39 protein-coding genes and 1 pseudogene are annotated in these 52,312 nt (G+C 45.0%); 20 read left to right on the forward strand and 20 right to left on the reverse strand.

Annotated elements, in window-relative coordinates; translation table 11 throughout:
* The 7 genes from H6F44_RS09930 to H6F44_RS09960 all read left to right on the forward strand — a co-directional run.
* Positions 1-482: transposase (locus tag H6F44_RS09930; RefSeq protein ID WP_407681869.1), on the forward strand; the 482-nt coding region annotated here is incomplete at its 5' end.
* Between the two features lie 238 nt (positions 483-720).
* Entirely contained in the window at positions 721-1,341 is a 621-nt protein-coding gene (locus H6F44_RS09935; RefSeq protein ID WP_190350802.1) for an RNA polymerase sigma factor, read from the forward strand.
* Positions 1,342-1,351: 10 nt separating this feature from the next.
* Positions 1,352-2,932: an SPOR domain-containing protein gene (locus tag H6F44_RS09940; RefSeq protein WP_190350803.1), complete on the forward strand. Its 1,581-nt coding sequence runs from the start codon at positions 1,352-1,354 to the stop codon at positions 2,930-2,932.
* A gap of 37 nt (positions 2,933-2,969) precedes the next feature.
* Positions 2,970-3,320 (forward strand): hypothetical protein, encoded by a 351-nt coding sequence (locus tag H6F44_RS09945; RefSeq protein ID WP_190350804.1) that lies wholly within the window; start codon positions 2,970-2,972, stop codon positions 3,318-3,320.
* Positions 3,245-4,570: an Era-like GTP-binding protein gene (locus H6F44_RS09950; RefSeq protein ID WP_190350805.1), complete on the forward strand. Its 1,326-nt coding sequence runs from the start codon at positions 3,245-3,247 to the stop codon at positions 4,568-4,570. Before H6F44_RS09945 ends, H6F44_RS09950 begins: the two co-directional genes overlap by 76 nt.
* Positions 4,571-4,757: 187 nt before the next feature.
* Positions 4,758-6,143 carry an efflux RND transporter periplasmic adaptor subunit gene (locus tag H6F44_RS09955; protein ID WP_190350806.1) on the forward strand — a complete coding sequence of 462 codons (1,386 nt, stop codon included), beginning with the start codon at positions 4,758-4,760 and terminating at the stop codon, positions 6,141-6,143.
* A 36-nt stretch (positions 6,144-6,179) separates the two neighbouring features.
* Positions 6,180-9,422, forward strand: a complete 3,243-nt coding sequence (locus H6F44_RS09960; protein ID WP_190350807.1) for an efflux RND transporter permease subunit — start codon at positions 6,180-6,182, stop codon at positions 9,420-9,422.
* On the opposite strand, the gene H6F44_RS09965 is transcribed toward H6F44_RS09960, so the two are convergent.
* Entirely contained in the window at positions 9,393-9,962 is a 570-nt protein-coding gene (locus H6F44_RS09965) for a hypothetical protein (RefSeq protein ID WP_190350808.1), read from the reverse strand. The genes H6F44_RS09960 and H6F44_RS09965 overlap by 30 nt on opposite strands.
* A 171-nt stretch (positions 9,963-10,133) precedes the next feature.
* On the opposite strand from H6F44_RS09965, the gene H6F44_RS09970 reads away from it, so the two are divergent.
* The 8 genes and pseudogenes from H6F44_RS09970 to H6F44_RS10005 all read left to right on the forward strand — a co-directional run bounded on the left by H6F44_RS09970 (position 10,134) and on the right by H6F44_RS10005 (position 20,192).
* Positions 10,134-11,054 carry a 4-hydroxybenzoate solanesyltransferase gene (locus H6F44_RS09970; protein WP_242016519.1) on the forward strand — a complete coding sequence of 307 codons (921 nt, stop codon included), beginning with the start codon at positions 10,134-10,136 and terminating at the stop codon, positions 11,052-11,054.
* Positions 11,055-11,143: 89 nt separating this feature from the next.
* Complete coding sequence (locus H6F44_RS09975; protein WP_190350809.1) at positions 11,144-11,368, forward strand: Calvin cycle protein CP12; 225 nt, start codon at positions 11,144-11,146, stop codon at positions 11,366-11,368.
* Positions 11,369-11,812: 444 nt separating this feature from the next.
* Positions 11,813-13,594, forward strand: a complete 1,782-nt coding sequence (locus H6F44_RS09980) for a hypothetical protein (RefSeq protein WP_190350810.1) — start codon at positions 11,813-11,815, stop codon at positions 13,592-13,594.
* A gap of 108 nt (positions 13,595-13,702) precedes the next feature.
* Positions 13,703-16,654: a peptidase domain-containing ABC transporter gene (locus tag H6F44_RS09985; protein WP_190350811.1), complete on the forward strand. Its 2,952-nt coding sequence runs from the start codon at positions 13,703-13,705 to the stop codon at positions 16,652-16,654.
* A gap of 57 nt (positions 16,655-16,711) precedes the next feature.
* Positions 16,712-18,283, forward strand: coding sequence for an HlyD family efflux transporter periplasmic adaptor subunit (locus H6F44_RS09990; RefSeq protein ID WP_190350812.1), 1,572 nt, complete (start codon positions 16,712-16,714; stop codon positions 18,281-18,283).
* A 233-nt stretch (positions 18,284-18,516) separates the two neighbouring features.
* Complete coding sequence (locus H6F44_RS09995) at positions 18,517-19,095, forward strand: Uma2 family endonuclease (protein ID WP_190350813.1); 579 nt, start codon at positions 18,517-18,519, stop codon at positions 19,093-19,095.
* A 135-nt stretch (positions 19,096-19,230) separates the two neighbouring features.
* Positions 19,231-19,650: pseudogene (locus H6F44_RS10000) on the forward strand (Uma2 family endonuclease); the annotation flags it as partial.
* 110 nt (positions 19,651-19,760) lie between these two features.
* Positions 19,761-20,192 (forward strand): DUF3782 domain-containing protein, encoded by a 432-nt coding sequence (locus tag H6F44_RS10005; protein ID WP_242016520.1) that lies wholly within the window; start codon positions 19,761-19,763, stop codon positions 20,190-20,192.
* 15 nt (positions 20,193-20,207) lie between these two features.
* Here the strand turns inward: H6F44_RS10005 and gcvP are convergent, their stop codons facing one another.
* Both gcvP and H6F44_RS10015 read right to left on the reverse strand, forming a co-directional pair.
* On the reverse strand, positions 20,208-23,129 hold the full coding sequence (gcvP, locus tag H6F44_RS10010; protein ID WP_190350815.1) for an aminomethyl-transferring glycine dehydrogenase: 2,922 nt from the start codon (positions 23,127-23,129) through the stop codon (positions 20,208-20,210).
* Between the two features lie 156 nt (positions 23,130-23,285).
* The gene (locus H6F44_RS10015) at positions 23,286-23,819 is read right to left on the reverse strand and encodes an ankyrin repeat domain-containing protein (protein WP_190350816.1); all 534 of its coding nucleotides are present in this window, start codon (positions 23,817-23,819) and stop codon (positions 23,286-23,288) included.
* A gap of 178 nt (positions 23,820-23,997) precedes the next feature.
* On the opposite strand from H6F44_RS10015, the gene H6F44_RS10020 reads away from it, so the two are divergent.
* Together H6F44_RS10020 and menB are read left to right on the forward strand one after the other, a co-directional pair.
* On the forward strand, positions 23,998-25,467 hold the full coding sequence (locus H6F44_RS10020) for a BCD family MFS transporter (RefSeq protein WP_190350817.1): 1,470 nt from the start codon (positions 23,998-24,000) through the stop codon (positions 25,465-25,467).
* Positions 25,468-25,623: 156 nt separating this feature from the next.
* The gene (gene menB, locus H6F44_RS10025; RefSeq protein WP_190350818.1) at positions 25,624-26,454 is read left to right on the forward strand and encodes a 1,4-dihydroxy-2-naphthoyl-CoA synthase; all 831 of its coding nucleotides are present in this window, start codon (positions 25,624-25,626) and stop codon (positions 26,452-26,454) included.
* Between the two features lie 52 nt (positions 26,455-26,506).
* On the opposite strand, the gene H6F44_RS10030 is transcribed toward menB, so the two are convergent.
* Together H6F44_RS10030 and H6F44_RS10035 are read right to left on the reverse strand one after the other, a co-directional pair.
* Positions 26,507-27,151 (reverse strand): hypothetical protein, encoded by a 645-nt coding sequence (locus tag H6F44_RS10030; protein WP_190350819.1) that lies wholly within the window; start codon positions 27,149-27,151, stop codon positions 26,507-26,509.
* 99 nt (positions 27,152-27,250) lie between these two features.
* Entirely contained in the window at positions 27,251-28,006 is a 756-nt protein-coding gene (locus tag H6F44_RS10035; protein ID WP_190350820.1) for a DUF1350 family protein, read from the reverse strand.
* A gap of 336 nt (positions 28,007-28,342) precedes the next feature.
* On the opposite strand from H6F44_RS10035, the gene H6F44_RS10040 reads away from it, so the two are divergent.
* The 3 genes from H6F44_RS10040 to H6F44_RS10050 all read left to right on the forward strand — a co-directional run bounded on the left by H6F44_RS10040 (position 28,343) and on the right by H6F44_RS10050 (position 32,791).
* The gene (locus tag H6F44_RS10040; protein ID WP_190350821.1) at positions 28,343-29,200 is read left to right on the forward strand and encodes a hypothetical protein; all 858 of its coding nucleotides are present in this window, start codon (positions 28,343-28,345) and stop codon (positions 29,198-29,200) included.
* Positions 29,201-29,234: 34 nt separating this feature from the next.
* Complete coding sequence (locus tag H6F44_RS10045) at positions 29,235-30,680, forward strand: glycosyltransferase (RefSeq protein WP_190350822.1); 1,446 nt, start codon at positions 29,235-29,237, stop codon at positions 30,678-30,680.
* 83 nt (positions 30,681-30,763) lie between these two features.
* A complete protein-coding gene (locus tag H6F44_RS10050) occupies positions 30,764-32,791 on the forward strand; it encodes an HAD family hydrolase (RefSeq protein ID WP_190350823.1) in 2,028 nt (675 codons plus the stop codon).
* Positions 32,792-32,850: 59 nt separating this feature from the next.
* On the opposite strand, the gene carB is transcribed toward H6F44_RS10050, so the two are convergent.
* The 15 genes from carB to H6F44_RS10120 form a co-directional block, all read right to left on the reverse strand.
* Positions 32,851-36,102, reverse strand: a complete 3,252-nt coding sequence (carB, locus tag H6F44_RS10055) for a carbamoyl-phosphate synthase large subunit (protein ID WP_190350838.1) — start codon at positions 36,100-36,102, stop codon at positions 32,851-32,853.
* Between the two features lie 104 nt (positions 36,103-36,206).
* Positions 36,207-37,793 (reverse strand): InlB B-repeat-containing protein, encoded by a 1,587-nt coding sequence (locus H6F44_RS10060; RefSeq protein WP_190350824.1) that lies wholly within the window; start codon positions 37,791-37,793, stop codon positions 36,207-36,209.
* 72 nt (positions 37,794-37,865) lie between these two features.
* Positions 37,866-38,387, reverse strand: a complete 522-nt coding sequence (locus tag H6F44_RS10065) for a DUF29 domain-containing protein (protein WP_242016521.1) — start codon at positions 38,385-38,387, stop codon at positions 37,866-37,868.
* A 41-nt stretch (positions 38,388-38,428) separates the two neighbouring features.
* The gene (locus H6F44_RS10070; RefSeq protein WP_190350825.1) at positions 38,429-39,328 is read right to left on the reverse strand and encodes an InlB B-repeat-containing protein; all 900 of its coding nucleotides are present in this window, start codon (positions 39,326-39,328) and stop codon (positions 38,429-38,431) included.
* A gap of 50 nt (positions 39,329-39,378) precedes the next feature.
* Positions 39,379-39,552 carry a hypothetical protein gene (locus tag H6F44_RS22970; RefSeq protein WP_206754454.1) on the reverse strand — a complete coding sequence of 58 codons (174 nt, stop codon included), beginning with the start codon at positions 39,550-39,552 and terminating at the stop codon, positions 39,379-39,381.
* A gap of 19 nt (positions 39,553-39,571) precedes the next feature.
* The gene (locus H6F44_RS10075; protein WP_190350826.1) at positions 39,572-40,210 is read right to left on the reverse strand and encodes an InlB B-repeat-containing protein; all 639 of its coding nucleotides are present in this window, start codon (positions 40,208-40,210) and stop codon (positions 39,572-39,574) included.
* 43 nt (positions 40,211-40,253) lie between these two features.
* A complete protein-coding gene (locus tag H6F44_RS10080; protein WP_190350827.1) occupies positions 40,254-41,747 on the reverse strand; it encodes an Hsp70 family protein in 1,494 nt (497 codons plus the stop codon).
* A 33-nt stretch (positions 41,748-41,780) separates the two neighbouring features.
* Complete coding sequence (gene grpE / locus H6F44_RS10085) at positions 41,781-43,190, reverse strand: nucleotide exchange factor GrpE (protein WP_190350828.1); 1,410 nt, start codon at positions 43,188-43,190, stop codon at positions 41,781-41,783.
* A gap of 30 nt (positions 43,191-43,220) precedes the next feature.
* Positions 43,221-44,789 (reverse strand): Hsp70 family protein, encoded by a 1,569-nt coding sequence (locus tag H6F44_RS10090; protein ID WP_190350829.1) that lies wholly within the window; start codon positions 44,787-44,789, stop codon positions 43,221-43,223.
* A 109-nt stretch (positions 44,790-44,898) separates the two neighbouring features.
* The gene (locus tag H6F44_RS10095) at positions 44,899-47,208 is read right to left on the reverse strand and encodes an Hsp70 family protein (protein ID WP_190350830.1); all 2,310 of its coding nucleotides are present in this window, start codon (positions 47,206-47,208) and stop codon (positions 44,899-44,901) included.
* A 31-nt stretch (positions 47,209-47,239) separates the two neighbouring features.
* Positions 47,240-48,781 (reverse strand): Hsp70 family protein, encoded by a 1,542-nt coding sequence (locus H6F44_RS10100; RefSeq protein ID WP_190350831.1) that lies wholly within the window; start codon positions 48,779-48,781, stop codon positions 47,240-47,242.
* Positions 48,782-48,835: 54 nt separating this feature from the next.
* Positions 48,836-49,417: a S1C family serine protease gene (locus H6F44_RS10105; RefSeq protein WP_190350832.1), complete on the reverse strand. Its 582-nt coding sequence runs from the start codon at positions 49,415-49,417 to the stop codon at positions 48,836-48,838.
* A complete protein-coding gene (locus tag H6F44_RS10110; protein ID WP_190350833.1) occupies positions 49,414-50,340 on the reverse strand; it encodes a vWA domain-containing protein in 927 nt (308 codons plus the stop codon). The genes H6F44_RS10105 and H6F44_RS10110 overlap by 4 nt, the downstream gene beginning before the upstream one ends.
* A gap of 7 nt (positions 50,341-50,347) precedes the next feature.
* On the reverse strand, positions 50,348-51,235 hold the full coding sequence (locus tag H6F44_RS10115; protein ID WP_190350834.1) for a hypothetical protein: 888 nt from the start codon (positions 51,233-51,235) through the stop codon (positions 50,348-50,350).
* Between the two features lie 60 nt (positions 51,236-51,295).
* On the reverse strand, positions 51,296-52,177 hold the full coding sequence (locus H6F44_RS10120; RefSeq protein WP_190350835.1) for a hypothetical protein: 882 nt from the start codon (positions 52,175-52,177) through the stop codon (positions 51,296-51,298).
* Between the last annotated feature and the right edge of the window lie 135 nt (positions 52,178-52,312).

A 52,312-nucleotide genomic window follows, 5' to 3' on the forward strand; every position in this document is an offset into this window, starting at 1 on the left:
CTCGCTTTGGACATTATCCTGAAGCGGTCTATGTTGACCAGATTTATCGCACTCGTAGCAATCGCGCCTATTGTCGAAATCGGGGTATAAGGATTACGGCTACGCCTTTGGGCAGACCTGTACCTGATGATTTGGCGGCTATTCGCAAGCAAACTCTCGCCGATGCAAAGGTTCGCAATCAAATTGAAGGTAAGTTTGGGCAGGCGAAACGACGGTTTAGTTTAAATCGGGTCATGACCAAGTTAGCCAATACTTCGGAAACGGCGATCGCTATCACCTTTTTGGTCATGAATCTAGAAGCGCTGCTCAAGCAGCTTGCTTTTTTATTTTTTGCTTGGTTTATGCTTTGCCGACAGTACTTTATTTTTCAATTTGGGAAGTCGTTTTTTATCTTTTCTGCTATCTCTTCCCGATTTCGGCGATTTCCTGTCTTGCCTGTCCTGTGGTCTCCTTTTTCTACTTGCATTCTTCCTGCCTCCTAATTACTTTTTCAGCAAGCCCTACTTATAGTGCCTTGTGCTGTGAGCGCAACAGGCTGTCAGAGGCTGTTACATTACATAATACCGCTTAACATTTGGGTAACATTGTCGATATGGGGTTGCAGACAAAATTTTTGTTTACAATATAGTACGAACTACGGGTTGCATTATCATACTTTGCTGCTAGTATGTGTGCATTCAAATTGCAAACCTCAAAAGTGAGCTGAACATAGCCGTGACCGTGCAGCTTCCTCCCTTACCCGAAATTCATCATCCCAAGATTCAAGCGCTTTTCCAGAAAAGCGATCGCGAACTTGTCACCCTATTTCAGCGACATCCTGATGAGGGACAGTATTTTGCGGCAATTTTCTGTCGTTATGGACAGGTGCTATATACCCTCATTGGCACTGCCACGCGATCGCCAGTGCAGTCTGACTATTTATTTGTCAAAACTTGGGAATATATCTATCACGAGATGCGCGTACTTGATTTGCGAGCAAATACACCCAGCCTATCTTTGCAAAGTTGGTTAATTAATATCGCCGCAATGATGATCAACCGCGCCGAAGTGCCGCCCGTTGAAGAAATTCAATATTCACTCAAGGATACGCCGCCAGTATTTTGGTGCTATCTTAATCAGGCTCTAAATCAGATTGCAGGCAATTTACGTCTGATCTTATTGCTGTCACAAACTTTTCAGTGGAGTCCCACGCGCATCGCCGCTTATCTGCACGCCGAAGGGGAAAATATCTCTGCTAATGACGTGAAAAATCTCCTCAACAAAGCCTATAGCGCTTTAGAGGAGGCTATCCCCGAAGATATCCGAGACATTTACCTAGCTCAAACCGCCGCTATTGCTTGAGGTAAAGAATATGCAAACATTAAGTCCGATTTCCCCCACCAAAACCAGTCACCGAGTTGCCTATGCTGAGGCTGAGCTAACGCCTGCGATCGCCCATTCGTCAATTTTACAAACCGCGTTGAATGGTCTAGATGCCAACCTCAATGATGAGTTGGATCGCTATCGCCATTGGCAAGAAAATGGGCAAACTATTTCCTATCTCAACCCCTTTAGACCAAGAGTCGTATCTGTGGATTCAGTCTGGACTGCGGCAAGCTTGGCAGAATTAACGCCGCCATCCTCTACGGGTGATCTCAAAGGCGATTCAAGGCTTACGAGTTCAGGCAATACGCTGAAAATGCCAATGATGCCGACTCTCAACACAATGCCTCCTCTCGATAATCAAGTTGTTGAATTCAATAACTTGAGCTATGAAAATTTGGCTAACCTAGAAGCCTATGTCGAGCAGCAGGTTCATCGCCAATCAAACGCAAAGTCAACTGTATCGACAAATGTATCGTTAAATTCAAGTAATGCTGCCGAACCTCGGACCGCTTCGGCTCCCGAAGTCATCAAACCGATGGCTCAAGCTTCAACCCTTGATGATGATGCCATTTTGCAAAACTTCGCCAATGACTATGCAGAATATTACAGCGACAATGAGCAGAATTTAGCTGGATCAGCAGTTCAACAAATAACTAACCCTTCCCAAAGCGCTTTGCACAGCTTGCTAAATCCAGTGGGCATTATTTCTTTGTTGCTGTTGCTGTTTTCTAGTGCGGCGATCGGTTACTTGCTGGTTGATCCTTCTAGTGTCATGAAGTTATTTAAGCCAGATCATAATTCTAATTCTTCTCAGTCCCTTGCTGATCCTAATGTGGTGAATAATGCCGCTAGTAAAGTCGATCAGGCTTTGATTTCCCCTGTGCCATTTACGAGCGGCGATCGCCCCTTAACTAGTTTGAGTGATCTCAATCAACAAAATTTAAAAATTGATCCTAAAGCAGATCTGAAAACCGACACAATTAATAAAACCAATGCTTTAGGTAGTAATTCGAGCGTCAAGCCATCGGGACTATTTGTGCCGAATGGGAATCCAAGTTCTTTGCGAACAGTGCCATCCACAAACTTTTTCCGTTCAGCCCCGACTGCTGCTGCCCCTTTCTCTCCAGTTTTAGCGCCGATCCAGCGCGAACCCGAACCAAGTGATCGCGACAATCCTCCCGCGAGGGAACCCTACAGAGAGCCTGCACCCCAACCAGTTAGGCGCGTTAGCCCTAGCGGTAATTCTAGTGCTAGCACTCCCAGCCGTTCTGCCCCAGCCGCGCCAACAGCCGCCGCCGCTCCCAAATCTGCCGCCCCTGCAAGAACTGCTGTCAAATATGCAGCCCCCTTGTCTGCTAATCCTCAGACCGTCCCCCCATCGGCTCCTAGTGCTAGCTATCGAGTAGTGGTAGAAAATGGCTATGCTGCTAGCGCTCAGCAGGTGGAAAAGAACGCTTTTGTACGCCCTGATGGACAGGTACAGGTCGGCTCCTATCGTGATCCTAATGCCGCTCAGCAAAGCCTAGAACAACTTCGCCGTCAAGGGATTCCCGCTAGAATTGAGTAGCTCTAAAATGGCTAAATGAATAGCAATAGGATAATTTATGCAGTTTATTTTTGATGCGATCGCCTGTGGATTGCTAGCATCTTTGACATGGCTAGGGCTGGTCTGGATTTCAACCGATCGCCCCATTAGTTCGGGGCGGGCATGGGTGCAGGGGGTAGGTATTGTGGCGATCACCAATATATTTACTTGGATCGCTCTGGTGGGGCTAAATCTGCGTTTGATCCCTGTTTGGGTTATTAGTTTCCTATTGATGAATGCGGCGATCGCCCGTTTAGCTTTTCCCCTCTGCGAGGGTATCCAAATCCCCTTAATTTGGGCGATCGTCATTCATCCAATATTGATCTCGGCTATGGGCATACTGCTAGGCGGCGCAGTGGGATTTCTGTAAGCTCATCTCACCAGTCGGCTAGAGATGATTTGTTGTGTGAATATTTCATGAATATCGAATTGGTGCGCGATCGCCTAATTGGCTATCAAAAGCTATTTAGGCAGGAGCTTGAGGAATCTGAGACCCAAAGAATTGAGAACTTAATATCTAAAATTGATCGCTGTACCATGGCGATCGCCGTATTTGGGAAAGTATCAACGGGTAAAACTTCCCTAGTTAATGCGTTGTTGGGCGATCGCTTGGGGGCAACAGGTGCAATCAATGGCGTGACCCAAGATGTGATCACCTATGATTGGCAACCCACATCTAAAAAAATCAACCTGCAATTGATCGATACCCAAGGCATTGATGAAATTGATGGTGCAATAAGGGCAGCGATCGCGCTGGATGCTGCTAAGCAAGCGGATTTAATCTTGTTTGTGATTGCAGGGGCGATGACGCGCTTAGAACAGGAGGCGATCGCCCAATTGCAGAGCTGCGCTAAACCAATTCTGCTGGTTTTTAATAAGACCGACCTCTATACAGACCTAGATCGGCAAGTTATACATCAGTCCTTACAGAGTGCTGAATTACAAAAATTAATCTCGCCATCGGAAATTATTTTGACCGTTGCTGAGCCACAACCCTTGCGGGTAAGGGTGCAATATGCCGATCGCCAAGATCGTCAAGAAATTTGGGAAAAGCCAAAACCCGATGTGCAGACTCTCAAATCGCGCATCTTAGATCTGCTGAACCTAGAGGGGAAATCATTAATATCAGTGAATGTATTGCGATCGCTGTTAGAAATTCAAAGGGCTGTCATCGCTAGGTATATGCAGAAAATGGCATGGAGATCGATCGTTGCCCCATTGTTTTTGGTGCAGGCAATCGCCTTACTCTGCTCTCCTTGGCAATGGTTAGATGCCGCGATCGCTGGCAGCATCAGCAGCATTTTGGGTCTCAGTTTAGTTAATAAATATCCCATTCAAAAGGGCTATATTTGGCTCTTGCTGATTTTGGGGATTGCGGTTTTGTCAGGGCTAATGGGCAGCGATCGCGGCGCAGATTGGCTGATTACAGCTCAAAATCTTGCCGAAATCTTGATTACAGCGATCGGCTTGTCGATGCTTGCCCATGGCATTCTTCGCGATATCGCCGCTACTACGACATCTGGAAAATTCAGTGCCGAAAATTCAATTTCAGAAATAATTAATACCACCCCCACAAATTCAATTTTGCGCCGCCTTGATACAGCACGAAGCATTGACTAACAATCTAGAAATATTTTGAAATGCGGCACTGAGAGAGGTTTTTAAATTCTTTCGGGAGTCCCCCCAAGACCCAATGGGCTGTAACTCGATCGGGTGATTTCCAAGGGTTTATAGTTGTAAGCAAACCTTAATACTTTAGAATGTCTTTATAAATTTTAACATTTGCCCTCTTTCCCCTCATATTCCTATGAAAGCTATTTGGACGTTAGTGGCGATCGCTGGCTTATCAGTTGGCACAGTTGGCTGTAATGCTGCAAAAGATGCTACCCAAGCGCAACCACAAAACCAAAAACAAGCTATAGCTGTAGATGTTGCGGTTGCCAAGTTGGGTGTCCTTCAGGAAAATGCCGAATACACAGGTACAACTGCACCGATCCGTGAAGTGGCAGTGCGATCGCGCATCGAAGGACGATTGCTAGATTTGGCAGTGGATGTGGGCGATCGTGTGGAAGTGGGGCAGATCATCGGACAGCTAGATGATACGGTGCTGTCGGCAACAGTTTTGCAAGCAGATGCGGAAGTGGCAGCGCGGGAGGCGGAAGTATCACAGGCGAATGCTGCCGTTGGTAATGCCCGCGCCCAAGTGGAACGTGCCAGACTGGAATATCAACAGGCGGTGCTGGATGCCAACCGTTTTACTCAATTGGCGAAAGAGGGCGCAGTTTCCTCTCAAATTGCTGAAACAGCGATCACAAAGCGACAAACCCTAGAGCAGGCATTGCGATCGGCAGAACAACAGGTAAAGTTGCAAGAGCAGTCGGTGGGTTCTTCTTCGCAAAGGGTTTTAGTCCAAGAAGCAATCAGATTGAGGGAGCAGGAGCGCCAGTCTTATACCACCATCACAGCTCCCTTTGATGGCGTTGTCTTAGAGCGGGTCAGCGAGACTGGCAGCTTACTATTTGCGGGTAATGAGGTGGTGAAGTTGGGTGATTTTAGCGAAGTTAAAGTAATCGTGCAGGTGTCCGAACTGGAAATCGGCAATATTCGTCTCAATCAAGCCGTAAATGTCAAATTTGACACCTTTCCCAATCAAAAATTTACGGGTACGGTGCGGCGCATTTCCCCTGTGGCTGATGCGGTGGCAAGATTAATCCCTGTGGAGGTCGTAGTAACTAATCGCGATAGTCGATTGGGAAGTGGACAGCTTGCGAGGGTGCAGTTTGCCAATACTCAAGCTCAACAGATCGTCATCGCCGAGACTGCCTTAGAAGCGTCAGGTCGTTCTGGGCAGAGGGGCAAACCAAACCCATCGGCGAATCCTGCAACGCAAGCATCACCTGCTGCTGCCCCAACCCCTCAAGCTGACTCTAAGAATCCTAAAGGCTCTCGCAATAGTGCAACCCGTGGCAAGCCCAATCAGGCAGATGGTGGACAGCCAGCCACCCTATTTGTACTGACGGGCGATCCCCAAGCACCTAAGGTCGTGGCAAGAAAAGTCACTCTAGGCGATCGCCGTGATGGCAAAGTGGCAATCCGTTCGGGTCTGCAAGAGGGCGATCGCGTTGTGGTACGCAGTGGCGGCAAGCTCAAAGATGGCGATACGGTTAAGATTAGCGTGTTGTCAGACCTTTAATTTCCTTAATTTTCATAATTAGTCAAGAGGTAATCCATGAGCGATCTAGAATCTGCGCCGCCAAGTGTAGCCCCGCAACCTGTTGGCTTTAGTATCAGTGCCTTAGCCATTCGCCGTCACATCGGCACATTGATGTTAACGATCGCCATTTTGGTGATGGGTGCTTTTTATATCGGACGATTGCAAGTAGATCTCTTACCTGCAATCGTTTATCCGCGTATTGGTGTACAGGTTAGCATTCCTGGGATTACGCCAGAGGTGGCAATTACGGAAGTTACCAAACCCCTCGAAGAGGTTTTAGCAATTACGGAAGGGGTCAACCAACTCTTTTCCCGTACCCGTGAAGGTCAGGTCAGGGTTGATTTATTTTTTGAGGCAGGTAGTAATGTTGACCAAGCCCTCAATGATGCCGTAGCCAGTTTCAACCGAGGGCGCAGCCGCTTACCTGACGAGATCGAGGATGTTCGCATATTCAAGTTCGATCCTTCACAATTACCAATTTATGAATTTTCGCTCTCTTCCCCTTCCCTCTCTTTATCGCAGTTACGCATCTTCGCCGATGAAGAACTAGGGCGAGAACTGGCGATTGTCCCAGGGGTCGCTGGGGTTGATGTGGTGGGCGGGGTCAAAGAGGAGGTACAAATTAATCTCGACTTGCAAAGGCTGCAAGCTTTGGGGCTAAATGTTAACGATGTGGTTAATACCCTGCGCGATCGCAACATTGACGTTTCATCAGGCCGTTTACGCAATGGCGCGGTGGAGCCTTTAACCAGAGCGATCGGTAAGTTCCAAAATGTGCGCGAGATTGAGAATCTTTCATTTATTGTCCGCAATGCCACTCAGAATAGTAATGGCACGGTTAAACAGGTATATCTTAGGGACTTTGCCGAGATTATTGATGGTACTGAAGAACAAAGAGTTTTCTCGAACCTGAATGGGGTCGAAGCAATTAAATTGGTAGTCACCAAACAGGCTGATGCCAACACAATTGAAGTAATTGATCGCCTTAAACAGAAGATTAAATCATTACAAGATCGGGGGATAATTCCCGATGATGCCGAATTAACCGCCACCCTTGACGAGTCAAGATTAATAAGAGCTTCCGTTGCCAATGTCATCTCATCGGGCTTGATCGGGGCAGCCCTCGCCGCGATCGCCGTATTTTTATTCCTTGGTTCATTGCGTCAAACCCTGATTATCAGCCTTGCCATACCCCTCGCCACCCTCGCCGCCGTGATCTGCATGGGTATCTTTGGCTTCTCCCTCAATCTATTTAGCTTAGGAGGATTGGCTCTAGGCGTAGGTATTGTTGTCGATAATTCCATTGTCATGCTAGAAAACATCACAATTGGAATGGATCGTATGAAGCGCAAATTTCAAGCGGGAGAAGGTGACTTTGATGTAATTTATCAAGCCCAAGCCAGCAGTACAGAAGTTGAATCTGCCCTGATAGCCTCCACCAGCACTAACCTCGTGGTTATTTTGCCATTTCTCTTACTTGGTGGTTTTTTATCATTACTATTCAATCAATTAATTCTGACCATTAGCTTTGCCGTTGCCGCTTCCATTGCGATCTCCGTGACCGTTGTGCCAATGTTAGCCTCCCGCCTATTGGCGATTCCTTGGTCGAGCCGCCTCAACGAAACTTGGTTCATGCGTACATTTGAACATCGTTTCGCCGCCGCCACCCTTGGTTATGCAGGTTTTCTCGCCAAGATCGTGCATTATCGGCTATTGGTGATCGTTGCCATATTTGCAATCCTTGGTGGCGGCGGTTTGATCATGGGGTCGCAACTGCCCCAAGAAATTATCCCTCAAGTCAAAACTGGCGATGTCAGTGTTAGCGCTCAGTTTCCTCCTGGCACTACCCTTGCTCAAAATCGCACTGTTATGGGTATGATCGATGAAATATTGCTGCAACAGCCCGAAGTTGCCTATGCCTTTACCACCATTGGCGGCTCTTCCTTTGGTAGTAACGTTACCGCTAACCCCTTGCGTGGTGGCAGTACGATTACCCTCAAACCCCAAGCTGACCTCACGGGGATGATCCAGCGAGTGAATGCCGAAATTGCTAAATTAAATTTGGCAGGTGTGCGGGTGCGGGTAAATCCTGGACAGGTGCGCGGCATTATTGTGAATAATTCACCAGTCCCACGCACCGACATTGACGTGGTATTGCAGGGCAGTGATCCCGAATTATTGGCACAAGCGGGATCTGAGGTACTTACGCAACTGGAGAAGGTCACAGGCGCAAATTTCCGTCCTGATATTGACGCAAGACAGCCTGAATTGCAGATCCTGCCTGATTGGGAACGCATTCAATCCCTAGGACTATCCACGCAATCCATCGGTGCAACCTTGCAAGCTGCAATCACGGGTTCCGTCCCAACCCAAATTCAACGCGGCGATCGCCTTGTGGATGTGCGGTTACAACTTCCCCCCGCCTTGCGACAAAATGCTTCACAATTGCAACAACTGCCCCTATTTGTTAGCAATAATCGCCCTGTACGCCTGTCCGATGTGGCAACCATCCGCCAAGGTCGCGCCCCTGGTGAAATCCAACGCATTAACCAGCGCCAAGTTTATTTAATTTTGGGCAGCATCGAGCGTGGCGCAAGCCTAAGTCAGGCACTCCAGCAAACAGAAGATATACTTAAAAATGTCACTTTGCCAGAAGGGGTGACGGTTTTGCCTAGTAGCGCCAAAGTTGCCAATGCCAATCTTTCCCAAGCTTTTATTGTTTTAGGTGTACTAGCCGCCTTCCTTGTGTTTGTGGTTATGGCGGTGCAGTACAACTCCCTTATCGATCCCCTCGTAATTATGCTGACAATTCCCCTAGCTCTGGCAGGGGGCATCTTTGGGCTATATGTTACGGGTAGTTCTATTAATGTAATGGTGGTGATTGGCGTAATTCTACTGATTGGAATTGTCGTAAACAACGCGATCGTGCTAGTAGAACTCGCCAATCAAATCCGCGATCAACAAAAATGTAGTCGGATGCAAGCTATGCTGCAAGCGGCTCCCACAAGATTACGCCCAATTTTGATGACAACGATTACAACGGTAGTTGGGGCTTTTCCCCTAGCATTGGGGGGCGGTGATGGCGGCGAATTTCTACAACCCTTAGGCATTGTCATCTTCTCAGGGTTAGCCCTAGCGACTTTGCTAACCCTATTTTTGATTCCTTGCTCTTATGTATTGATGCACGAGTTGCACTTTTCTCTATTCAATCGGTTCCTAAGTAAAAGACTAAAAAACATTGAAAGTTTTGACTCTTAGGCGATTTGATTGAAGTGCCAAGTGCTGTAGCAATTCTTGACTTAACAAAAGGCGCGTAATTTTCTGCTCATAGCCATCTCCATCGGGAAACTCCACAACTAACAATGGTTGCTTAATCTGCGCTGATGGTAACTGGAGCATATATACATAGTCGCCATTGTAAAACTCGAAATAATTGCCTTGGTTAGGGTTATAGGTTCTGGCGGTTAGGCGCACCCCAGGCGAGCCATTTTTATTGACACTGCGATAATGCTTTGGCTGACGCGGATCGTTAATATCCGCGCAAATGTATAACCCATAGTCCTTAGTCTCAGCATAGGCAAGAATACCGCCAGTGTCTGCACAGGTCTGATCATTTCCCAATTGATCAATTAACCCCGTTTGCAGATCGTTCTTTAACTCATTGCTGTTATTGTCAGCGATCGCCCGTCCATCGCCACTTATTCCCATCGACAGAAATATGCCTAGCATGAAGCCTGTTATGGACTTGGGAATGGTAAAACTAGATCTATTAAGTTTATTAAGTTTCTTTAAGAGCATTTCAATAACCTGCAACGTTACTAAATATTTTTATGAAAGTTTTTATGAAAGTTTCTATGAAGTTTCTTGTGAAAATTTTTAGATAATAGATGCTGACATTGATGCTCGTAGCCCAATAAAATATTAACAATCCTGAAAACTTGTGTAATCCGCAACTTTGCTTAATTCGCCATGACCCCAAACATGACTCCCGATCTTAGCCACAATGCCCCACCACCAGAATCAACATGGCTAAAAGTGATCCGCCTTCTGCGATGGCATAAACCCGCAGGTCGCCTAATTTTGATGTTGCCCGCACTTTGGTCAGTGGTTGCCGCCTCTAAGTCCCAACAGCAATTACCACCCCTGCAAATGATTGTCGTGGTGATCCTTGGCAGTTTGGCAACTAGTGCCGCAGGTTGCGTGGTTAATGACCTATGGGATCGCGATATTGACCCTCTTGTGGCGCGTACAAAAAACCGCCCTCTTGCCGAGCGATCGCTATCCATACAGGTGGGCATCGGCGTATTGCTAGTGGCGACCATCTGCGCCTTTTTACTATCCACATATCTCACGCCCCTCAGTTTTGGGCTTTGCTTTGCCGCCGTGCCAGTGATTGCGATTTACCCCGCTTGCAAGCGTTTTTTCGCAGTGCCGCAGCTAGTTTTGTCGATCGCTTGGGGCTTTGCGGTACTCATCCCTTGGAGTGCGGTCACAGGGAATCTGGATAGTTATGCTTGGGAGCTATGGGCGGCAGTAATCGCTTGGACAATGGGCTTTGATACGGTCTATGCCATGAGCGATCGCGAGGATGATCTCAAGGTTGGGGTTAACTCTAGCGCCCTCTTTTTTGGCAAATATGTAACGTTTGCTATAGCAATATTTTTGGCGATCGCCCTTAGTTGCTTGGTTTGGCTAGGTCAAGATTTACAACTTGGTTACGCCTATTACCTTGCTTGCTTGACAGCGGCCTTAATATGGGCATGGCAATGCAAGCAACTGACTCAGATCGAAATCTCCACCGACTTTTACCAAAACGCTTTTGGGCAGAATGTTTGGATCGGATTTATCGTTCTTGCAGGTATGTTTGCCTCAAGCTTAGGAATTGCTTAACATAGTCCCATCGTTCCTACTCCCGATGTATGATGCCTATCAAGCATCATTCTGTTAGCATTTAAAGTTATAGACATCAGACAAAACACATGAGCAATATCACCACTGAAAAGATCAAAGAAGAATTGCAGCAGACTAGAGAGATCTGTGACATCACTGGCACTGGCTCTAAGGAGTGTTCTGAAGCATGGAACAATTTAGAGCAGTTGGCAGAAGAAGCCACACAACCCGATCCTGCCAAGCCCAAAAACTCCCTAGAAATATACTGCGATAACAATCCCGACGCTGATGAGTGTCGTTTATACGAAGACTAATGTTTTGCCAGAATTTTGCAAGAGATGTAATGGATTTACATTTAAGCTCCTGCATTCTGGGATATGCAATATAGCCTGTTGAGGTTTTAATTGCCAATTCAACAATCTATAAGAGGCTGAAAGTGCTGCAAAGCAAATACTTTCAGCCTTTTTATTGGCTTAAGTTTGAGAGTTTGTGATCTCCTTGAGGCTTTTTATACTTTTAATCACTGCTTTGCCCTGCAAGGCGCGACAGCCCATAATATTAAGTTTTGTTGAACAGTGCATAGTGCCATCGTTGTTTGATAGCAAACAAATCATAATAATTATGTGATTGTGAAAAACCCTCACTGGGTTTGGTTTTCAATTCGCAAAAGTGTTAGCACACCTTCGTGAATTGGGATAATATGTACAGGTGGGACATTTGCAGACGCTGAGAAAATTTGTAGTCAATTGGAATAGGGTATGACACAACTAAGCGTTATGGACTTGGCAAAGCAGGGTGATCCCCAAGCGATCGCCGCCTTGATCAATCGATCGTTAGCCTCTAAGGGGATTCATGCCACCGCCGAACTAGCTGGCAGTTGTTTGAGAATATCTTTGTATGCATCGCAAATTCCTAACCCCAAAGCGGTGATCACAATTATTCAGCGTGGAATGTTGATTTTGCAGGTGGAAAAGATCAAACGCCTGAAAATCTTGACCTACCGTTCCGATAATAATTACCTAGCATGGCAGCAGGAGATTGAGTTAGAGCGCCCCAATCAAAGCCGTAATGATTTTCAGGGGGAAACGTTACAGAGCATGGAAAATAATGCTGAGAACAGGACTAGTTCTGATGCTGATATTATAGCCTCAGAATTATCCGAACCAGCATTGCTGAGCCAGAAAATGCCGTCTTCTAACATCAACCTCGCTAATACATCTAAGGGAGTTATTCTGGTGCAGAGTTTGTCGCAAATTCAGCAAAATCTCCAAGAATATCAGGATGTAATTGTACGTTTCACCGATGAGCAGGTGGGGACAGTGCGCTGCTTAACTACGCTCACAGAATTAATTCAAGTGATCAGCAAGCCTAGTTTCCTATTTGCGGCGGTTGCTTCTAATCCTAATTTGCGAAGTTTGCTCGATGCGATCGCTGAATCTAGTCATACCGATGAGCATGGTGATCAAGTGATTCAAAATCTATCAATTTTGCAACCAGGACAGCAGTGGCAAAAGGCTAAGGTGCGTCTGGTTACGAAAATATTTCTAGAGCCTGCCCAAACTGCGGATGGGGGCGATCGCGCAACCAATAGACAACAGGATCGGCATCAGGGTATTACCCTTGATCTTGCCGAAGAAATTACCAACGCCATTTCCGAAAATGCGCCTGAACCACCATCAAAGGCATTATTAGTTGACGCGGTAGAGGCTGAGCCAATACAAGACGTTTCCCAAGATCTACTAGAGCAGTTGTCAAAACAGCTATCAGAGAAACTATCAGAGGAGGCGATCGCGGAGCTATTAAATGAGTCAGTAATTAATGAGCCAGTAATTAATAAGCCAGTAATTAATGAGCCAGTAATTAATGAGCCAGTAATTAATGAGCCAGTAATTAATGACTCGTTAATAGATGAGACAGAGATCGTTACTCCAGATCCTAGCGCTGATGTCACCGAGCTGGAGGTAAGTATTGATAGTAATATTACAGCCGAAGCATTATTCGATGATTTTGTCATCTCATCAACGACGGCTAAGGATCTGCCCCATAAGCAACAAGAGCAGCCAAGCTCTCAATCTGTTGTCAATGAATTAATTAGCCCAGATGTATTAATTCCATCGGAAATGCCAGAAGCATCTGGATTTGATCTTTTTGATGGCTTCGGCTCTAGCAATAGTGAGTCTAATATTGCCCCAAAAATAGCAATGCAAGCTGAAGAAAATTTGTCTCTGGGTGATTTAATCGATGATTTTGACAGTGACAGCGCCATAAAAACGCGGCAGATTAATGACGATACATTGACATTTAATACGGATGATGACTTGTTCAATAACTTTGGTGCCAAATCGGGTGACAAATCGGTTGATAGCAGTCATATTTCAAATGTTACGGACTCATCTCCCAACCTTGAGGTAAATACAATTGAGGGGCTGATATCAAGCATTGATTCAATCACGCTGCCTAAACCTGCCAGTAAGCCGCGATCGCCATCTTTTGTTACCTTGGCAGATTTTTCTGAAGATCTGGAGTCCGTTGGCTTTTAACTAAAGAAGTTCTTAAAGAATCCTTAACTTATAAAGCCCCAAACTTATACTAAGGTGACATTAGATTTAATTATCTAGATTCTTTGTTAGATATTTACTAAAGCCTTCATGACAGCCACAACCAATCCCATTAAAGATTTCCTGCTTACTGTGCCTGAGCTAAAGTCCTGCGATCGCTCGATTGTTAAGGAGATCAGCGAAAGGGTGCAGCCTTTACGCTATCGCATGGGTCAGGTAATTTTGCGGCGGGAAACCATGCCTGCACAGGTACTATTTTTGATGGAAGGACAGGCGCGATTATTGGGACAAGTCCCTAAATCTACTGCCCCTGCAACCTTAGAGATTCTTCGATCTGGCGCAGTGATGGGCAGCTTGAGCTTAATTCGCAATGTTGCCTGCGAAACGGTCATTGCCTCAGTTGAAAGTACTTGCCTAGCTCTAGAAGCCGCAGATTTTTTGAGTTTTTGCGATCGCGACCCTGCTTTTCGAGAAGTGTTTGCGGTGCAGCCCCGTTCGGTGGAGGTATTTGATCTATTGGCAACGGAAATGGAGCGGCGGGCGCAGGCTCCTAGCAACTTACCCCAGATGGCGCGGGCTGCTTTGACAGAGGCAGTGGTGATCACTTGGGGCGCTGGTAAAATTCCCCTCAATCAATTGGATCGGGATTTTGTCTGGTTGGTTAGTGGTGCGGACAAGGTGGCGATGCCTGTGGGGAGTCGCATTGAGGTGCAGGGAGCTGATGATGTGTTGGTTGTGCCGCAGGGCGGTTCGGTGAGGCTTTTGGGGATCAAGGATACCTTTGCGGTGAAGGCGGAAATTGTGCCAGAGCCTCGCCAGATTACGGATCTCGATATTCCCTATGCGCCCGAATTACCATCGGTGGGCGATCGCCCCGATCCCAAAGGCACAGAATATCCGCATTTTTATGGACGCGGCCCCGTTGATGCCTCCCTCGCTTGTTTTCAAATGTTGGCAAGGTATTGGCAAATCCCCTTTTATCGTCATGTGGTCAAGCGGGCGATCGATAGTCAATTTTCGCGCACTCCTAAGTTGTCTTTGCAGCTATGCGGTGCGGTGGCGGAACTGATGGGATTAAATGGACAGTTGGTGACTATCCCTGCCAATGCGATCGCCCAAGTGCCAACCCCAGCAATGATCCCTTGGCAAGATACCTTTGCGATTTTATACAAAACTGGCGATCGGGAATTGGTACTAGGGATTCCAGAGCAGGGCATCGTTACCAAAAAGACAGCGCAGTTTGCCGATCTTTGGGGTCAGTCTGGACAGGTGCTATTGATCCAGCCCACCAAGGATACGCCCAAACAAAAATTTGGCATTGGTTGGTTTTGGCCATCGATCAAGCGTTACAAAAGTACGCTAATCACCGTATTAGTCGCTTCATTTTTTGTGCAGTTGCTGGGTCTGGCAAATCCATTAATTACCCAAGTGGTAATCGATAAGGTCATTATTCAAAATGCCCCAGCCACCCTGAATACTTTGGGGGTTTTGCTGATTACGATCGCCGTTTGTGAAGCAATAATTAGCGCCCTCCGCACCTATTTATTTGTCAACACCACCAACCGCATCGATCTCACCCTTGGCTCAGAAACCATCGATCATCTGGTGCGGCTGCCCCTGCGTTACTTTGAAAAGCGATCGGTTGGTGAACTATCAAGCCGTATTGGGGAACTAGAAAATATTCGCCAATTCCTGACAGGCACAGCCCTCACCGTAGTCCTTGATGCGGTTTTCTCCGTGATCTACATTGTGGTGATGATCTTTTACAGTTGGCTGCTGACAATTGTGGCATTGGCGACAGTACCGCTATTTGCGCTGCTGACCTTCATTGTGTCACCAATCATTCGGGTGCAATTACGCAGCAAAGCCGAACGCAATGCTGCCACACAGTCCTATTTGGTTGAGGTGATGTCAGGCATTCAAACCGTAAAGGCGCAAAGTATTGAGCTAAACTCGCGATGGGAATGGCAGAGGCGCTATGCCCGTTATGTATCCGATGGTTTCAAGAATGTCGTCACCTCCACCACTGCCGCCTCAACTAGCCAATTTCTCAATCAACTCTCTAACCTTTTATTGCTATGGGTTGGCGCATATCTAGTTCTTAACAATCAACTCACTCTAGGACAGTTGATCGCCTTTAGAATTATTGCTGGCTATACCACCACGCCTCTATTGCGCCTGATCCAACTCTGGCAAAATTTCCAAGAAACTGCTCTATCTTTAGAGCGCCTCAGCGATATCATTAACCACCCTCAAGAGCAGGAAGAAACTGGTCGCCGCAATATCCCCATGCCTGCCATTACGGGGGCAGTACGCTATGAAAATGTGAACTTCCGTTTTGCAGCTAATGGCAACTTGCAACTTAATAATGTCAGCTTGGATATAGAGGCGGGTAAGTTTGTGGGTGTGGTGGGGGCGAGCGGTGCTGGTAAAAGCACCTTAACCAAGTTGCTATCGCGGCTATACGAGCCTGAAGCGGGGCGAATTTTGATCGATGATTACGACATTAGTAAGGTGGAGCTTTATTCTTTGCGTCGCCAAATTGGGGTAGTTTTGCAAGACACATTACTATTTGATGGCACGGTGCAAGAAAATATTGCTTTAACCAATGCCGATGCCACGCCCGAAGAGATTGTCGATGCCGCCAGAATTGCTTGCGCCCATGAATTTATTATGCAGTTGCCCCAGGGCTATGAAACCCGTGTGGGTGAGCGGGGTGCATCCCTATCGGGTGGTCAACGTCAACGCATTGCGATCGCCCGTACTGTTTTACAGAAGCCACAGTTGCTAATTTTGGATGAGGCGACTAGCGCCCTCGATTACAACACTGAGCGACAGGTGAGCCTTAATCTTGCCGAAGAATTTCGGGGACGCACGGTCTTCTTTATCACCCACCGTCTTGCCACGATCCATAATGCTGATTTGATCTTGGTGATGGATGCGGGACGAGTCGTTGAGCAGGGCAACCATCAGGATTTAATGGCAATGCGCGAGCGCTATTACACCCTCTATTGCCAACAGGAAGCGGCGGGTGAATCGTAATTTCCGCATTTGATAATGCTGTTAACAAAAACATAAAATCCCTAATGGTGTAGAAAAATGAACAATGGCAATAGCAAAAGTCCAACCAATCTCTCTAGTAATGGCAATTCCGATCAAGCCCTTAATTCGGCGCTAGTCGTACAGGGCGAGCAGAATGGCGAATTAGTCACCCAAGAAAAACAGGCGATCGCGGTACAAACCTTTGACCAGCCCCTAGTACTGCGGCAATCGCCCAAATGGATCACAGGCATTTTATGGGCGTTAGTTGGCTCCGTTTCCTTGGGGCTAATCTGGGCAGCAGTAGCAAAAATTGAGGAATCTGTACCCGCTCAAGGCAAACTAGAACCCCAAGGCGCAGTCAAGGAAGTCCGCGCCCCTGCCAATGGCGTGCTTAAGGAGATTTTGGTCAAGGATGGCGAAAGAGTCCAAGAAGGGCAGGTGCTATTACGCATTGATTCCACCGCAGCACAGGCACAATTGGAATCTTTAACCAAATTACGGCAACAACTACTCGAAGAGAATCAATTCTATCGCTCCATTCTCAATGGCGATCGCGCCCCCTTGCCCTCCTCTGGTTTAACAATTCCTGCGGAAGTATTGGCATTAGCCCGTAGCCGTGAAGCATTGATCTCTGAAGCGCAACTCTATCGGATGCAGGTTAATGGCGGTGGCGGCAGCCTATCGGGCGATCAACTCGATCGCTTACAGGCAAATCAGGCGGAACTCGGTTCGCGAGCGCAGGCGGCAGAGGCAAACATCGCCCAATTAACGGAACAGCTAAACCAAACCCGCACCCGCCGTGCAGGGCGTTTAGAATCTCTAGAAATTAATCGCCGCATTCTCAATGACATTAAGGATGTCGCAGAACAAGGCGGCATCTCCCGCATTCAATTCTTGAAACAGCAGGAAGAAGTTCAAAATACAGAGTCAGAAATTCGTCAGTTGGAACAGGAGGAAATGCGGCTCAATGCGGCGATCTCGGAGGGACGATCTCGCCTTTCCAACACCTTTGACACCACCCGCAAAGAGCTAACCGTACAGATTGCCGACAATACCAAACGGATCGCCGAAATCGATAGTCAATTTACTAAGGCTTTGGTGGACAATAGCAAGCGTCTTGCAGAGGTGGATGGTCAAATCAAGCAGGCACAGGTTTCACTGCAATATCAAGAACTTCGCGCCCCTGCATCGGGTACTGTCTTTGAATTGAAAGCAGGCTTGGGCTATGTGGCAAATACTAATACGATGGAAAGTGTGCTGAAAATCGTTCCTGACGATCAGTTAGTCGCCAAGGTATATATCACCAATCAAGATATTGGCTTTGTGAAGGAAGGAATGCCCGTTGATGTGCGTCTAGATTCTTTCCCATTTAGTGAATTTGGCGATGTCAAAGGGAAGTTGACTTGGATTGGCTCCGATGCCCTGCCTCCCGATCAAGCTAATCCCTTCTACCGTTTCCCCGCCAAGGTGGAAATTGAGAAGCAGTCTCTCAAGGTCAACGATCGCGAAATTCGCCTCCAGTCTGGGATGTCTCTCACCGCCAATATCAAAATCCGCGATCGCACCGTACTAAGCCTATTCACCGATTTCTTCGTAAAGAATACCGAGAGCCTGAAATTTGTCCGTTAATTTGCCATGTTTGCCATTATTCAAGGTGCGAGAAGGTGATCGCCTACTCTATTTTAAAGCGATCGCCTCTTGCCATAAGGGCTACGCAAGAAAATAAAGAACCGATTTTTAGTGGCGCGGCTTCGCCGCGCCACTAAAAATTTGGTTACTTATTAAATCGCAGAACCCTAATCTCTAAAATAATATCTGTACCCTAGTCTGCTCAAAACCCACCAAAATCTAGGTGAAATTCGATGACAGCCCAATTAGTAATTTCTGACCCTTGCCTCAATATCCATAAGTTTACAACTAAGCAATATCAGCTTATGTACGAGACAGGCGTATTTGCTGTCAGCGATCGCCATGAATTAATCAGTGGAGAAATCAGAGAAATGTCCCCGATTGGTATCAAGCACGCGGCTTGTGTTGCAAGAACAACAAGATATTTTCAAATTAAATTAGGGGATAGGGCATTTGTCTGGACGCAAAACCCGATTATCGTCAACAATCATTCTCAACCCCAGCCAGATCTTGCCATTCTCAAATGGCGTGATGATTTTTACGCTAATGCTTTACCAACGCCAGACGATATTTTGTTGATTATCGAAGTTGCCGACAGCACGATCGCCTATGACCGCGATGTGAAAATGCCACTCTATGCAGCTAATGGTATTCCTGAAATGTGGCTGTTTGATGTAAATCAGCAAATTATTGAAGGATATTGCCAACCATCGGCATCGGGCTATAAACGAACAAGGCGCTATGAACAGGGTGACACTTTATCGATTAATGCATTTCCAGAAGTGATTTTCAATTGGGAAGACCTGTTTTAAAAATCTGATTCGCTAAGATATTGATACCGTTTGATCTCGCTCGTTCTCAAACTTAGTTCTCAAACTTGGCTCTCAAACATGGTTAACACAATTTCCCAACAGACGACTAGCGAAATAGCAGAAACAAAAGAGATAGAAGAAGAAGGACGTTATCTCGACACGATTATTGAACTGATGTCTCCTAGCACTGCCAATGTCGACTTGGGGTTAAAGAAGCAGTTGTACGATCGCATATTCAAGACCCAAGACTATTTTGTTTATAACCCCTTTGACCCAAATTCGTTACAGAGATGGCATCGAAATAATGATTACCAAGCGATCGCCGCCGATGAACAGGGTTGGCTATGGTGTGAGTCCTTGGGGCTATGGCTAGGAACTTGGCAGGGAACAATAGATCGGGAGACTTTAACTTGGCTCCGCTTTTACGAGCGATCGGGTGCATTGGTGTTGTTGCCTGAAGAAGCCGCACAGCAAAGGGCTGAGGCTGAAAAACTTAGGGCTGAAAGATTGGCGGCGCGTCTACGAGAATTGGGTGAATATCCTGATAGCTTATAGTAATTGGCGATCGCTATTTAACGTGAGTTCGGGTTGGCAGGAGGCAAAGCCCACTCCATGCCGCCTCTGGAGGTGCAGATACACGTAGCCGCGCCGAACTGGAGTCAGTATTGGGAGAAAGCTTTGAGGAGCGTCAACGGACTATCGACCAGCAACTCGAAAAAACCAGCCAAGAAATTGCTAAGCTAGCTATCCAAGTTGCCCAAACCAACAAACAAGTAGGAGGGCTAACGAGTCGATGGGGAGATTTTGTGGAAAATCTGATCAAACCCGCCGCCGCAAGACTATTTCAAGAAAAAGGTATTGAAGTAAAATCGCATTTGGAAGTTCGTGATGTCAAACGATTTTTAGAAACCCTAGAACGTTTTAAGAAAGCATTTCCTAAACGAAAACATGACAGACTCTATGGAGCAGTCGCGGGTATTAAAATCGATGAAAGAGTCAATGAATATGCCATCCAAGAAGGGCTATTGCTAATTCAACCCGCAGGGGATTCGGTAATTATTGCGAATAGCCCAGACTTTAAGCCAAGGGTTTGGTAAAAGATATTTGAAATACTAGTCTTTGTATGCCTCCAAGGGTAAACAAGAACAGACAAAATGCCGATCGCCGTAGGCATTATCGATCCGTCCCACACTCGTCCAAAATTTATGCTCCCTTAGCCATGGGGCAGGATAGGCGGCTTGTTGGCGGGTATAGGGATGGTTCCAATCGTCAGCAAGCAGGGCGGCGGCGGTATGGGGTGCATTTTTGAGCGGGTTATCGAGTTGATCCATCTCACCAGAGGCGATCGCCTTGACCTCATGCTTAATCGCAATCATCGCCTCACAAAAGCGATCGAGTTCTGCCTTAGATTCGCTTTCCGTCGGCTCGATCATCATTGTGCCAGCAACAGGCCATGACATCGTGGGCGCATGAAAGCCATAATCCATCAGCCGCTTTGCCACATCATCCACTTCCACCCCAGCGATCGCCTTGCAATCATGGAGATCGATAATACATTCATGGGCAACCAAGCCATTTCTGCCCGTATAGAGAATCGGATAATGGGGCGCAAGGCGATGTGCCATATAGTTCGCATTCAAGATTGCCACTTCAGTTGCTAACTTCAAGCCCTTCGCGCCCATCAGAGCTATATACACCCATGAAATCGTGAGGATACTGGCACTGCCCCAAGGTGCGGCAGAAACCGTATTAGCGAAATCATCCGTTTGATCGCTCGTATCATCATTGAAGGGATGATTGGGCAGAAATGGAACTAACTGTGGCGCGACACAAATCGGTCCCATCCCAGGACCACCGCCACCATGGGGAATGCAGAAGGTTTTGTGCAGATTTAAATGGCAAACATCCGCACCAAAGTCTCCTGGGCGACAAATGCCCACCTGAGCATTCATATTCGCGCCATCCATATATACTTGACCGCCGTAATAATGGATGATGTCGCAAATTTCCTTGATGCCTTCCTCAAATACGCCATGGGTGGATGGATATGTCACCATCAGCGCCGCTAATTCATGCTGATACTTTGCTGCCTTCTCTTTCAAGTCGGTAATATCAATATTCCCTTCGCGATCGCAATTAATGGTAATCACCTTCATGCCTGCCATCACCGCACTAGCAGGATTTGTACCATGGGCAGAGGTGGGAATCAAGCAAATATGGCGATTAGTTTCACCGCGATGTTGATGGTAGGCGCGAATGGTGAGCAGTCCTGCATATTCGCCCTGTGAGCCAGCATTGGGCTGAAGAGATACACCTGCGAAGCCAGTAATTTCCGCTAACCAATCTTCCAATTGTTTAAAGAGAACCTGATAGCCCTGGGTTTGTGAAAGTGGCGCAAAGGGATGAATATTGCCAAACTCTGCCCATGTGACAGGCAACATTTCCGAGGTGGCATTTAACTTCATCGTGCAGGAGCCAAGGGGAATCATTGAAGTAGTTAGGGATAAATCCTTAGACTGCAACCGATGGATATAGCGCAATAATTCCGATTCGGAATGGAATGAATTGAAAACGGGATGGGTGAGGTAGGGGGAGGTGCGGGTTAGGGAATTGGGGATTGGAGATTGCTGTTGGCTGTTAGCTGTTAGCTGTTGGCTGTTAGCTGTAAAGATTTCGATCAGGTCTTGTAGGTCTTGTTTGGAGACGGTTTCATCGAGGCTGATGGCGATCGCTTGATTATCTAGATACCGTAAATTGATTTGCTTGGTGGCGGCGCGGGCTTTGATGGTGCTGATATCAATGCCTTGCGGTTGGATGTGGATTGTGTCGAAAAAGGCAGTATGGGAAATAATATGTCCTGCATTTTCGATGGCTTGGGCGAGGGTGGCGGTGAGACGATGGACGCGCTGGGCGATCGCTTTTAAACCCGAAGCGCCATGATAGACCGCATACATACTTGCCATAATCGCCAATAACACTTGGGCGGTGCAAATATTGCTGGTGGCTTTGTCTCGGCGAATGTGTTGTTCGCGGGTTTGCAGAGCTAGACGTAGGGCGGGCTGTCCATGCACATCCTTAGATACACCGATCATTCTGCCTGGCATTTGCCTTTTATATGCCTCTTTAGTTGCCATGTAAGCAGCGTGGGGTCCGCCATAGCCATAGGGAACGCCAAAGCGCTGTGCCGAACCGATCGCAATATCGGTTCCCATTTCCCCAGGAGCTTTGATCAAGGTCAATGCCAGCAGATCCGCCGCCACGATCGCCAAGCCACCTTGAGCGTGAATCGCGGCGATCACCTCGCTATAGTCATAGATTGCGCCATCACTGGCGGGATATTGCAACAATGCGCCAAAGTAATTTTGATCAAACTCAAATGCGTCATGCTTGGCGATTACCACCTCAATGCCTAAAGGAATGGCACGGGTTTTGACCACTGCGATCGTCTGCGGATGACAATTACTAGATACAAAAAATTTATTCCCTTTATTTTTTGCCAGCCCCGCCGCCATCGTCATCGCCTCTGCCGCCGCCGTTCCTTCGTCTAGTAACGAGGCATTGGCAATTTCCAACCCCGTCAGGTCAATAATCATGGTTTGGAAATTGAGCAAAGCTTCTAATCTGCCCTGAGCAATCTCTGCCTGATAGGGAGTATATTGGGTGTACCAACCAGGACTTTCGAGAATATTGCGCTGAATTACAGGGGGCGTGATGCAGTTGTAATAGCCAGCCCCAATATAGGAGCGCCATACTTGATTTTGAGAGGCGATCGCTTTGAGTTCCTGCAACAATTCATATTCCCCCCGCGCTTTCCCCAGTTGCAACGGCTGTTTAATCCTGATCGCCGCAGGTACAGTTCTTGCAATCATCTCCTCAATGGACTCACAACCGATCGCCTTAAGCATTAGTTGAATCTCGTGGGAATCTGCGCCAATATGACGCTGCACAAAACTATCGGTGGGCGCAAATTCTTCTTGGCTCAAGCATTCCCCTAAATAGTCTTGAGGAATTAGGATGGGAGAGGGTTCCAGCATAGATTTAGGTTTAGATTTAATTAATTTCTATGCTATTACAAAATCATTACAAAATGTTAAGCGTTAATAGCCCAGAATATCCAAAACGAAGAAATACAGCCTATTGAGGCTGCTAATTAGCTCACCATCCAACCATCAATGACTTTGTATTTTTGGTCAATTTTTGGCTGACAATATTGCCACTACTTCTGTATGTTTGCCATCAGCAGCCCACATCATCGCAGTCCAGCCATTGCGATCCTGAGCATTGATCCTTGCGCCAAAACTGAGCAGCGATCGCACAATTTCGCTATAACCCTGTCCTGCTGCCCACATTAGCGGTGTCCATTCATATTTGTTGCGCGTGTTGGGGTTTGCCCCCGATACCAATAGCACCCGCACCATTTCCGTATGTCCATTCATAGCAGCCCAAAGCAAAGGTGTCCAACCATATTGATCGCGGACATTGACATCGGTTGCTTGTGAAATCAGCGATCGCACCGCTTGCAGTTCGCCATTTTTGGCGGCGATTAGTAATTGGGCATTGAGTTCAGGATTGCTGGATTTAGATTTAGCGATCGCCTGTGCGGTTGAATGGGGTGTAACTTCTGCCGCAATTGCAGGATCGGCGGCATAGGCTGAGTCTGTGGAACTAAATAGCACTAGCGCCAAAAATAGTCCTATGGTTATTTTAGTAATTCCAAAATTCATGGATCGCTTCTTTCTAATCTAGTTGGCTTCCAGACAAAGCCTATAGATCAAGCCAGCGATCGCAACAGCGCAATTTTGCGGAATTATGGCTATCGCCAGTTTTGCTTTGCTGACCTAGTTATCAGAATGCTTACAATAGCTCTAGAAATTTTAAAATACCCCTATAGAAATACGCATCATGAATAGTCCTGCTGACATAGAGAACTTAAATCCAGAAAAATTACCACCAAAATTACCGCTCTTGCAGATGTTTCGGGTGGGGCTGTTTCAAATGGGCTTAGGGATCATGTCTTTGTTGGTGGCAGGGTTGTTGAATCGTTTGATGATCAATGAACTGGCGATCCCCGCTACCCTAACCGCAATTTTTATCTCTATGCCTCTATTTGTGTCGCCAGCACGGGTCTGGTTTGGGCAAACCTCCGATGCTAAAACGATTTGGGGAACCCATCGCTCAGGCTATGTGTGGATCGGTGCTGTCCTCTTTGCGATCGCCGCTTTTTTGACCACACAGGTGATGTGGCAGTTGGGGCGTAGTGTCTACGAGATTGGCTGGAATGGCATTACCTATGGTTGGGTGGTGCTGTTGGCGGCGATGTTTGGACTCTATGGCATGGCGATTAGCCTTAGCTCCACCCCATTCGCGGCGATGTTGGTGGATATCTCCGATGAAGAGGAGCGCTCAAAATTAGTGGGGATCGTTTGGTCAATGTTGATGGTGGGCATTGTCATTGGCGCGATCACGGTTTCGCGGCTACTGCCCTGCACGGGTGCACCCCCCAATGAGGTTTCGCTCTTTGCCAATGGCGATCGCCTCGCTACCTTACAAAAGGCAATTAACTTAGTATTCGTGATCATCCCTGCGGCAGTAATCGGACTCGCCGTATTCGCCACCTATGGCATCGAGCAGAAATATTCACGTTACAAATTGCGGGTTGCCCAAAACGATCTCATTCATGGCAAAACCGAAGATAAACTTAGCCTTGTTAACGCTTTGCGCGTACTCACCGCCAGTAGGCAAACAGGATTATTTTTTGTGTTCTTGCTACTGATGACCATCGGGATTTTTATGCAGGATGCAATTATGGAACCCTATGGCGGTGCGGTCTTCGGCATGAGCATCTGTGCCACCACCCAATTAAATGCCGCCTTTGGCATGGGGACTTTAGTGGGATTAAGTTCCGCAGGTTTTTTAGTCGTGCCACGCTTGGGCAAAGAACGCGCCACCCGCATTGGCTGTTATTTGGTTGCTGCTAGTTGTGTATTTTTGATCATTTCAGGATTCATCCAAAAAACTTGGGCGCTGCAAGCCTCCCTCGCCCTATTTGGACTCACCTCTGGGATCACCACCTCAGGCGCACTTAGCCTCATGCTCGACCTCACCGCCGCCGAAACCGCAGGTACTTTTATTGGTGCTTGGGGATTATCTCAAGCTGTGGCTAGAGGCTTGGCAACGGTTACGGGCGGCATAGTTTTAGACATTGGCAAAAGAATATTTAGCACTTCAACCCTTGCCTACAGCTTTGTATTTATTTGCGAAGCACTGGTGATGGTGGCTGCCGTGACTTTGCTGAGTCGGGTCAATGTGCAGGAATTTCGCACCGATGCCAAACGGGCGATCGCCACAGTATTCGCCAATGAAATTGACTAGCAGTTTCCCCAAAAGAGCGGACAGCAATTACCGATCAGACGAACCACAAGAAAGATCTTGAAAGCTTTGCGAAGCAAGGCTTTCAAGATCTTTCTTGGTTTGGATTTGAGCGCAAAGCGCTGTATGATCATTCCTGAACTACCAGACAACAAAACTATGACAAAATGGCAGAGCGCCGCCACATTTGAAGATATTCTCTACCACAAAGCCGATGGCATGGCAAAAGTGACGATCAACCGTCCCCATGTGCGTAATGCCTTTCGTCCGCAAACCATCACCGAAATGATCGCCGCCTTTACCGATGCAAGGGAAGATACGGAAATTGGCGTGGTACTGCTGACGGGGGCAAACCCTGCCCCCGATGGCAAATATGCCTTTTGTGCGGGCGGGGATCAAAAAGTGCGCGGCGATGGTGGCTATATTTCTGAGTCGGGTGTACCAAAGCTCAATGTATTGGAGTTGCAAAGGCTGATCCGCACGATGCCCCAGCCTGTAATTGCCCTAGTGGCTGGCTATGCGATCGGTGGTGGTCATGTGCTGCACGTTGTCTGTGACCTCACGATCGCCGCCGACAATGCCATCTTTGGACAGACGGGGCCAATGGTGGGTAGTTTTGATGGTGGCTTTGGTGCTTCTTACTTGGCGCGACTGGTGGGGCAGAAAAAAGCAAGGGAAATCTGGTATCTCTGCCGCCAATACAATGCGGCGGAAGCGCTAGAAATGGGGCTAGTAAATAAGGTTGTGCCAGTGGAACAGTTAGAAACCGAAGGCATTCAATGGGCGCAGGAAATTCTTGATAAAAGTCCCCTCGCGATTCGCTGCCTGAAGTCAGCTTTTAATGCGGATTGCGATGGACAGGCAGGCATTCAAGAGTTGGCGGGTAATGCCACGCTGTTGTTTTACATGACCCAAGAAGCACAGGAAGGCAAACAAGCTTTCTTAGAAAAACGCAAGCCTAACTTTCGGCAATATCCTAAATTGCCATAAACTCAAAGGGCGAATTGTGGCACTTCGTGCCGCAATTCGCTCTAACCATGGCTTACGAGACTGCACCAGCATTTTCGCGAATTGCAACAACAGGGCGATCGCTGCACATGGAGCGCAATTTATCCACAAACAACGAACTTTCAGAAAGCAGGGTCATATTCATATAGGCGGTGGCATAGGTGTCGTTACCGTTGGAATGCGCCTGTAATGTCTTGGGTGTTGGGGCGGGACGATCGCTTTGCCTTCTGGTTGTGCCAGAGATTGCCTGAAGCTTTTGGTATTGCAAACTATACTGCAAGCTCGCGTGACCATGGTCAATTGCAGAAGCTTCTATCAATTTTGGTGCAGATTGCGAGAGGGACTCTGACAGGGGAGCTGGTGAAATCTCAGCGATCGCCGTTTTTTTTACAGTCGGCGACTTACGGGACAGGCGCTCTCCATAGGTGACAGCCACGTCATCACAGACCAACCTTTCAAACTCACTGTTGTAGCGATGTTGTGTCTCTCCCTTGCGTTCCCATAGTTGCAAAATTTGATACACTGACACGGCTTTATATCTGCCTTGAAATAAAGCTTCAATGACCGCTTGACGGAGCCAATCAGGTTTAAAACGGCTCCATAATCTTTGCAGATCGCTGATCGTATAACCGCCAAGGTCGAAGCTATATCTTTGCAAGAGGGCGATCGCTATATCCATAGGAAAGATGCTGTGGCTTTATGTAACTTGATGATACAGTCAAAACCAAGAAATGGTAAACCACAAAAAAGTAGTCGGTGCGAAATGGCAAGTACTTGACTACTGCTTGCCAAGCCAAGCCAGCAGCACCTGCTCTAGGGTCTGATTATTTTTATGGATTTCTTGCTTTACCCATTGGGCGATCGCATCGACAGGGGAAAAGCTATTGCCAGCTTGCCATTTGAGATCGATGCCCATGGAGGTGAGGTGAGTGCCTTTAAGGGTATTTAGGCTAACGGTATTGGGAAATTTTTGCTTAAGGATTTGGGCAAGAGTGGATATTTCATCGATATCGTCATCGATAAACTTGATCAATAAATTTTTGCTGGTTTCGTAGTTTGCCCTTACTAACTCTTCGGTTTCCTTGGGGCTAGGCGTAAATTCCATCGCTGACATCTCAGGAATAGTATTGGATAGCTCCTTGAAAAAGGGAATCGAGCGATCGGCGCTGTAATTGTTGTAGGCAATGTAAATATTTCCCACACGGCTAGGACGATAGAGGCTATTGACTAACAAATGGATTTTGCAACCCATGCTATGCCCCAAGCCAAATACAGGAAAATAATCCAGAAACAGTTTACTCCGCACCTTGCGAAAGGAGGTATGTACATCACGGGCAATCTGGCGATGGTCAAAAGTATTATTCAAAAACGGGGTCGCCACGATCGCATAATTATTTTGTCCTAGCTGCTCTAAAACCCGACTATAGGCAACATGGGGAGCAGCCGCAAAAAATGCACCACCCAAAAAGTGGATTACGCCCTTGGGTTTAGCGGGTGTCAATACCCAATTATCTTCAACCTGCTTCCATTCCATAGTTTTTATCCATAACGGGTTCACATAGGTTAGACGCTTGACAATATCTACCTTGCGCCAAAAAAATGTTACATTTCTTAATATAGCAGCATAAAACTGTAAATGACTAAATCTTCGACTGCATGAGTTACGAAAGATCCCCCTCAATCCCCCTTGCAAAGGGGGAAGAAGAAAATTATCCCCCTTTTTTCAAGGGGGGGCTGGGGGGATCAAAACCTTAAAGCTTAGTCAGAGAGACTTGTGTGTACAGCGTAGGTTATATTGATGTCGGTAATCAGGCTTTTTTAGTTTTGCGTTAGGCGAAATCAAACAATTGGTAAAAGCGAGGAGCGGTAGATGGTAAATATTGGTTATCACAGCGCCAGAATACAAGGAAAATTTCTCCGATCGCGCTATCGATCTAACATTGCCAAAATTGCGGTGATGCCGATTAAGCAAGAGCGCCGCGTCCCCATCAAAGTTTATGCCCTCTCCTGCGAAAGAGACTTACCAGAACAGGTTGCCAGTCTGCGCTCCTTTTTAAATTATGTGGGCATTCCCGATGTTTTCACGATTATGTCCGATGGCAGCTATACAGCCTCTAGCATTGCCCTATTGCAACAGGTGCATCCCTGCGTAGATGTGCAGCTTCTAACCAAATTTCAAAGGGAAGATTTACCAGATTCCGTTTATGCTTACGCTTCTCAACAGGCAATGGGCAAAAAACTCGCCGCCCTCATGTCCATTCCCATTGATGGCGCAACTTTATACACCGATTCGGATATTCTTTTTTTTGAAGGGGCAACCCACTTAGCAGAATTAGCGATCGCCCCCGATACGCACACTTATTACCTCCCCGACTGCAAAACTTCCTTTGATCAACGCTTGATTTATACCGATCAGGAAATGCAGGAACCAATTAATGCAGGGTTCGTTCTTTTTAAAAAAGCATTGAACTGGCAGGAGCCTGTGGCTCGTTTAGCCCAGCTTGCGGAACCACCGAATTACTTTTCTGAGCAAACTATTGTCAATTTAACGATCAAATATAACCAAGGTGTGCCGCTACCAAAGGACAAATACATTATGAATGTGGATGATCAATTTATCTACGCCGATCAATTTGTCAATAAAGCTTCTAAACCCAAAATCGCCATGCGTCACTATGTCAGCGATGTAAGGCATAAGTTTTGGATGGGCGTGAATCATACGATTTAAATCACTTTAAAATCCCCAAAAATCCTCAAGATCTATGAATGATAATAATTCTCCGTTAGAACAGCAAAATATAGAAATGCGATCGCCCGATCAACCAACTGCCACCCTATTCTGCATTTCCCATATCTATCCCCCCAAAATCAATCCCTTAGCCAATCGCGTCTCCAAACTGCTAACAGGGTTCCAAAAAGACTGGCAAATTATCGGCTTAACTGATACAGAAAATGCTTATATAAATGAGCAAGCAAAGATTTATGTTGTGAAGCCTTGGGTTCCCCAACTATTAATTGATTTATTTAATAAATTAAAGCTCTCGAAAATTAACGATTTATTAGTATGGCCCGATCGCTCGATCTTCTGGGTATTGCCAGCCCTGATCAAAGGCTATCAAATTATCAAAAAAGAGAAGCCCGATGTCATTTTAGTGTTTCTGATGCCCTATTCCGCCAGCCTCATTGGAGTGTGGCTAAAATGGCTCACAGGCTTACCATTGATCTTCAATCTCAATGATTCCATTAGCTGTACAGATATGCACGCCTATACCCCCACATGGTTGCACCATCGTCTCGAAATGTGGCTAGAATATTTCTATGGTCGTCATGCTGATGCTTTGGTATATGTATCACAGGTCAATTTAGAACTTGCCCAAAAGCGCCAAGCACCAGAGCATCAATCTAAGTTCCACTTGATTCGCTGTGGGATTGATCCTCTTAATTATGACAGTCCAGATACTTTAAATAATTGGGAAAATCAAGAAAATAATCAAGAGAAATTTAATATTGAATTTAATATTATTTACACAGGCGGCATGAATGGCTGGTACGAATTTCTCAAACAGGAACAAGGCAAAAGTTCTATTAAATCTTTTCTCAAAAATCTCTATCACCAATGGCAAGAATGGGGACGCTATTATCGTGCTAAGGTTGACTATAGCAGTTCTAGCCCTGTTTTTGTTGGTCAGGCAATGCAATCAGTATTAGCGCAAAACCCACTCTGGCAGGACAAATTGCATCTAAAGATCTATGGCAATACTTTTCCCGATGATGTGGTTAAGCAGGTATTAGCGAAGCACGATCTTCAGCTATTAGTGGAAGTATTTGGCAAAACCAAACATTCAGAAGTAATCCAGATCGCTAGACAGGCGGATTTATTACTGCTAACCCTGCCCGATCGCCCCGATGGTGATTATGGCGGGCGCATTTCTGTGAAAACCTATGAATATCTGATGACCGATCGCCCAATTTTAGCGGCGATCCCTAAGGGCGAAAATTGGAACTATCTCCATGACAAACCTGGGGTCTGGATCGTCAATCCCAAAGACATAGCCGCCATGAGTAAAGTAATTAGTGAAGTAATGGCGGCGAAAATGGCGGGTACACCCTTACGGTTTGATCGCAGGGCAATTCAAGAAGATATGAGCTATACCAAGCTCACGCAGGACTTTTTAAAGGTTCTGGCTCCATTCCATAAGCAAAAATAATAAATAAAAATAAAATAAGAATAATAGTACTTAGCGCTATCTATTCTCATGGGTTCACTTAAAATCATTTTGGGGTTTCACCAATGACCTTAACAATTTATAGCTTCGATGTCTTCGATACCTTGCTAACACGCTGGATTAGTAATCCGATGCAAATATTCCGCATTTATGCAGAGAACGCGGTGCAGCAGGGGTTGTTAGATATTAGTCCTAATCCTCTTTATCAAGCAAGGGTCAATGCCGATCGCCGCGCCAGATTATTTACCAATCAAATTGAAGCGACCTTCTCGCAAATCTATCGCGAACTCGCCAATGAATTAGAGCTAAGTGATGATCTGGCGAATAAACTGCAACAACTAGAGCTAACAATTGAAACAAAATACTTAGTGCCAATTCACCAAGCCGATGAAATGCTTTTGCAAGCAAGGCGATCGCATCCCCATGTGGTCTTCATCTCGGATATGTATTTACCTTCAGAATTTATAATTGCGAGACTGAAGCAGCATAATTTTTGGCAAGAGGGCGATCGCCTATATGTATCTTCGGAAATCGGTAAATCTAAGGGCAAAGGGGATTTATTTACCCATGTGCTGCAAGACTTACGGATTAAGCCAGCGCAATTGATTCATACGGGCAATAGTCAGCGATCAGATGTGGATCGGCCGCGCTCATTGGGCATTAAAGCCGTTCATTTTAATGATGCTAATCCCAATCGCTATGAAGCAATTTTGCAGAAATATGATCGAGAAACTCAGGGTGTTAGTTCCCTTTGGGCAGGTATTTCTCGCTATGCAAGGCTCCATATCACGGCGCAGAACTCTAAACAGAGAGTATTGCGGGATATTGCCACTTCAGTGGCGGCTCCAATTTTAACGACCTATGTAATTTGGATTTTGCAACGGGCGAAGGCGCAAAAACTAGCTAGACTCTATTTTTTGGCAAGGGATGGCGAAATTTTATTACAAATCGCTAAGGAACTTGCACCACAAATTTATCCTGAAGTGGAATTGCGCTATCTCTATGTCAGCCGTCAAGCCTTACGGATGCCAGGGCTAACTGTGATTAATAAGGCTTTTTGGGAATGGATGTTTGATGATACGAATTTCTTTAGTATTGATAGTTTACTAAAACGGATGTGTCTCAATCAGCAGGATGCCCAACCTATTTTTGAGGCGATCGGCTATCCATTGGCAACTTGGCAACAGAATTTAGAAGCTTCAGAGCGTCAGGCTTTACGCCGTAAATTAGAATCGCATCAGCAATTGCAGGAACTTGTGCTGAATGTGGCTGAGCAAAAGCGCAAAATCTTACAGGCATATTTGCAACAGGAAAAACTACTAGATGGCGCAGCCTTTGGGCTAATCGATGTGGGTTGGCGCGGCAGTTTGCAGATTTCCTTAGAAAATATCTTTGCCCTCTTAGGAACAAGAATGCCTGTCGGGTTTTACTTTGCGATCGATAAGCCCACGGGCGGACTCAAGCATCTGGGGCAGGTGCAAGCCTTTTTCTTCGATCTCAATCAATCATTGGGAATGCGAAAGGAAATTGACTATCGCTATGTGTCGGCGATGGAAGTGTTTTGTGCAGGATGTGAAGGTACAACCCTTGAATATATGCTACAAGCCGATGGCTCTGTCTTGCCAAAGCTCAAACATCAACAGAATCAGCCTGCTTTAGATTGGGGATTAGAGTTCTTCCAAAAGTCAGTACTGATATTTGTGCAGACCTTGGTGAGGCGATCGCCTGATCAATCTGCCTTGATGCGATCGCCAAAGCTATTAAGGGAGTCACTGGATCAATTATTCCTAAGCTTTAACGATGATATTACGCCCGATGAAGCTGCGGCATTTAAGGATTGTCCATTTTTTGACGACCCCAATGAGCTTTATCATTTCTATTGGGCAATGCCCTTGCAATTAAAGGATGTTTACAAATATGCGATCGCCCAACGGGATGGCTTAAATGTACATCGCAATGCTTGGTATGAGGCGAGTTTGCAGGTTAGCTCGCCCTTAGTAAAAGTGGTAGTTCCCTTAGCGATCGCTCAACGCAAATTACTAAAAAGGCTTAAGAAGATTTTGATTAAGACTAATAAATCAATGATTTCGTAAGCAAGCTTTTGGAGCTGCACTTTGCCATTTTACCTATGGCAAAATGCAGACAGCAATGGTTAAGCGTAGTCCTGTAGTGGTGTAACGGAAAAGCCGCCCGTCTTTAACGAACGGATTGCCGCGATCGCTGCCTTTGCACCCGCAAGGGTAGTAATCACAGGGATTTTGTAGGCTAGAGCCGTGCGGCGGATCATCTTGCCATCGGTTTTTGCCTCTTCACCACTGGGTGAATTAACGATCAATTGGATTTGACCATTTTTCATGGAGTCACCAATATGTGGGCGACCTTCATGAACTTTGAGAACCTGCTTGGATGGCACATTATTACGTCGCAAAATTCGATGGGTTCCTTCCGTTGCCACAACCTTGAAACCCAGTTCGACAAAGGCTTCGGCGATCGCTGTAATGCCACTTTTATCGCGATCGTTGACCGACAGAAATACAGTTCCCTCAAGGGGCAGATGGGTTCCTGCGGCAAGTTGGGCTTTGGCAAAAGCACGCCCAAATTCTGTGTCGATACCCATAACTTCTCCTGTGGAGCGCATTTCAGGTCCCAAAATTGTGTCAGTTCCTGCGAACTTGGCAAAGGGAAGTACGGCTTCTTTAATGGAGATGTGTTTAGGCATCACCTCTGCCGTTAAGCCTAATTCCGCAAGGGTCGCACCAGCCATGATCCTTGACGCATAGTTAACAAGGGGAACGTTGATGGCTTTGCTGACATAGGGAACAGTCCGAGAGGCGCGAGGATTCGCTTCCAGAATAAACACCTTGCTCTCTTTAGGATGATTATTATTCAACTGCACTGCATATTGAATGTTCATCAAGCCAATCACATTTAAAGCTTTAGCAAGGCTAATTGTCCAAGTGCGAATGGTGGTGAGAACGTCAGGGGGTAGCGAGAACGTAGGAATCGAACAGGCAGAGTCCCCTGAATGAATCCCTGCTTCTTCAATATGTTCCATAATGCCGCCGATGGTGACATTGCCCTGTTGATCGGCGATCGCATCCACATCCACTTCGATCGCCCCCTCAAGGAAATGATCAATCAGTACTGGATGTTCAGGTTCAATAATGATCGCACGGCGCATATAGTCTTCGAGTTCCGCATCGGAATAGACCACTTCCATGCCACGACCGCCAAGAACGTAGCTAGGACGCACAACTACGGGATAACCAACACGCTGAGCAATTACCACTGCTTCTTCTTCAGAACGGGCTAAGCCATTGTTAGGTTGGGTAATTCCTAATTCTTGACAAATCGCTTCAAAGCGTTCCCGATCTTCGGCAATGTCAATGGAGTCTGGAGAAGTACCCCAAATCTTAGTATTAGAATTATGTTCTTCCAAATAGCGCAGCAAAGGAACGGAAAGTTTGAGCGGAGTCTGTCCACCAAATTGAATGATTACCCCTTCAGGCTGTTCGGCTTCGATGATGTTCAATACATCTTCGCGGGTCAATGGCTCAAAGTATAGGCGATCGCTCGTGTCGTAATCGGTAGATACAGTTTCAGGATTAGAGTTGACCATGATTGTCTCAAAGCCTGCGGCACGTAACGCATAGCTGGCATGACAGCAACAATAGTCAAATTCAATCCCCTGTCCAATGCGATTGGGACCACCACCGAGAATCATCACCTTGCGCTTTGTGGAAGGGAGGATTTCCGATTCTTCTTCATAGGTGGAATAGTGGTAGGGTGTAAGTGCTTCAAATTCGGCAGCGCAGGTGTCCACAGTTTTATAAGAGGGAATTACACCGAGAGATTTACGATAGGTACGCACGGCATCTTCGTTTGTAGCTGTGAGATAGGCGATTTGGCGATCGCTGAATCCCATGCGCTTAGTTTCCAGCATCTCATCCTTGAGAATACTATCCAACTTCCGACCCTTGAGTGAAAGTTCCACATCGGTAATCTCGCGCATTTTCTGCAAGAACCAAGGATCAATATTCGTCAGTTCAAAAATCGCCTGTACCGATAAACCTGACAAAAATCCATCACGAATCGAGAAAATGCGTTCGGGATTAGGAACTCGTAAACTATATTTGATTTTTTCGAGATCGGGTAAGGTTTCTTCGCGATCGCCACCAAAACCAAACCGTCCAACCTCCAGCGATCGCAGAGCTTTCTGAAATGATTCTTGGAAAGTGCGCCCGATTGCCATCGCTTCACCGACTGATTTCATCTGCGTGGTCAGCACTGGCTCTGACCCTGGGAACTTCTCAAAGGCAAAGCGCGGAATTTTGGTGACAACATAATCGATAGTCGGCTCAAAACTAGCAGGAGTTTTCTTGGTGATGTCATTAGAGATTTCATCAAGAGTATAGCCCACTGCCAGTTTTGCGGCAAATTTGGCGATCGGGAAGCCTGTGGCTTTGGAGGCAAGCGCCGAACTACGCGACACACGGGGATTCATCTCGATCACCACCACTTCGCCATTTTCAGGGTTGATCGAGAACTGGATATTCGATCCGCCAGTCTCCACGCCAATCTCCCGAATAATCTTAATCGCATAGTCCCGTAAGCGCTGATATTCCTTATCGGTCAAGGTTTGAGCAGGCGCAACGGTAATCGAGTCGCCCGTATGAATGCCCATGGGATCGATATTTTCGATGCTACAAATGATCACCACGTTATCGGCGAGATCCCGCATTACCTCTAGCTCATACTCCTTCCAACCAATCAGCGATCGCTCAATTAGAATTTGTGATACAGGACTCGCTTCTAAACCAGAGGCACAAATTTCTTCAAACTCCTCTTGGTTGTAGGCGATGCCGCCGCCAGTGCCGCCCATTGTGAAGGCGGGACGGATAATTAGGGGATAGGAACCAATTTCTTGGGCGATCGCACGGGATTCTTCCATAGTTGTCCCCAATCCCGATGGACACATAGCCACGCCAATGCGCTCCATCGCCTCTTTAAACAGCTTGCGATCCTCCGCCATCTCAATCGCTTCTAGCTTTGCCCCAATTAGCTCCACGCCATATTTTTCAAGAACTCCCATTTTCGCTAGGGATACCGCCGTATTCAGAGCCGTCTGCCCCCCCATAGTCGGCAAAATGGCATCAGGACGCTCTTTCTCGATAATCTGGGCAACCACTTCGGGCGTGATCGGCTCAATGTATGTGCGATCGGCGGTGGCGGGATCGGTCATGATCGTCGCGGGGTTGGAGTTAACTAGGATCACATAGTAGCCCTCATCCCGTAAAACCTTACAGGCTTGGGTTCCTGAGTAGTCAAATTCACAGGCTTGACCGATGACGATCGGACCAGCGCCAATCAGCAAAATCTTTTGGATGTCGTTACGGCGGGGCATATTTCTTGTTTTTCGTAGGTAACTCGCATTACATTTTATAGCGTCATGGCGATCGCGCAATGTGTAGCGCATGATGCTAATTGGTTTGTTGGCTAAAATAACGGCTACTTGGATTCACCGAATGCAGATCCTACAATAGTTTTTTTTGTTGACTGTTTAACATCAGGTTGTATCAACTTTTCTTCTTCTACTTGTGAATTAATAAATGCTGAGCCTAATTTTTTCTGCTTCTGCATAGTTTGTTCATCAGCATTGGATTTGTTTTGGGGAACTTCTGGAATCTCATTATTTACACATTGAGTATCTGTATTATCCATGTTGCCCATGTCAAGATCAGATGATGATATTCTTGCAGTCTCCTCGGATAGAATTTGACCAAAAGCGTTACCAAGCTTTTTAGGAGAGGGTTTAGGTTTTGTTAAGTCTGGCGCGATCGCAAATTCAGCCACAACTCTAATGTCAGATGTTAAGGCGATCGTAAAAGGAGTTTTGGCAACATTAATGTCACCTTTCCAGCGACTAAAGCGCCATTTGTCGGAAATGCTCCAAGCATTAATCTCTACAGATGTCCCCAGAGGGTGATCACCAGCACCGCTAACTCTTACAAATTCTTGGGCTTCAGATGGATATATCTCAATTTGGATGGAGCCGCGTAATTTTGGTATTTTCTTATATCGAGCGGTTATTTTTAAACTTTTCTCAATCACTAGATCAAGGCTGTTGTTAGATTGCACAATATCGCCGTCCCAGCCGATAAATTCCCAGTCAGGGAGAGCGATCGCTTTGACATTAACTTGTCTTCCTTCAGCATATTTACCACCGCCTTCGACCCTACCAGCTTCTGGTGGATCTAGTTCGATTTCTAGAATATGCTTGGGAATAATGCCGCCGCTAGTTTGAGGTTCTAGTTTAATCTCGGTTTCAATTACTTCGCTCAAGTTTGCATTGTCATTAATTTCTGTCGAATTGGCAAAGGCATCCGTTAGAGCTTTTTTCAGTTCTTCAAAGAGGTTACGCATACGTTTAAATCGTTGATTGCGATCGGGGTTGGTTGCTTGGAGATACCATGCTGAGGTACAAATATTCGGGAACCAGTAAGCGATGGTTTTGGCAAAAGCGTAAGTATCAATTGTGTCTTTGGATTTTTGGGCTGAGTTAGCGTCGGTTATTTCGGGGGGCAGAAAATCGCCACAATCTTTGATGGCGTTTTCATTGCCTTGCATCAGAAATGGCGCGTAGCCAAAGCCGCTTAAATAAACTTTGTTGTCTTTGAGAATAAAACTTTTGGGATTGATTTGTCCATGAATTAATTTTTTATTGTTGACAATGTGCAGTAGTTCGGAAGCTTCAGATAAGTACTTTAAAGTCAAATCAAGGTCAATATCTTTAGACAAGTCTAAAGTAATGCCAAAAGATTCTGGATAAATGATTAAGGGTAAATCATTGTTTGAAATAACTTGTTCTGGGGGGATAATTCCTTCGCGGCGAATATTTTTAAGCGCGTCAAAGTAATCAAATACTTCTTTGATTTGTCCTTTTTGGCATTCATTTAAAAGAACTTGAATGGTATGAGCTTTTTGTGTTTTTAAATTCACTGCTCCGATCCATTGATATAGATGAGTTTCTTTCAGAGCTTTGATTAGCTCATATTTTCCTGCGATCGTTTGTCCGATTTTGATTTGGTTTTGCATAGTAAATATATCCCTGATAAAGATTGATACCAGTATAAACAACGCCGATTAGGGGCGGCTCTTGGTGGTGTGTTACTGCTCCCAAAAATCAACATTAATCATCGTGTCGATATCACGCCCGAACTGCCATGTATCAGGAAACTTAACAAGCTTATATCCCTTTTCCTTACGGATTTCTTCAAGAGCATCAACAAAAGCTTCATCAAATACTTCAGTGAAATAATTTTTGAGGCTAGGAGAGAATTTAAGCGCCCGTTTCAGTCGTTTTCTTTGTTCACGAATTGTATTCTCCCAGCCATTAAACTCTTGAGGCATATCTACAAACATCCGCTTGAGTAAATGCTCTAAGAGAGTAGCCAAACGGTTATATATTTCGCTCCTTTCAGATGTTCCCAAACTCTCAATTTCCTCGATTAGATTCTCTAAATCCACATGGTCAAAATCTTTCATCTTTAACTTTTCTGTCGTTTCTTGTACCCATTGGTAAAAGTCACGATCATACAAGGTTGTTTTTGATGCAATCGTTATCGTCATGTATTTTTGCTCCTTTGTTATTGGTGCGATCGTTTGTCCGATTTTGATTTGGTTTTTCATAGTAAATAGAGTAAATAGATTTTAAGTGATTTTATAGTTGATTAGTTTCTCACATATACTTCCAATTTATACTTGGTCGGTTGATTGTATACTTTGAAAGTATATGTTCCAGCCGAAGAAGTTGTAAAATCGACAGCATCGGGTCTTGAGGTAGCTCTGCCAGAACTTGCTATTAGGCTATTGTTAGGATTCAAGATATGAAGATCACCATCAGCAGTCATTCCAGACAAGTATGCCTGAACATTTTTCCCAGCTCCAATATGCACTGTGTAACTCTTACTTGTTTGTGTAGTTGTTAACTCATCACTCCATAATTCATATTGGACGTTGGAGGATGCTAAGCTATTTCGTATCTTATTGGTATTTTCACGATCAGATGTTATATCGTCTAGCTTGTTATTGACACTAATTTGGGCGGATGTAAGCGCTCTCAGTTTTTCTTTTGTACTAGATTGTTCTTTTGTTAAAGATTCAATTTTTTGATTTAGACCAGACATTGATCCATCAAGTTTTTCCTTCATCTTGTTTTGTTCTTTAGTCAGCAATTCGATTTTTTGATCGAGACTTTTGCTCTCAGAAACAATAGTAGAACCTGTTTTTTGTTCGGTTTTATTTATTCTGTCAATTATTATGTAAAGACATACAGTAGTGAAAATAGATAATAATAAAATGACTCCACTAAGAATTGTAAGCCGATCTATAGGTTTGGCGACTTTTTTGAAATGAGCAGTGATGGTAAGATTTCTATCCAAAACTATAGAAAAAGTTGGCTTAGGATCAGATCTATCACCGCTCCATTTTACAAATTCCCAGTCCTCAAAAGCAGTTGCATTAACGTGAACTTCTTTCCCTTCAGCATATTTTCCTGCACCGTCAACTTTCCCAGATGTGGGGGGATCGATGATGATTTTGAGTTCATATTTTGGTGTAATTCCAGTCATAAGTTTATTACTAGTTACTAGTGTTCGATTATGTAATTGTGAATATAAAGCTAGGCATAGCCAAAAGAATCGTCCCAGAGATCGCCATTTATTTCGACAGTGAAAGTGACATTTTGGTATGTATCGACTTTGGATATCACCATAATATCCAATGATTCAGCTTTTAGCTGGTGGTAAGTCTGTAATTTTGATTGTACCAATTGTTGTCCAGACTTAATGTACATTTTGTAAAGCTTTGATTTATCATCGGAGAAACTCGGTAGATCTTCCTTCACATGGTTTGTCTTTGATACTTTTCTCAAGAGTTTTAATTTTTTCATTGCTAACTCTAATTTCTTCATTTAGTTTCTTCTTTTCTCCTTCTAGTACTTTTTTATCATCTTCCAATGTATTTTTTGTCTCATTTAGTTTTTTGTTTTCTCCCTCTATTACTTTTTTACCATCTTCTAATATGTTTTTTGCCTCATTTAGTTTCTTGTTTTCCTCATTTAGTATCTGATTTTGTTTCTTCAGTTCATTTTTATCTCTTTCAAGTGAATTGATATTTTGAATAAGATTACTTTTTTCCGTACTGTAAATATAGACAACAATAGCAGAAAGAAAAAAGAAAGAAATTAAAGATATGGTAACAAGTGCGGTGGATGGTTTAAAAATTTTCTCGAAAGTAGCAGTAGCGGTCATATCTTTTTCTATCACAAAAGAAAAGCTCTTTTTAGAATGAGACCAGTCTCCAACCCAGCCGATAAATTTCCAGCCACCAAAAGCAGTTACCTCAACTTGAACATCTTTGCCTTCAGCATATTTTCCTGCGCCATCAACTTTCCCAGCCATAGGTGGATCGATGATGATTTTTAGTTCATATTTTGGGGTGATTCCAGCCATAGGTTTGACATGAGTGTTTGATCAAGTAATTGTGAAAATAAATCTAGGCATAGCCAAAAGAATCACCCCAGCGATCGCCATCAACCTCGACAGTAACAGATAGATTCTGCTCTCTATCGACTTTAAATGTTACCCATATTTCTAACTCTTCTGCTTTACGTTCAGGCAAATCAGATACTTTTAGAGTACCAATCTTGGTATTATCTATGACAAAAGGCGATGATCCTTGGTAAACATTTATATCAAGAGATGTCAAATTATCTGTATCGTTTGTAAACAACTGACGCTGTTCCCAAGGAGTGGGCTGGTTAGCCGAGATTAGTTCAATGAAGCGACCTCCCGCAGCCTCAATGCCAAGAGCGTGACAAGTGCGAGTTCTTACCTCGATCTCGTGACCAAAGATTTCAGGATCGTCCAAATAAGCGGCATACATGGCGGCTCCTTCTGCCACACAAAGCGAAGGATTGATATTGCCATATACTTTTTCCTTACCGATTCGCTCGCAAACTAGAGCTTGCATACAGGGAATGCGACTAGAGCCACCCACAAGAATAACACGGTGAATGTCAGGAGGACTTAAATTTGAAATTGCCCAAAGCTTCTCCACGATCGCACCTATTTTCTGGGTATAAATCTGAATCGACTCTTCAAATTCTTGGCGACTAACCTTGATGTCAATATGCTGTCCTGGTAATACATCAGGAACTGTGACAAACGTATCATTAGCTTGAGACAAGGTAATTTTTGCCTCGATCGCCTGTTCTAAGATTTTGCGACGGGCTTTCCTTTCATCAAGTTTCGTTAAGCCAGTCAAGCTAATATCGCTCTTCTCTAAAATCAGGTTATACAAGCATTCATCAAAGTCCATTCCCCCTAAGCGATCGTCTCCTCCTGTGGCAAGTACTTCAAATAGTAATTTTTTGGGTGCTTGATGTAAACAAAACAGAGTTAGGTCGAAAGTACCGCCCCCAAGATCGAAAACTAGAATATTTTGTTTGATTTCTTGATCGGGACGCTCTTGGACAAGTTGCCACGCATAAGCAAGAGAGGCAGCGATCGGCTCTGGAATTAGACTAATACAATTGATGTCAGCGATTTCGGCGGCTTTGCGGGTATGTTCACATTGATGAGCTTTGAAATAGTATGGATGGGCTACAACTGTCGCACGACTTTTAAACTTACCACCGCCAAATTGTTGGACAACATCTTGATATAACTCTTTTAAAATCATCGCCGATAGGTCAATCGGTGAAAAGTCTTTGCCGCCAATTGAGATGATTTCAGAGGCATCATCCATTTTTCTCTTGACACCGATAGCCACGTTTTCAGGATCGACAAGCCCCTTGTTATAGGCAAGCTTACCAACTAAAATTTCTGAAGTTCTCGGATCGCAATATACCACTGACTGGAGGGTATCTCCAGACTTGCTGTGTTGGTAATGACGTGGTTCGCGTTTTTTGTCATGCCAACGGGCGATCGCGCTAAAAGTTGTACCTAGATCAATACCAACAACTGGATTTAGCTCATTGTCTGCCATATTTTCAAGTCTCCTCTCTGGATTGTTTGATAACTATTTATTCTTAACGGCGACAACAAGAGCAGTACGCAATAGCACTGTTTCCTTCTCTGGCTGTTTTTCTAGTTGATACTGATATTCGTACCCCTTTCTGACAAGTGCCTTCACTGATTCATTGGGTAGTTGGGGATCTGTTTCTGTGGTGAAAGGTTCATGGCGCAAAAAGTCTACGGGTTGACCTTTTTCCACATTCATTGGTTTAACGCCTAGTTTTTTCAGAGCAGACAACAAAATCTCTCTCAAATCTGCATAGGTTCTTAGCCATTCGGAAAGCTTTGGAGCTTGATTAGGATGGCTACTGCTTACGTCAGAAACCAAATTTTTGGCATGGAGTTCGCCATCATCAATGCCATCAAGGGCAGGCAGAATCTTTTTGTCGATAAAGTTTACCCATTGTTTTTGTAACTTCTCCGCCAAATTTCGCCATTCCCGAACTGGTTGATACCTTGCGTCACCAATTTCTCTGATTCTTCGGTCAAGCATCTGTTTTGCCTGTTTAGCATCAGTTTGAGATCGCACCAAATTCAATAGCTCCAATTGTTGCACTTGGATTAACTCCGATGATGGTAATTGGCAAGTCGTCAGTGAATTCAGTGATTCGGTCAAACGTTCTAGCATTCGTTTAACTGTTTCAAGTCCACTGTAGCGACTTTTCAAATCATCTTGATAGGATCGAGAAAGAGATGATTCAAATTCTTTCATCATAGTTCCGCATTGAGTAATGCGATCGCAACAGCAAGAAATCGCCAGCGACATCTCTGATGACAAATCCTGATTTTTAGAATGCCAATAGTTTACTTTTTCTTGATACTGTTCAAAGTCATTCAGATCTTCCTTAAAACTCTCAGCGTCTTGTTCTAGAGCGCTAATCACTAAATCCTCGAACTGAAACCTTGTGATCTCTTCCAGTTTACTCAAACGCCCCTTGACTAGATTTAACTCAGAAGTCAGATCCTCAATCTGAGACCTCGTGATCCCTTCAAGTTTATTCAAACTCTCATTTGTTTGATTCAAATCATCATTTTGCTTGTTGTACCTGTCTAGAAGTTGCTTATACGATTTGAAAAGCTTATTGATGTTATCGCGATCCTCATTGATAGCTCTAACCAAATCATCTGTAGACAAGCTGTAAGTGGACTTGGGCTGTATATCAGCGTTATTACTGGATTCACCAGCACTTACTTGACTGTTGGCAGAAGTTGCTAACTCGACATCATTGGATGAAGATCTCGTTACTTCTTCAGGCGTGATATCTTGCCCTGTTTCAGGAGATTCTGGAGAACTAACATCCACCGCAGCATTTTCGGTTTGTACTGCATCTGGTGTAAGAGACTCTTCTTTTTTTGCCTCATCGTTAAGCTCTTGCTGCAAGTCAATATTGGGCGTTGTTACTTCTGTACTCATGGTTGTATGTTCTCCTATGATTAGTTTAAGTTAAGACCGCTTGATTTCCAAAGCACCGCCAACACCTGAAGTTGATTCAGCCTTTACCTTGAGTAAATTTTGCTGATTCAGTTCAAAGGTGATCGTGACAATTTCTTGTCCTTTGGGCTTGGGTGGAATCTTAGTAATTAGGAATTCACCAATACAAGTTACGCCTTCTTCGTAGACAAATTCTTTCTCATCGCTAGACTGAAAAACACTAATCCGCATTTCAGTTTGATTATCACGCTGAGTCGAATAATCCTTACTGATACAAAGAGGCTCGTCCGTAGGAATTTCTAAACCTTTGGTGATTACCTTGTTGAAACGGCGATCACGTGTTTCGATGCCCAGATTTAGGGTGACAATGTTGTCGATTACCAATGAGCTATCAAGCTGGGGCTTAACATCAGGATCATCTGGCACACTCAAAGTTGCGGCAAAGCTGGCGGCTCCTGCTGCCACAACCGTATCGGGATCGATATCACCATAGGGTTCTTTGCCAAAAATTTCCGTCAACATTTCTCTAACTAATGGCACTCTTGTAGAGCCACCCACCAAAATAATCCGTGAAATGTCATCAATGGTTAAAGCTGCACTTGCCATCGCTTTTTCCACTGCCTCCTTAGACTGGAACAACAAAGGATAAATTGCCACATTAAATTCACTGCGCTCAATCTCAATCTCCAGATTATGTACAGTTCCAGACTCATCCTTAATTAGGCTAGGGATCTCCATTACGGCTTTGAGGGATTCGGTCAACTCACATTTAGCATTTTCAGCTTTTTCTTTAAGCTTTTGTTGAGCATCCCGCAACACTTTTTTAGAGATTCCCTGATCCTTTTTGAGATCGAGCAGATCAATTCCTGATGTCTCTTGAAATCTTGTTGCGGCAATTTTCATGATTTCATAGTCAAAGTCATCGCCGCCTAATTTTTGGACACCCTCTTTTGCCAAAATCTTAAACTTAGCCAGTCCATCACCCGTGGAATCCACCCGCAAAATCGATACGTCAAATGTGCCTCCACCCAGATCGTAAATCAGGATGGTTTGATCGCGGTCTTTTTCGAGGGCATAGGCGATCGCTGCTGCTACGGGTTCTTCGATCAGACTGACAACTTCTAAATGGGCAAGTTTAGCTGCGTCAATGGTGGCGGTTTTTTGGTTGTCGTCAAAATTGGCAGGAATACAAATCACAGCATAGCGAGGCGTACCTTGCAAGATATCCATACTGGTTTGCTGTGCGCCATTGACCAGTTTGGAGAGAATCTCTGCCGAAATCTCAGTCGCTGTATATTCTTTTCCTGGGCGGTTAGGAAATTCTTTTCTCCATTCGCTACCAATCTCACGCTTGATGGAAGAAACTGTGTTGTCTGGATCGAGAAGCAGTCGCGATCGCGCTTGTTTACCCACTAATGTGGTGTCGTTGTCCACAATACTTACCACAGAGGGCAAAGTGTTACGACCATCATCAACCTTGAGGATTTCGGCTTTTCCTTTTTGGTAAACGGCGATCGCCGAGTTAGAAGTACCTAAATCGATGCCGACAATGTATGTGCTGTTCTTTTCAACTAAAGCCATGAGAATTTCCTCGTTTTTAAGATTAGTGTTTGAGATTCGGGTTAATTAGTTAAAGCTAAATTGGTGATTTCGACAGCGATGCTGTCTAGCAAACTGCCAAAATTGTGTTTTACCTCCAAAATCTCTCGTAATTTACTAGCCAACCTGCGGCATTCTTGATATACCTGCCAGTTCCAGCCGTATCCCATTTGTAAAAGAGTCTTGTAAAACCACCATCAATAATTGCGCGTTTTCCATCTTGATCGTAAATAGAGGTCACAATATTATTGGCAGATCCATAAACTAAGGGCTGCAATTGATGATTTGATTGGACAGTTGCAACTGTTACTCCTTCATAGAGATATTCAAGCCCTGTAGTAATTAAGTGACTTATAAATCCTGCACCAGAGCTATCAGGTTTGTTTTGAGGCTTTAACACTTGATCTCCTGCCGCATTCCCGTGCATTCCACATCCAAAAATTCCATTCGACACGTAATTTGCATCAGCATAATAGGGATCATTGTCTCCCCAAATATAAAGTCCTCTACCACTATCAAAAAAGTTGCGAATTTCCTGAAGATGCTGGGCATTCAATAACTGAGTTGTATTAGAAATTACCCATAGTTGACAAGATTCATCAAGAACTCGCGCAAAGTCATTAATTGTTGGAACACTTGTCCAACGATGAATTTTAAAACCTTTTTCTTTTAGTGCCGATTCAGGCAATTTAAAATCGAAGTTCTCACCTGTATATAGATGTAATACGGCAATGAGACAATCATCAAAAGCGTTGTTTGCCACTAAGTCATATTGTGATCCCAAAGCATTACCGTACTGATCGGTAATCGCCCCAGGAATACGTTGTTGACCAGCATGAACAGTATATGGAGACTGCACATTATCTTGTGAATCGATGTTGCCAGTAAGCCAAGACATATCATTTGGGCTGTCAGGTATTGCCTCAATAGTGAGTGGTAAAGTTTTACCTGTAGATTTCTCTGTAGCACTAACCGTAATGATGCCACTACGATCATAGCCATATTCAATCTCAATTCTCGCTGGGATTCCTAGTACATGAGTAATATTGGAAAATATGTATTTCCCTAAAATCAGACATTGGGCGGGATCTTCACTCTCTCCCTGCAACATATAGACATCAAGTTGATTGTTCTGATTTTTCCGCGTTCGCAGTTGATAAGGCTTTGATTTTACACAAGGAACTGGACTATTTTTCGGAATGATGATGCTGTTTATCAACCGAGAACGATCATCTCCTCTATATGCACAAACACCTAAGCTAAAGGGAGTGATGTTGTGAAACTCAATTGGCACTATATCTTCTTCAGGAGAAGATAATCCACCAGCCACGATCGCTGCACCCTGCGCCACAACTTCATCAACCCGATCCGAAATAAACGGATCTTTGATGGTTTCAGCAATGCGCGATCGCACTAACTTATTGCGCGTAGAACCACCCACTAAAATCACGCGATCGATGTCATCAGGGTTTAACTTGGAGGCTTTGAGAACAGCACGGGTTTTTGTAATGGTGCGATCGACTAATGGCGCGATCAAACGATTGTAGGTATCAATCGTAATTCCTTCATCTAAGGCAACGCCCAAAATTTCAGGGATTGTGATTTGAGTACGATTGCTTTGGGATAGCTCAATCTTGGCTTTTTCGGCAGCCTCTTTGAGTCGCTGCTTGGCAACTAAAATTTCGTGTGGTGTCCCTAACCCTTTAGTTTTACTTTTATCAAGAAAGCTCTCAAGATCAAACTGCGATCGCCTTTTGAGAATGCTAATCAGATACTCAACCAACACCAAATCAAAATCATCACCACCGAGGTTAAAGTCACCATCAACAGCGATCGCCTGAAAACGATTGCCCTTAACCGATAAAACCGATACATCAAAAGTACCGCCGCCCAAGTCATACACTAAAAGCGTTTGATCCTTGCCACGATCCAATCCATAACTAATCGCCGCCGCCGTTGGTTCGGGTAGTAATTGCAGAACCTTAAAACCTGCCGCTTCACCTGCCAGTTTGGTATCCCGTTTCTGATTGTTATTAAAATAAGCAGGAACCGTAATCACTGCCTCAGACACTGATTCTCCCAGATATTTCTCGGCAGCCGTTTTCAGTTGTTTCAATACGGTGGCAGCAGCATCCATAGGCGTATAGATTTTATTACCAATTTGCCACTGGGTTTTGCCATCACCGATATAACGTTTTGCCGAAGTGATGGACTGTTCTGGTTCCAACTCGGCTCTCTTTTTGGCTGACTGCCCCACGAGCAATGCGCCATCAGGTCGCACCGAAAGAGCCGAAGGCATCGTGGCACGTCCATCTATAGGAATTGTTTCAACAGTACCCCGCCGCCAGACACAAGCGACAGAGTTAGTTGTCCCAAGATCGATCCCAATTGAATAACCCATATTTGTACCTTTTAGTTTCTATCCCAATCAACTATTTTTTAGTCACACCACTATCAATCGTTGTTGAGCGCTCCTTAGCTTCACCACTGGCAATCAACGCCTTGGTTGCCCCTATATCTAAACTACCATCATGATCGCCAGCATAGCTGAGAATAGGAGCAACGGAACTAGTAAGCGGAAACTGCACTGCCGTAAAGTGGATGATTCCGTCAGCATCAAGGGCAAAAACTGCTCCAACAGGCACATAATCGTTTTGCGGTGGTGAAACAGGCAGCATTAGTTCACCTAAGTTAGTATTGCGATCAGGATTCTTATTCTCACCACGCTGCACCCGCAATCTTACTTGTTCTTGATGAGGCACACCCGTAAATCCTAAAACTCCTAATTCACAGGGATAAGTAGTTTGACGAGGAATTACAGGCTGGAAAATTTCCGTTGAATCATCTTGCATGATGATTCCAAGAGAATGACTGGTTTTCTCAGATACATCAATGTCCACAGAATCAGGAGCATAAAGACTTGAAGCCATGATTGCTGCTCCATGCGCGACAACTTCATCAACCCGTTCTGATGTAAATGGCTCTTTGATTTCACGGGTCACAATTTCGCGCACAGCCCGATTTTTCGTTGAGCCACCAACGAGAATCACCCGATCGATATCATCCGCAGAAAGTTTGGCATCGCGTAGCACCGATTTCATACATTCCACTGTACTCAACAGCATCGGCTCAATCAACTTGTTGTATTGCGCCAACGTAATTTCCAATTCAATCGGATGTCCCAAACAATCAGGAATCGCAATCACAGCCCGATCGCTTTGAGATAGTTCGATCTTGGCAGTTTCCGCAGCTTCTTTGAGACGTTGCCTAGCTGACATAGCCGCCTTACCTTTTTCGGATAGTAAATCTATCCCTGTCTTCGCTTTAAAATCCTTGCTAGTCCACTCAGCGATCGCATTGTCAAAATCATCACCACCCAGATTACCATTACCACCAACGGCTTTCACCGTAAACTTGTTACCTGTAACTGACAAAATTGATACATCAAACGTACCGCCACCCAAGTCATAAACCATCAACGTTTGATCTTTCTCTTTGTCCAGTCCATAGGCGATCGCCGCCGCCGTTGGTTCAGGCAAAAGACGTAACACATTTAAACCCGCCTCTTCACCTGCCCGTTTGGTATCTTCCTTCTGATCTTCGGTGAAATACGCAGGTACTGTGATCACAGCATCCCAAATCTCAGCGTTGCCAAGTTCTTTTCTGGCACTCTCAACCAAACGCTTGAGGATCAGACTGGCAATATTGACAGGTGAGAGAGAATTGCCAGCTAGTTTATAGCTTTTACTGCGATCGCCCATAAATCGCTTGGTCGAAGCAACGGTATTTTCAGGATCGAGCAGCAATCGTGACTTAGCAGGTTGCCCCACCAAAATGTTTGTATCATCGCGAAAAGAAACCACTGAAGGCATGGTGGAACGTCCATCAATGCGTAAAGTCTCAGCACTGCCACGGCGATAAATAGCGATAACTGAGTTTGTCGTACCTAGATCGATGCCAACTGCGTATGTCATGTTTTTAATCACTCACTAAATAAATTAACTAGATTTTGAAAATTGAGTCTCAAACTAAAGTGCTTTAAACCGTTGCGACCTGTTTATAGGAATACGCATTTGGGCGGCAAAGGCAAATATATGTTGCAAAGCAATTCCAAAGCCCAACCCTTGCCCACCTTCTAAGATCTGATTAGCAACGCCGATCACTTCTCCCTGTTCATTTACCAGTGGTCCGCCACTGTTCCCAGGATTTAGGGAAACATCGGTTTGCAATAGGCTTACACCACTGCGAACTCGTTGGCGATTGCTGATAATGCCACGAGACAAGGTAAAATCTAGCCCTAGGGGATGACCTAACGCATATACAGTTTGACCTTCGCAGATCGTAGCAGGATCAGCAAAAGTTAAAGGCGGCTCAGCTAGAGCCTCAGCGTAAAGTATTGCCAAGTCACAGGTTTCATCTTTGCCAAGAATCTCCACAGATCGGCGATCGCCATGTTCAGAAATTACTTGAAAGCGATCGCCCACCAGTACATGAGCGCAGGTGAGGATATGCCCCTGATTGCTAACGACAAAACCAGTCCCATTGCCAGCATTCGATTGAACTTTGAGAATTGAAACTTTAATACTCTGAATAATATTTTCTAAGCTCATGATCCTGTTTCTCCATCACTAGATGCACTGGCCAGTAAAGACTGACGGATTCTTTGTCCTGCTACTTCCAATTCAAAAAACGATGAACTGTCACGCATCAAGAAACTAACCCGCCCTGGCAAGCCATCCGTAAATTGCTTAATCACAGTATTCTGATCGTCATAAATAGCAGCAGTAGGAGCCACCATCACCGATTCATCCACTAATTCCGCAAAAATATCGGTTGTCTCGCGCATATCTTTGGCAACATGGTAATCCCATAGATCAAATCCTGTCACCGCATCAAGATTGTCCAGATCTTGCAATTGACGAGCGTTCACTTTTTCACCGATTCCAATCAATACACATTTAATTGGATTACGCTTACCTGATGTAATTTGCTTAGCTAGGTCAATGCAATATTCCTTTACAGCCCAAAAGTCATCGATTTTACCATCGGTGACAAATAAATAGATGCCATTAGTTGCATCAGGAAATCCTTCCACAAAATAACGCAAAGCTGGTAAAAGATTGGTCATAGAGCCGAAATCAGCTTCTACTGGTCCTTCGATTTTCAGCGTATCACATTGTGAAACTTGGATATTTCCCAATACCTCAAGCTCTTTACTACCACTGCAAGCCCAGTAAATTGTCGTCGTTTGACCATCAGCATCTAGGCGATCAGCAAGGTAGTAGAGAAACTTTCGCGCTTCCATCTCTACTAAGTTTTCTGTTGGTTTTGATGATTTGCCATAGGCGGCTCGCATCGAACTACTCGCATCAAGAGCCACACCAGTTTTCCAACCTTCACTAATCCGAGGCATCAAAATCGTGAAGGTTACTTCGACATCAGAACCAATATTTTGATAAAAAACCTTACCAAAAACGGGGTCAATGTCAGAACTAGATAATGTGACTCTTTCAGTAGAATTTAAAACATTCATCTTGTACCTAGCTAAGTGGTTGAGTAATGGAGAGTCCTGCAATTTCCAATCTTACCGAAGCAGAACCCTCAGGTACAAGAAAACTCATACATTGAGGAATTTCATCTAAATAAGAAGCAACTTCATTGCCCTTATCATCAAAAATACGGGCGTTGCCTGGTAACTTGATCCCAAAGTCAACCTCATCCCAGATCTCTTGTAATTCCGACATCGTGGCAGCAAACTTCCCATCCCATAGATCAATCTTGTTCTCAAAAGCAGTACCATCAAACATATTGTCAATCTTATCGATTTGGTCTTCGCTCACCTCTTCGCCAACACCAACCAAGACAAATTTACATTTACCGCGTTTGCCATCAAGGATTTCAGGGGCGATCGACATCGAGCGAGCAATCACAGCATCAAGATCACCAATCACGCCATCAGTGACCAACAGCAACACAATCCAAGGCGCATCCGCAAACTCCGTTAAAAAATAATCCAAAGCGGGGAGTAATAAAGTGCCAGTTCCCCAGCGACCATTACTAGGACCTTCCACAGGCATTGTTTTAACCGCAGTTGAGTCCAACCTTCCTAAAGACTCAATCTCTTTGCCGCCAGCACCAACAGCCCAATAAATTGGCAAAATTGTACCATCACCACTGTAATCACAAGCATAGTTACAGAGTCCACGCACAATCGGCTCCATCACATTGTCACCAGCACGGCGGAATAACTTTGGTGTTTGAGCCGCAAACATAGACTGCATAGAAGAAGAGCCATCAATGGCAATGCCAATTTGCATTCCCTCAACCTTGTTTTGCAAACGAATATAAATCTCTACTCGTTGCTTACCATCCTTACTTGGATATACAGTTACATCACCAAAAAGTGGACTTGCTTTCTCGATCGCCATATTTTTGTTCTTGGTTAATTTTTTACAAAAAAACTCAATCTGTTGATTGAGATAAATCAGCTATTGCAAAACTTGTTCGATCGTCTGTCCGATAATTTCAATCTTCACCGACTTAGTTCCTTCCACAACCGAGAACTCCATGCGCTGAGGAAACCCATCAGGATGCGACAATACTTCACGCCCTTGATCGTCACTGATTTTCACAGCCCCTGGGATTTGCACCCCAAAATCCACTTCATCCCAAATCTCAGATAGGTCAGCCATTTCCGATGCTAACTTGCCATCCCAAAGATCAATCCGACCTTCTAGCGGTGTCCCGTCAAACATATTGTCTAGCTTCTCAATCTGCTCCTCACTAACTTCTTCACCACATCCCACCAGAATAAATTTACACTTACCGCGTTTACCATCTAATACTTCTTGTCCCACTTCTAGCGATCGCGCCACAACTGCATCTAAATCGCTGATCACACCATCAGTTACAAAAAGTAATACTAGCCAAGAAGCCCCAGCACATTCAGTCAAAAGGTGATTAAGTGGGGGCAACAACGCAGTCCCAGTTCCCCATTTGCGCGGTCCCTCAAAAGATCTAGCCTGAATTGCTTCTGAGTCTAGTTTTCCCAACGATTCAATCTCTTTACCTCCGATTCCAGTTGCCCAGTAAATCGGTGAAACCGAGCCATCGCCACTATATTCACAGGCATAACTACATAAGCGCTGTACGACTGTCTGCATGACATTATCTTCAGGACGACGTGCAAATTTAGGTATAGTATCGCCAAACATTTTTCGCATTGATGCCGAGCCATCAATCCCGATCCCAATTTGCATCCCCTCAACTTTTTCCTGAAGCCGAATATACATTTCGACTCGCTGCTTACCATCTTTCGCTGGATAAACGGTAATATCACCGAAAATATCGCTGGCTTTTTGTACAGGCATTTAGCGTTCCTCGATTCAACTTAGTTGTGGTTACGGGAGCATCCCAAGTTTGCGGTAAGTAAATATACTTATGTACAAGCAAGGAAGAAATAGGAAGAATAAAGAGGAATAAAAATAGTAACAAGAAAATGCAGT

It is taken from the genome of Pseudanabaena cinerea FACHB-1277 (assembly GCF_014696345.1).
Taxonomy (GTDB): Bacteria; Cyanobacteriota; Cyanobacteriia; order Pseudanabaenales; family Pseudanabaenaceae; genus Pseudanabaena; species Pseudanabaena cinerea.

Excerpts from the sequence above, each read along its gene's own strand:
- H6F44_RS09940 (WP_190350803.1), top strand. The coding sequence starts at position 1,352 with ATGCAAACATTAAGTCCGATTTCCCCCACCAAAACCAGTCACCGAGTT.
- H6F44_RS09945 (WP_190350804.1), top strand. The coding sequence starts at position 2,970 with ATGCAGTTTATTTTTGATGCGATCGCCTGTGGATTGCTAGCATCTTTG.
- H6F44_RS09955 (WP_190350806.1), top strand. The coding sequence starts at position 4,758 with ATGAAAGCTATTTGGACGTTAGTGGCGATCGCTGGCTTATCAGTTGGC.
- H6F44_RS09960 (WP_190350807.1), top strand. The coding sequence starts at position 6,180 with ATGAGCGATCTAGAATCTGCGCCGCCAAGTGTAGCCCCGCAACCTGTT.
- H6F44_RS09965 (WP_190350808.1), bottom strand. The coding sequence starts at position 9,962 with ATGCTCTTAAAGAAACTTAATAAACTTAATAGATCTAGTTTTACCATT.
- H6F44_RS09970 (WP_242016519.1), top strand. The coding sequence starts at position 10,134 with ATGACCCCAAACATGACTCCCGATCTTAGCCACAATGCCCCACCACCA.
- H6F44_RS09975 (WP_190350809.1), top strand. The coding sequence starts at position 11,144 with ATGAGCAATATCACCACTGAAAAGATCAAAGAAGAATTGCAGCAGACT.
- H6F44_RS09980 (WP_190350810.1), top strand. The coding sequence starts at position 11,813 with ATGACACAACTAAGCGTTATGGACTTGGCAAAGCAGGGTGATCCCCAA.
- H6F44_RS09985 (WP_190350811.1), top strand. The coding sequence starts at position 13,703 with ATGACAGCCACAACCAATCCCATTAAAGATTTCCTGCTTACTGTGCCT.
- H6F44_RS09990 (WP_190350812.1), top strand. The coding sequence starts at position 16,712 with ATGAACAATGGCAATAGCAAAAGTCCAACCAATCTCTCTAGTAATGGC.
- H6F44_RS09995 (WP_190350813.1), top strand. The coding sequence starts at position 18,517 with ATGACAGCCCAATTAGTAATTTCTGACCCTTGCCTCAATATCCATAAG.
- gcvP (WP_190350815.1), bottom strand. The coding sequence starts at position 23,129 with ATGCTGGAACCCTCTCCCATCCTAATTCCTCAAGACTATTTAGGGGAA.
- H6F44_RS10015 (WP_190350816.1), bottom strand. The coding sequence starts at position 23,819 with ATGAATTTTGGAATTACTAAAATAACCATAGGACTATTTTTGGCGCTA.
- H6F44_RS10020 (WP_190350817.1), top strand. The coding sequence starts at position 23,998 with ATGAATAGTCCTGCTGACATAGAGAACTTAAATCCAGAAAAATTACCA.
- menB (WP_190350818.1), top strand. The coding sequence starts at position 25,624 with ATGACAAAATGGCAGAGCGCCGCCACATTTGAAGATATTCTCTACCAC.
- H6F44_RS10030 (WP_190350819.1), bottom strand. The coding sequence starts at position 27,151 with ATGGATATAGCGATCGCCCTCTTGCAAAGATATAGCTTCGACCTTGGC.
- H6F44_RS10035 (WP_190350820.1), bottom strand. The coding sequence starts at position 28,006 with ATGGAATGGAAGCAGGTTGAAGATAATTGGGTATTGACACCCGCTAAA.
- H6F44_RS10040 (WP_190350821.1), top strand. The coding sequence starts at position 28,343 with ATGGTAAATATTGGTTATCACAGCGCCAGAATACAAGGAAAATTTCTC.
- H6F44_RS10045 (WP_190350822.1), top strand. The coding sequence starts at position 29,235 with ATGAATGATAATAATTCTCCGTTAGAACAGCAAAATATAGAAATGCGA.
- H6F44_RS10050 (WP_190350823.1), top strand. The coding sequence starts at position 30,764 with ATGACCTTAACAATTTATAGCTTCGATGTCTTCGATACCTTGCTAACA.
- carB (WP_190350838.1), bottom strand. The coding sequence starts at position 36,102 with ATGCCCCGCCGTAACGACATCCAAAAGATTTTGCTGATTGGCGCTGGT.
- H6F44_RS10060 (WP_190350824.1), bottom strand. The coding sequence starts at position 37,793 with ATGCAAAACCAAATCAAAATCGGACAAACGATCGCAGGAAAATATGAG.
- H6F44_RS10065 (WP_242016521.1), bottom strand. The coding sequence starts at position 38,387 with ATGAAAAACCAAATCAAAATCGGACAAACGATCGCACCAATAACAAAG.
- H6F44_RS10070 (WP_190350825.1), bottom strand. The coding sequence starts at position 39,328 with ATGACTGGAATTACACCAAAATATGAACTCAAAATCATCATCGATCCC.
- H6F44_RS22970 (WP_206754454.1), bottom strand. The coding sequence starts at position 39,552 with ATGTACATTAAGTCTGGACAACAATTGGTACAATCAAAATTACAGACT.
- H6F44_RS10075 (WP_190350826.1), bottom strand. The coding sequence starts at position 40,210 with ATGGCTGGAATCACCCCAAAATATGAACTAAAAATCATCATCGATCCA.
- H6F44_RS10080 (WP_190350827.1), bottom strand. The coding sequence starts at position 41,747 with ATGGCAGACAATGAGCTAAATCCAGTTGTTGGTATTGATCTAGGTACA.
- grpE (WP_190350828.1), bottom strand. The coding sequence starts at position 43,190 with ATGAGTACAGAAGTAACAACGCCCAATATTGACTTGCAGCAAGAGCTT.
- H6F44_RS10090 (WP_190350829.1), bottom strand. The coding sequence starts at position 44,789 with ATGGCTTTAGTTGAAAAGAACAGCACATACATTGTCGGCATCGATTTA.
- H6F44_RS10095 (WP_190350830.1), bottom strand. The coding sequence starts at position 47,208 with ATGGGTTATTCAATTGGGATCGATCTTGGGACAACTAACTCTGTCGCT.
- H6F44_RS10100 (WP_190350831.1), bottom strand. The coding sequence starts at position 48,781 with ATGACATACGCAGTTGGCATCGATCTAGGTACGACAAACTCAGTTATC.
- H6F44_RS10105 (WP_190350832.1), bottom strand. The coding sequence starts at position 49,417 with ATGAGCTTAGAAAATATTATTCAGAGTATTAAAGTTTCAATTCTCAAA.
- H6F44_RS10110 (WP_190350833.1), bottom strand. The coding sequence starts at position 50,340 with ATGAATGTTTTAAATTCTACTGAAAGAGTCACATTATCTAGTTCTGAC.
- H6F44_RS10115 (WP_190350834.1), bottom strand. The coding sequence starts at position 51,235 with ATGGCGATCGAGAAAGCAAGTCCACTTTTTGGTGATGTAACTGTATAT.
- H6F44_RS10120 (WP_190350835.1), bottom strand. The coding sequence starts at position 52,177 with ATGCCTGTACAAAAAGCCAGCGATATTTTCGGTGATATTACCGTTTAT.